At 27.6% G+C, this 57,671-nt stretch carries 51 protein-coding genes (2 of these 51 only partly in view); 7 read left to right on the forward strand and 44 right to left on the reverse strand.

Annotated elements, in window-relative coordinates; translation table 11 throughout:
* Positions 1–2,778, reverse strand: the 5' portion of a protein-coding gene (locus tag AC2A4K_RS11035) for an AAA family ATPase (RefSeq protein ID WP_322502544.1). It extends 624 nt beyond the left edge of the window; 2,778 of the gene's 3,402 nt are visible here — the first part of the coding sequence; it begins with the start codon at positions 2,776–2,778; its stop codon lies off the left edge, out of view.
* Positions 2,779–2,885: 107 nt separating this feature from the next.
* Positions 2,886–4,937 carry a molybdopterin-dependent oxidoreductase gene (locus tag AC2A4K_RS11040; protein ID WP_322502545.1) on the reverse strand — a complete coding sequence of 684 codons (2,052 nt, stop codon included), beginning with the start codon at positions 4,935–4,937 and terminating at the stop codon, positions 2,886–2,888.
* Positions 4,938–5,529: 592 nt separating this feature from the next.
* On the opposite strand from AC2A4K_RS11040, the gene AC2A4K_RS11045 reads away from it, so the two are divergent.
* A complete protein-coding gene (locus AC2A4K_RS11045) occupies positions 5,530–6,624 on the forward strand; it encodes a ribose-phosphate pyrophosphokinase (protein ID WP_322502546.1) in 1,095 nt (364 codons plus the stop codon).
* A 51-nt stretch (positions 6,625–6,675) separates the two neighbouring features.
* Here the strand turns inward: AC2A4K_RS11045 and AC2A4K_RS11050 are convergent, their stop codons facing one another.
* From AC2A4K_RS11050 to pulA (AC2A4K_RS11060), 3 genes are all read right to left on the reverse strand, one after another.
* On the reverse strand, positions 6,676–7,737 hold the full coding sequence (locus tag AC2A4K_RS11050; protein ID WP_322502547.1) for a PRK06851 family protein: 1,062 nt from the start codon (positions 7,735–7,737) through the stop codon (positions 6,676–6,678).
* 164 nt (positions 7,738–7,901) lie between these two features.
* Entirely contained in the window at positions 7,902–8,903 is a 1,002-nt protein-coding gene (locus AC2A4K_RS11055; protein ID WP_416173346.1) for a polysaccharide deacetylase family protein, read from the reverse strand.
* A 186-nt stretch (positions 8,904–9,089) separates the two neighbouring features.
* On the reverse strand, positions 9,090–11,051 hold the full coding sequence (pulA, locus tag AC2A4K_RS11060) for a type I pullulanase (protein ID WP_322502549.1): 1,962 nt from the start codon (positions 11,049–11,051) through the stop codon (positions 9,090–9,092).
* 180 nt (positions 11,052–11,231) lie between these two features.
* Here pulA (AC2A4K_RS11060) and lepB point away from each other — a divergent pair, with 180 nt between their 5' ends.
* Entirely contained in the window at positions 11,232–11,768 is a 537-nt protein-coding gene (gene lepB / locus AC2A4K_RS11065) for a signal peptidase I (RefSeq protein WP_322502550.1), read from the forward strand.
* Positions 11,769–11,976: 208 nt separating this feature from the next.
* On the opposite strand, the gene AC2A4K_RS11070 is transcribed toward lepB, so the two are convergent.
* The 3 genes from AC2A4K_RS11070 to AC2A4K_RS11080 all read right to left on the reverse strand — a co-directional run bounded on the left by AC2A4K_RS11070 (position 11,977) and on the right by AC2A4K_RS11080 (position 15,343).
* A complete protein-coding gene (locus tag AC2A4K_RS11070; protein WP_322502551.1) occupies positions 11,977–12,804 on the reverse strand; it encodes an outer membrane protein assembly factor BamD in 828 nt (275 codons plus the stop codon).
* A 93-nt stretch (positions 12,805–12,897) separates the two neighbouring features.
* Complete coding sequence (locus AC2A4K_RS11075; RefSeq protein ID WP_322502552.1) at positions 12,898–13,167, reverse strand: ATP cone domain-containing protein; 270 nt, start codon at positions 13,165–13,167, stop codon at positions 12,898–12,900.
* A gap of 160 nt (positions 13,168–13,327) precedes the next feature.
* Positions 13,328–15,343, reverse strand: a complete 2,016-nt coding sequence (locus tag AC2A4K_RS11080) for an LTA synthase family protein (RefSeq protein WP_322502553.1) — start codon at positions 15,341–15,343, stop codon at positions 13,328–13,330.
* 621 nt (positions 15,344–15,964) lie between these two features.
* Here AC2A4K_RS11080 and AC2A4K_RS11085 point away from each other — a divergent pair.
* Complete coding sequence (locus AC2A4K_RS11085) at positions 15,965–16,360, forward strand: hypothetical protein (protein WP_322502554.1); 396 nt, start codon at positions 15,965–15,967, stop codon at positions 16,358–16,360.
* Between the two features lie 373 nt (positions 16,361–16,733).
* Here the strand turns inward: AC2A4K_RS11085 and AC2A4K_RS11090 are convergent, their stop codons facing one another.
* The gene (locus AC2A4K_RS11090; RefSeq protein WP_322502555.1) at positions 16,734–17,684 is read right to left on the reverse strand and encodes an aromatic acid exporter family protein; all 951 of its coding nucleotides are present in this window, start codon (positions 17,682–17,684) and stop codon (positions 16,734–16,736) included.
* A gap of 149 nt (positions 17,685–17,833) precedes the next feature.
* Here AC2A4K_RS11090 and AC2A4K_RS11095 point away from each other — a divergent pair, with 149 nt between their 5' ends.
* On the forward strand, positions 17,834–18,475 hold the full coding sequence (locus tag AC2A4K_RS11095; RefSeq protein WP_322502556.1) for an undecaprenyl diphosphate synthase family protein: 642 nt from the start codon (positions 17,834–17,836) through the stop codon (positions 18,473–18,475).
* Positions 18,476–18,507: 32 nt separating this feature from the next.
* Positions 18,508–20,001, forward strand: coding sequence for a phytoene desaturase family protein (locus AC2A4K_RS11100; RefSeq protein ID WP_322502557.1), 1,494 nt, complete (start codon positions 18,508–18,510; stop codon positions 19,999–20,001).
* Between the two features lie 64 nt (positions 20,002–20,065).
* Here the strand turns inward: AC2A4K_RS11100 and AC2A4K_RS11105 are convergent, their stop codons facing one another.
* The 17 genes from AC2A4K_RS11105 to AC2A4K_RS11185 all read right to left on the reverse strand — a co-directional run bounded on the left by AC2A4K_RS11105 (position 20,066) and on the right by AC2A4K_RS11185 (position 34,001).
* Positions 20,066–21,757, reverse strand: a complete 1,692-nt coding sequence (locus tag AC2A4K_RS11105; RefSeq protein WP_322502558.1) for a diguanylate cyclase — start codon at positions 21,755–21,757, stop codon at positions 20,066–20,068.
* Between the two features lie 60 nt (positions 21,758–21,817).
* Positions 21,818–21,952, reverse strand: a complete 135-nt coding sequence (locus tag AC2A4K_RS11110) for a cyclic lactone autoinducer peptide (protein ID WP_283704608.1) — start codon at positions 21,950–21,952, stop codon at positions 21,818–21,820.
* Between the two features lie 23 nt (positions 21,953–21,975).
* Positions 21,976–22,620, reverse strand: coding sequence for an accessory gene regulator ArgB-like protein (locus tag AC2A4K_RS11115; RefSeq protein ID WP_322502559.1), 645 nt, complete (start codon positions 22,618–22,620; stop codon positions 21,976–21,978).
* Between the two features lies 1 nt (position 22,621).
* Entirely contained in the window at positions 22,622–23,083 is a 462-nt protein-coding gene (locus AC2A4K_RS11120) for a hypothetical protein (RefSeq protein ID WP_322502560.1), read from the reverse strand.
* 16 nt (positions 23,084–23,099) lie between these two features.
* On the reverse strand, positions 23,100–23,666 hold the full coding sequence (locus AC2A4K_RS11125; RefSeq protein WP_322502561.1) for a DUF5317 domain-containing protein: 567 nt from the start codon (positions 23,664–23,666) through the stop codon (positions 23,100–23,102).
* A gap of 168 nt (positions 23,667–23,834) precedes the next feature.
* Complete coding sequence (locus AC2A4K_RS11130; protein ID WP_322503249.1) at positions 23,835–24,380, reverse strand: TVP38/TMEM64 family protein; 546 nt, start codon at positions 24,378–24,380, stop codon at positions 23,835–23,837.
* A gap of 25 nt (positions 24,381–24,405) precedes the next feature.
* A complete protein-coding gene (locus AC2A4K_RS11135) occupies positions 24,406–24,846 on the reverse strand; it encodes a GNAT family N-acetyltransferase (RefSeq protein ID WP_322502562.1) in 441 nt (146 codons plus the stop codon).
* 62 nt (positions 24,847–24,908) lie between these two features.
* Complete coding sequence (locus tag AC2A4K_RS11140) at positions 24,909–25,904, reverse strand: calcium/sodium antiporter (protein ID WP_322502563.1); 996 nt, start codon at positions 25,902–25,904, stop codon at positions 24,909–24,911.
* A gap of 132 nt (positions 25,905–26,036) precedes the next feature.
* A complete protein-coding gene (gene dinB / locus AC2A4K_RS11145; RefSeq protein WP_322502564.1) occupies positions 26,037–27,116 on the reverse strand; it encodes a DNA polymerase IV in 1,080 nt (359 codons plus the stop codon).
* Between the two features lie 159 nt (positions 27,117–27,275).
* Positions 27,276–27,908, reverse strand: coding sequence for a peptidylprolyl isomerase (locus AC2A4K_RS11150; protein WP_322502565.1), 633 nt, complete (start codon positions 27,906–27,908; stop codon positions 27,276–27,278).
* 189 nt (positions 27,909–28,097) lie between these two features.
* Entirely contained in the window at positions 28,098–28,502 is a 405-nt protein-coding gene (locus AC2A4K_RS11155) for a DUF3785 family protein (protein WP_322502566.1), read from the reverse strand.
* Positions 28,503–28,809: 307 nt separating this feature from the next.
* Entirely contained in the window at positions 28,810–29,424 is a 615-nt protein-coding gene (locus tag AC2A4K_RS11160; protein WP_322502567.1) for a PH domain-containing protein, read from the reverse strand.
* Between the two features lie 84 nt (positions 29,425–29,508).
* Positions 29,509–30,339: a Cof-type HAD-IIB family hydrolase gene (locus AC2A4K_RS11165; RefSeq protein WP_322502568.1), complete on the reverse strand. Its 831-nt coding sequence runs from the start codon at positions 30,337–30,339 to the stop codon at positions 29,509–29,511.
* A gap of 314 nt (positions 30,340–30,653) precedes the next feature.
* Positions 30,654–31,367 carry a PspA/IM30 family protein gene (locus tag AC2A4K_RS11170; RefSeq protein ID WP_322502569.1) on the reverse strand — a complete coding sequence of 238 codons (714 nt, stop codon included), beginning with the start codon at positions 31,365–31,367 and terminating at the stop codon, positions 30,654–30,656.
* An 85-nt stretch (positions 31,368–31,452) separates the two neighbouring features.
* The gene (locus AC2A4K_RS11175; protein WP_322502570.1) at positions 31,453–32,133 is read right to left on the reverse strand and encodes a hypothetical protein; all 681 of its coding nucleotides are present in this window, start codon (positions 32,131–32,133) and stop codon (positions 31,453–31,455) included.
* Positions 32,134–32,339: 206 nt separating this feature from the next.
* Positions 32,340–33,050, reverse strand: coding sequence for a PspA/IM30 family protein (locus tag AC2A4K_RS11180; protein WP_322502571.1), 711 nt, complete (start codon positions 33,048–33,050; stop codon positions 32,340–32,342).
* Positions 33,051–33,134: 84 nt separating this feature from the next.
* Positions 33,135–34,001, reverse strand: coding sequence for a hypothetical protein (locus tag AC2A4K_RS11185; RefSeq protein ID WP_322502572.1), 867 nt, complete (start codon positions 33,999–34,001; stop codon positions 33,135–33,137).
* Positions 34,002–34,159: 158 nt separating this feature from the next.
* On the opposite strand from AC2A4K_RS11185, the gene AC2A4K_RS11190 reads away from it, so the two are divergent.
* Positions 34,160–34,825 carry a hypothetical protein gene (locus AC2A4K_RS11190; protein WP_322502573.1) on the forward strand — a complete coding sequence of 222 codons (666 nt, stop codon included), beginning with the start codon at positions 34,160–34,162 and terminating at the stop codon, positions 34,823–34,825.
* 62 nt (positions 34,826–34,887) lie between these two features.
* On the opposite strand, the gene AC2A4K_RS11195 is transcribed toward AC2A4K_RS11190, so the two are convergent.
* The 15 genes from AC2A4K_RS11195 to AC2A4K_RS11265 all read right to left on the reverse strand — a co-directional run bounded on the left by AC2A4K_RS11195 (position 34,888) and on the right by AC2A4K_RS11265 (position 53,090).
* Entirely contained in the window at positions 34,888–35,160 is a 273-nt protein-coding gene (locus AC2A4K_RS11195) for an ArsR/SmtB family transcription factor (RefSeq protein ID WP_322502574.1), read from the reverse strand.
* 46 nt (positions 35,161–35,206) lie between these two features.
* Positions 35,207–37,543 carry a bifunctional glutamate--cysteine ligase GshA/glutathione synthetase GshB gene (gene gshAB, locus AC2A4K_RS11200; RefSeq protein ID WP_322502575.1) on the reverse strand — a complete coding sequence of 779 codons (2,337 nt, stop codon included), beginning with the start codon at positions 37,541–37,543 and terminating at the stop codon, positions 35,207–35,209.
* Between the two features lie 463 nt (positions 37,544–38,006).
* A complete protein-coding gene (locus AC2A4K_RS11205; protein ID WP_322502576.1) occupies positions 38,007–39,008 on the reverse strand; it encodes a PTS sugar transporter subunit IIC in 1,002 nt (333 codons plus the stop codon).
* 72 nt (positions 39,009–39,080) lie between these two features.
* Positions 39,081–40,004, reverse strand: a complete 924-nt coding sequence (locus AC2A4K_RS11210; RefSeq protein ID WP_322502577.1) for a patatin-like phospholipase family protein — start codon at positions 40,002–40,004, stop codon at positions 39,081–39,083.
* 155 nt (positions 40,005–40,159) lie between these two features.
* Complete coding sequence (locus AC2A4K_RS11215) at positions 40,160–41,449, reverse strand: NCS2 family permease (protein WP_322502578.1); 1,290 nt, start codon at positions 41,447–41,449, stop codon at positions 40,160–40,162.
* Positions 41,450–41,702: 253 nt separating this feature from the next.
* The gene (locus AC2A4K_RS11220; RefSeq protein ID WP_322502579.1) at positions 41,703–42,071 is read right to left on the reverse strand and encodes a CoA-binding protein; all 369 of its coding nucleotides are present in this window, start codon (positions 42,069–42,071) and stop codon (positions 41,703–41,705) included.
* 187 nt (positions 42,072–42,258) lie between these two features.
* Entirely contained in the window at positions 42,259–43,212 is a 954-nt protein-coding gene (locus tag AC2A4K_RS11225; protein WP_322502580.1) for an ABC transporter permease, read from the reverse strand.
* On the reverse strand, positions 43,212–44,309 hold the full coding sequence (locus tag AC2A4K_RS11230; RefSeq protein WP_322502581.1) for an ABC transporter permease: 1,098 nt from the start codon (positions 44,307–44,309) through the stop codon (positions 43,212–43,214). Before AC2A4K_RS11230 ends, AC2A4K_RS11225 begins: the two co-directional genes overlap by 1 nt.
* Entirely contained in the window at positions 44,299–45,834 is a 1,536-nt protein-coding gene (locus tag AC2A4K_RS11235; RefSeq protein WP_322502582.1) for an ABC transporter ATP-binding protein, read from the reverse strand. The genes AC2A4K_RS11230 and AC2A4K_RS11235 overlap by 11 nt, the downstream gene beginning before the upstream one ends.
* Before the next feature lie 158 nt (positions 45,835–45,992).
* On the reverse strand, positions 45,993–47,102 hold the full coding sequence (locus AC2A4K_RS11240; protein ID WP_322502583.1) for a BMP family lipoprotein: 1,110 nt from the start codon (positions 47,100–47,102) through the stop codon (positions 45,993–45,995).
* A 645-nt stretch (positions 47,103–47,747) separates the two neighbouring features.
* On the reverse strand, positions 47,748–48,569 hold the full coding sequence (locus tag AC2A4K_RS11245) for an alpha/beta hydrolase (protein WP_322502584.1): 822 nt from the start codon (positions 48,567–48,569) through the stop codon (positions 47,748–47,750).
* Positions 48,570–48,747: 178 nt separating this feature from the next.
* The gene (locus AC2A4K_RS11250) at positions 48,748–49,602 is read right to left on the reverse strand and encodes a DegV family protein (RefSeq protein ID WP_322502585.1); all 855 of its coding nucleotides are present in this window, start codon (positions 49,600–49,602) and stop codon (positions 48,748–48,750) included.
* A gap of 274 nt (positions 49,603–49,876) precedes the next feature.
* On the reverse strand, positions 49,877–50,707 hold the full coding sequence (locus tag AC2A4K_RS11255) for an energy-coupling factor transporter transmembrane component T family protein (RefSeq protein WP_322502586.1): 831 nt from the start codon (positions 50,705–50,707) through the stop codon (positions 49,877–49,879).
* On the reverse strand, positions 50,707–52,413 hold the full coding sequence (locus tag AC2A4K_RS11260) for an ABC transporter ATP-binding protein (protein ID WP_322502587.1): 1,707 nt from the start codon (positions 52,411–52,413) through the stop codon (positions 50,707–50,709). Before AC2A4K_RS11260 ends, AC2A4K_RS11255 begins: the two co-directional genes overlap by 1 nt.
* A 119-nt stretch (positions 52,414–52,532) precedes the next feature.
* Positions 52,533–53,090: an ECF-type riboflavin transporter substrate-binding protein gene (locus AC2A4K_RS11265; RefSeq protein WP_322502588.1), complete on the reverse strand. Its 558-nt coding sequence runs from the start codon at positions 53,088–53,090 to the stop codon at positions 52,533–52,535.
* A 230-nt stretch (positions 53,091–53,320) separates the two neighbouring features.
* Here AC2A4K_RS11265 and AC2A4K_RS11270 point away from each other — a divergent pair, with 230 nt between their 5' ends.
* Positions 53,321–53,785 carry a rhodanese-like domain-containing protein gene (locus AC2A4K_RS11270; RefSeq protein WP_322502589.1) on the forward strand — a complete coding sequence of 155 codons (465 nt, stop codon included), beginning with the start codon at positions 53,321–53,323 and terminating at the stop codon, positions 53,783–53,785.
* A 46-nt stretch (positions 53,786–53,831) separates the two neighbouring features.
* On the opposite strand, the gene AC2A4K_RS11275 is transcribed toward AC2A4K_RS11270, so the two are convergent.
* The 3 genes from AC2A4K_RS11275 to glgB form a co-directional block, all read right to left on the reverse strand.
* Entirely contained in the window at positions 53,832–54,155 is a 324-nt protein-coding gene (locus tag AC2A4K_RS11275; RefSeq protein WP_322502590.1) for a hypothetical protein, read from the reverse strand.
* Positions 54,156–54,317: 162 nt separating this feature from the next.
* Complete coding sequence (pulA, locus tag AC2A4K_RS11280) at positions 54,318–57,521, reverse strand: type I pullulanase (protein ID WP_322502591.1); 3,204 nt, start codon at positions 57,519–57,521, stop codon at positions 54,318–54,320.
* A gap of 102 nt (positions 57,522–57,623) precedes the next feature.
* Positions 57,624–57,671 carry the 3' portion of a 1,4-alpha-glucan branching protein GlgB gene (glgB, locus tag AC2A4K_RS11285; protein ID WP_322502592.1) on the reverse strand. Its footprint extends 1,950 nt past the window's final position, so 48 of the gene's 1,998 nt are visible here — the last part of the coding sequence; its start codon lies off the right edge, out of view; its stop codon occupies positions 57,624–57,626.

Raw genomic sequence — 57,671 nt, forward strand, 5'->3', positions numbered from 1 at the left:
ATATAACATCTCTGAATATATATTTAGAACAGTTTTCTTCCCTGTTCCACTTTCTCCAGTGAACACCATATTCATATACTTATTTAAGTCAACTTCGAAGCCAAGCTTCTTTCTTTTCTCCTTGATTTTTATAAGTTTATATTGACTTCTAAGGAAATCTTTTAACCCCTCATTTCCTACTAAAGCATTTAATTTTTTCTCTAAATCAAAGTGGTTATCATATTTAATTGCATTCATAGCCTTAATATCTTTTGTGTTTATTAAATTCATTTCATAAACACTTATATCATTTTCTGCAATTCTAATACTTTGATTTCTTATAAGCTGCTCAACATAATTTCTTACCATTCTTCCATTTCCTGATTGAGCATCTGCATTTTCATATATTTCAACAAAATTCTTTTTAAGCTCTGAATATCCATTCTTAGAAAGCTTAAAGCCTTTAGCTTCTACTAATTTTATAGCCATTTCTAAAAGCTCATTTGGATTATAATCTTCAAACTTAGTCCAAAGTGGGAATCTTGATCTTAATCCTATGTTAACATCGAAGAAGTTTTCCATTTCCTCTTCATAACCTGCTAAAATAACTATTACTTCTTTTGAATAGTCTTCAATTAATTTAAGAAGAGTTTCTATAGCTTCTCTTCCTAGAGAATCATTAGCTAAAGTATAAGCTTCATCTATAAATAAAACCCCTCCTAAAGCTTCCTTAAACTTCTCTTCAGTTTTCTTTGAGGTTTCTCCTAGAATATCTGAAACAAAACTTGATCTGTCAGTTTCAACCAATTGACCAACCTTTAAAAGTCCCATGCTATTTAACATTTCAGCAACTAATCTTGCTATACTAGTCTTTCCTGTTCCTGGATTCCCTGCAAATATCATATTTAAGTTTTGTTCTATTTTAGTGCTTACCCCAACAGACTTTCTCTTTTCTTGAGCCACTATAAGTTTATATTGGCTTCTTAGGAATTCTTTAACTTCTTCAAGTCCAATTATTTCTTTAAGCTTTTCCTCTAAATCAAATTTAGCACTAACCTTAAAGTTAAAGTTATCTTTCTCTAAAAGATCTATAGCTCTTTCTTTATTTACTAAGTATTTTTTAGAAGCATCCATTATCGCGTTTTCTACAATATTCCTAACAAATCTAGCATTTCCTAAATCACTCTTTCCAACAAGTTGGTTCTTAGTGAATAATTCAATAAGCCCAGCCTTTGCATTATTAGCTATTCTATACCCTTTTGATTTAGCAATATTAACGGCTATTTCATACATTTCTGATGGATTATAATCTTCAAATTTTATTACATTTGGAAATCTTGATTTCAACCCTTGATTAAAACTTAAAAAGTTTTCCATATCTTTTTCATAACCAGCTAAAATAACAGTTATATTGCCTCTATTATCTTCTATTCCCTTTAATAAAGCATCAACAATTTCAAGTCCTACTTTATCCTTTTCATCTTTGCATAAAGAATAAGCCTCATCTATAAATAATACTCCCCCTAAAGCAGACTCTATTATTTCATTTGTTCTTTTAGCAGTATCATTAACTCCTTCACCTATGAAATCTGCCTTACTAACCTCTTTAAATATATTCTCTTTTATCATTCCTAAGGCATGTAAATATTCAAAAGTTATTCTTGCAGCATTGGTTTTTCCTGTTCCTGCATTTCCTGCAAATATCATATTTAAAGATATCTGAGTTGGCTTTAATCCAAGTTTTTCTCTTATCTTTTGCACCTTAAAGTTATTCTCTATTTTATCTATAAAATCCTTAAGTTCCTTCATACCAATAATAGATTCTAACTTATATCTAACCTCTTCTAAGGTTGGAGTTGTGTATTTGCTTAAATCATATATTTCATCATTTGATTTGCAGTAGATACCATCGTCTTTTACATATATAAGCAATCTACTATTTGCTTCAATTCCTTCTTTTCTAATAATATTGATTATTGGCTTACATATTTTATAAGATATATATTGATCTAAACTTAAACTTCCTTTTTCTCTAAAAGTATCTTCTATATAAGGACAAACTCCTGCCTTTTCTTCTATTTCCGGATCTTCATCTACCCCTATTATTATGTCAACATCAAAAAGTTCTTTAACTTTTTTTATTTCTTTTAATAGCTTTTTCTTTATGACCTTATTTTTATCCTTTTCACTTAATGCCTTTCTATATAAAGCTTTATTCTTATTAACTAAAAACTCTTTAGATATTGTTTCAAAATCCTCGTTCTTTTCCTTGTTATAAAGGAATATAAAGAACTTATTATTGCAAATAATTTTATTTATGATTTCTTCATCAATTTCCTCTGCTTCAACTAAAAATTTATTCTTTATTACATAATTATCTTTCAGCATTATACAAGAATTAGGACTTATTCCTGAAAGCACATTTAATATATCTTCACTTGCTTCTTCTGTATTTTTAAATATTACACATTGAGAATCACTATTTAATTTTTCATATAAGTCTGTTAAGAAAGCATTATATCCTAAATTAAACTTATATGCTGCCAAATCAATTTCATCAATCTTACTATTTTTAAGGAATTCATATTTACTAAGTTCTTTAAATAATAAACTTAGTACACTATTTTTAAATATATCTCTTTCCTCTACTATAAGTAATATACCTTTACTATCCTCTTTAATTTTTTCTTTAAAGTAATTGCATAACTCCTTATTAAAAACTCTTTGTCCTATAAGTTCCTCATTAAGTTTCTTTTCTATTTTAAAAAATCCATTTTCTAAAATCTCTTTATTCACCATATTCTACTCACTTCATAAACTGATTCTTTAATGAAGCAATTCCTCCTTCTTTTCTATAATGTTTATCCTCTTCAAATACTAAGCTTTCCCTTTTGTTATTTTATTTATTATTTAGGCTCTGTTTTAGGTGGATGTTGATTTAAAGTTATCTTTTCAATTTCCACAAAGGTATCATTATATGTTATTTGTCCTCCCATATCAGAAATACCTGATTCAGTTAAAAAGTTTGGATTACCATGCTTTCTCCACCATCCAACATACATAAGTACCACATAATCTTGTACTCCTTTATCTAAAGAACACTTTAATGTTATTTCTCCCTTTGATGACTTAAGTTTAATTTTTTCTCCCTCACTTATATTAAACTTTTTCATCATTTCTTCGTTTAAATATGCCTTTGCTATTCCATCTATATCTATATAATGTTGACTTGATAAAGAATCCTTAGAATGATTAGTAAGTAACCTAAACTTATTTGTGTCTTCATTTAAAACTTCATCTTCTCTTTCAGCTATATTAGATATATAAGTTGGAGTTAAACTTCCACCTTCCTTTAAAGCTCTTTCAGAAGCAATCTCAAACTTTCCAGAAGGTGTTTTAAACTTTTTATCTTCCCAAGCTATATCATTATAAACTGTAAAGGACTCCTTCTTAATTATATCTAAAGTTATATCTTTATTGTATCTTTTTAATGGTTCAATAATCTTATTTAAATACTCTCTTTTTGAAACTAATGGATAACCCTTTATATTCATCCTTTTTGCTAATTCCATAAAAAAGAAATATTCATCCATAAGTTCTTCTTTAGGCTCTACAGCTTGCTCATTATAAATTAAATATGGATTAGTCATTGAACTAAATACCATGTCCTCACTTTCTAAAGTATTAGTACAAGGTATGAATAAATCACATTTTAAAGCTGTATCTGTCATAAACATATCAAAACAAACTTTAAAATCTACCTTATCTAAGGTTTCACTTAATCTATTTAAATTAGGAAGTTGATTCATAAGATTGCTATTGGCTATTACCATCATTTTTATTGGAGCATTTGAATCCCCTTTATTTAAAGAATATTTTTTCGGTGTTTCTATGAACTCATTTATATTAGAAACATAGAACTCTCTGTTTTTCCCAAAGCTTTCACTTTTAAATGGGTCTAGATCTAGTATTCTAGTTAAAACTTTATTTGCGTAATTTACTCCTCCACCTTTAACTCCAATTTGACCAGTTAAAGCACCTAATGAATCAATAGCTCTTATGGTATTTCCTCCATTTTTATATTTTTGCATTCCATATCCTAAATATATACTTGAATTTTTTTCACAATACATTTCAGCAAGTTTATTTATTTCCTCTATAGATATTCCACATTCCTTACTTAAATACTCTAAATCGAATTCTTCTAAATGCTTTTTGTATTCATTAAACCCTAAAACATAATTGCTTATAAAATCATCATCTTGAAGATTTTTAGAGATGATTATCTTAGCCATTGCCATTGCTAAAGCTCCATCTGTTCCTGGCTTAACTTTCACATGAATATTTCCAAGCTTTGCACTTTGAGTATTTATAGGATCTATAACTATTATTCTGCTTCCATTTTTCTTAGCCTTATTTAACATAGACATTGTATGTATTGTTGTATACGCAGGATTTTTTCCCCATAAAAATATATTTTTACTATTTAACATATCTTCTATAGAATTAGAAATAGAATCTCCAAAATCATATTTTTGCGCTCTCATACCAGCACTCCAACAAGGCCCACCTATAGCTTTACTAACTCCTCCATAAAAGTTGAAAAACACATCCTCTATTCCCTTGAGAATTCCTCCACTTCCATATTGATTGTAATATAGTATGGATTTCGAGGAATACTCTCTCTTAAAAAATTCAAGTTTTTCCTTCATTATGTTTAATGCCTCTTCAAAGGTAATTTCCTTCCATTTACCATTGCTCTTTAGAAGAGGTGTATAAATTCTCTCCTCATGATTTAATCTTCTTAAATGTGCTATTCCCTTTTTGCATATAATTCCCTTAGTAAAAGGGTTGTCCTTATCTCCTTCAATTTTTATTACCTTATCCTTTTCTTTATAAACATTAAATTTGCAACAATCAAAACAATCTAAAGTGCATCCATGACTTAATATTTCCATAAACATACCTCCCCACAGCTTTTTTATCCCTGTCCTTCTAATTGGTAATTAAATATACTCATTAAATTTTCTATCTCTAAAAAAACTTATGCACATAAAATTGTGAACATAAAATAAAGTTCATTTTTAATTTAGTCTAATTTTATATGAAGAAGAATCTATTAACAACCATAAAATGAAATTTAATTTGTAGAAAGTAAAAATTTCCTCTAACTTTTTAACACTCTAATTTTAATTTATATATCTTTTAATATACTTTTAGTTTAATAAAATTTATTTTTAATTCTATAAACTATATAAAATTAATCTTATCCCTGCCCCATTTATTAAAGCTATAAAATCCAAAATTATTATTTCTAATATTTTAACAAAACATATTACTTACAGATTAAATTTCGAATAATATTCATATTTTCTAAAAAATCTAAATTATCTGACAGGGAAAATTAGCGTAATTTCTTAAATTTAGTCAAAATTTATGATAAATTTCTATTTTTAAAAGCAGATTATTCGTATATAATATAAGTGACAATATCTTTAGTATTTACGATTGTAAAATATTTTAAATATGCATTGAGAAGGAGATAGACGAATGAACGAACAAAATCATGGATTAGGAATTATAGCTTTAGAAAGTTGTACAGACCTTGGTAACGCTATAGACAAGCTTATACAAGAAAAAAGAAATTGCAAGGATTCTTTTTTAATCAAAACTGATGAGATAAGATTCTCTAACGGTGAAGGAAAAGTTAAAATACCTGAATCTGTAAGAGGAAGAGATATTTATATCCTTTGTGACATAGGTAACTATAGTTGTACATATAAAATGTTTGGTTTTGAAAACCATAAAGGACCAGATGAACATTTCCAAGATATAAAAAGAACTGTTTCTGCAATAAGAGGAAAAGCTAGAAGAATTACTGTAATAATGCCTCTTTTATATGAATCAAGACAACACAGACGTAAAGGAAGAGAGTCTTTAGATTGCGCCTTAGCACTTCAAGAACTTGAAAGATTAGGTGTTGATGAAGTTTTAACTTTTGACGTTCACGACCCTAACGTTCAAAATGCTATCCCACTAATGTCATTTGAAAACTTCTACCCAACTTATGATATAGTTAAGTCTCTAATTCATAACGAAAAAGATTTAGAGCTTGATAAAGAAAAATTACTTGTAATCAGTCCAGATACTGGAGCAATGGACAGAGCAATTTACTACTCAAGCGTATTAGGAGTTGACGTCGGTTTATTTTACAAAAGAAGAGATCATTCACGTATAGTTAATGGTAAAAACCCAATAGTTAAACATGAATACATGGGAAGAGATGTTGCTGGTAAAGATGTTTTAATAGTTGATGATATGATAGCTTCTGGTGAATCTGTACTTGATATCGCTCAAGAACTTAAAGAAAGAGATGCTAGAAATGTATATGTAGCTACTACTTTCTCATTCTTTACTGAAGGTCTAGAAAAATTCAATAAGTTCTTCAATGATGGAATAATTAAGAGCGTTTATTCAACAAACTTAACTTATATTCCAGAAGAAGTAAAAGATGCTCCTTGGTTTAAATCTGTTGATTTATCTGACTTCATAGCTAGAATAATAAATAGATTAAATTATGATAAATCTGTAGCATCATACATGGATGCTACTCACATAATCAAGAGATTACTAGAAGAGAAATAATTCCTTAATTTTAAAAAGGCTCTGTTTAATTAAACAGAGCCTTTTTCTCATCTATTTAAATAAGAATTCTACAGCTTTCTTTGCCTCTTTATCATTAAAAGCATTGTTATAAATTTCATCTAATTTATTTTTAATTTCCTCACCTTTTGCTAAGAAGGCAGTTCCCTTTCCAACTTGATTTTTATAATTCAAAGCAAGTTTTGCAATTTCTTCCTTGTGAATCTTATCAACATCATCTTCAATATATGAAGTATAAACATCTATGATTTCGTCCTCTTCCTTACTTGGGAAGTATTCATGAGGTGCTGTACTATCAAAGATTGCAAAATTAAGTTCTCTACTTATAACCATATCCTTACTATCTGGATCAAATGCACAAGAATAAAATTCTACATCATAACCTAAATCAGATACTTCTTTTGCTATTTTTTTAAGCATAGTTGATTTTCCTGTTCCTGCTCTACCCTTTATAAAATATCTCTTAACACCTTCTGTTATGTTAGGTACGAAATCCTTTGACCCAGTAGGTGTTGCTGCACCTAAATATCTCTCTACAATTTTACCTGGCTTTTCTTTCTTAAGAGCATTTTCTGTTAACAGTGCAATTATATGCTTCGTAAGCTTATTCGCTTTATTAATATTTATATAAGGGAAATAAATGTCTTCCCAGTAATCATGTATCTTTAAAGCCTTTCTATATTCCATATGGGCATTACTCATACATTGAGAAAACTCATCTTTTAAAGTTTTTATTGTTTCTTCATTTTTACTAATTTTATTTTTATCTAGAAATATATCTAAGTCTATTACTTCAATATTATCTCCTATTAAATTCATAACCCCATGAAGAGGAGTACCATTTACTACAGCAATTTCCTCTTCTTTTAATATTATTCCTTCCATTTCATTATTATCTATAGAACTAACAATAACGTCTAAGTTAAACTTGTCACTATATTCATCTATGAGCTCTTTTATAATAGCGGTCTTAAATATATTGCTTCCTCCATTTAATGAATATATTTTTTTTATCCCTTGAAAAATAGAGTTATAAAGTGGTTTAAATCCCTTTGATGTATTTGCTGCTCCATAATAATAAGTTACATTCTTCATTTTTTTCTCCTTAATATCTAATATATCGCTCTTAACTTATTATATTTTCTTAACTGTAAATAAGTTCCAGAACAAAAAAGTTGATTTTATTAAATAATAAAATCAACTTTTGAAATAAGGAGCATTATAACTTATATTACTCTGCAATTAATATTTATTTTTAATTAAGTAGTTTGTGTACTACTACTTTGTGAATTACTACTTGTATTTGAAGAATTAGAATCATTTACAGGTGAATTTTTTATTACCTTAAATGCATACCCATGATCTTTATAAAATTTTATTATTGAAGGCAATGCTTGTACAGTTTCTTTCTTCGCTGCTGCATCATGCATTAATAAAATTACATGATTTAAAGAATCAAGATTTTTAGCTGAGTTTTGAACATATTGCTCTACTGTATAATGTTTTCCAGTTGCATCTCCAGTTTCAGCATCCCAATCTATACTAACTATATTATCCTTTGCAAAAGCTTCATCTAGAGCTTTTAAATTAGGATCTCTATAATATCTTCTAGACATATATCCACCCGGCATTCTAACAACTCTAGCATTAAAGTTATTTCCTAATACGCTCTTCATTATTTCATTAGTTTCATTTAATTCACTCATAAATTTATTTACATTTACTGAATTTCCTGGATATAATGTTTTATAATCATGTGAAAAACTATGACCTGCTACAGCATTTCCTTGATCAATTTCTTCTTTTAACAGCTCTTGATTTTCTTTATTATCTTTTAAAGCTGACCCTATATCAAAAAATGTAGCATGTACATCTTCTTTTTTTAAAATTTTTAATATTTCTTTTGTATTTTCGCTTGGACCATCATCAAAAGTTAAAAATATTTCTTTATCAGTATTAGTAGATTTTCCTTGAAGCATTTTTTCAACTTCATCTGCACTGACAGCATAAGAATCAGCAGCATAAATTATATTTCCATTTGGCATTATATCTGTTGGTTTTGGTTTCTCCTCTTTTTTAGCCTCTTCTATATTATTCTTAGTTGAAGCTAATGCTTTTTTGCTAGAGTTGTGATTTTCTAAAGCTTTAATACCAAACCCTAAACCAACTATTATAACAACACCAACCACAACCGTTGCTATTCTTCTTTTAACATACTTTTTATGTTTTTCATCACTCGTTCTATTACGCACAAAATTCATCTCCATGTCTATATAAATTAAATATTAAAATCTCCTAATATCTATATTAAAACTTTAAAAGATCTTTTTTGTTACAAATTGTTTAAATTTAATTCATATTAAATTCAGCTACAAAAGGAACTTAAAAGAATATCTTCTTTTAAGTTCCTTTTTCTTATTTCTTTTCGTTATTATACTTAATAAAAATCAAACTTTTTTTAATACATAAGCTGCTTTATCTTTTATTGTGTAATTACCACAGACTTTATTTATTATCTCTCTACTAGCAACTTCTTTATTAACCATTATTCCCCATTCACCTTTTGGAAGAGTTAAATTAAACTCATTATCACTTCCATTGAAAATTACTATAAATTCATCATTTTCATCTTTTAATCTATATGCAACTACACCTTTTTCTTTTATGCCTAATTCTTTTTCTATAAATGAAAGTTTTTCTCTTATTTCTTTACTATTATTTAATCTAAATAATTCATATTCTTTTCTTAAGTTGATTAATCCTCTATAATATTCAAATAGACTCTTATATTCTATTTTTCTTGTCCAATCAATTTTATTTACAAAATCATTAGAATTATAGCTATTTTCAATAAATTCTCCCTTTTCATTAACTTTACTTCTCAAAAGTTCTTCTCCTGCATGAATAAATGGTATTCCTTGAGAAGTTAAAACTATAGCTGCACTTAACTTATTCATATCTATGATTTTTTCCTCTGAAGCATTTTCACATACAATTCTTAACTTATCATGTAAAGTATTATTATCATGAGCTGAAGAATAATTTATTGTTTGATAAGGTTCATTTGCCCAAGACTCATCAGAATAATTTACTTTTTTATAATCTATTTCTTTGTGATAGGTAGCTGCAACAATTCCAAACTTTATGCTCTCTTCAAAATCATTGCCTCCATTTACAAAGCCACCCTCTTTAAGCTTTGAAACATGCCCCTTTATTCCATCTCTCATATCATCGCTAAATGCAGCTATTTGTAAATCCCTAAACTTACCTACATTGCATTTAAAGCATGCCTCTTCTTTAGGCAAAGGTGACTCTCCTCCATTCCATCCTTCCCCATATATTAGAATAGACGTATCTATTTTATCCATTTCTTTTCTTATTTCTTTCAGTGTCTCTATATCATGTAATGCCATTAAATCAAATCTAAAACCATCTATATGATATTCCTTAGCCCAATACTTTAAAGAATCTATCATATATTTTCTAACCATTAATCTTTCTGAAGCTAACTCATTTCCACATCCTGAGCCATTTGAAAACTCTCCATTTTTGTCTTGTCTATGATAATATCCTGGATATGAAAGATTTAAGTTAGAATTTTCTCCTGAATAGGTATGATTATATACCACATCCATAACAACTCTTATACCAGCTCTATGAAGCTTTAATACCATTTCTTTAAACTCTTTTATCCTTGCTTCTCCTTTGTAAGGATTCTTTGAATATGATCCTTCTGGCACATTATAATTTACAGGATCATATCCCCAATTATATTGAGGTTCATTTAATCTTTCTTCATCAACAGATCCAAAATCAAATGCTGGCAAAAGGTGTACATGAGTTATTCCCAATTCTTTTAAATGATCTAAGGTTGTTTTGACCCTAGTTCCTGGAATTGTAGTTTTTTCTTCTACTACACCTAAAAACTTACCTCTATTTTCTATAGTAACTCCTGAACTTTCATCAATGGAAAAATCTCTTATATGCATTTCATATAAAATTGAATCTATAACTTCTTTTAATTCCGGTCTATAATCCGCTTTCCATCCTATAGGATTGGTTTCTTCTAAATCTATAACCATTCCTCTATATCCATTTACTCCCAAAGCTCTGCAGTATGGATCTACAAAATCATGCTCAAAATTTTCTCCTACAATATGATATTTATAATAAACTCCATTTAAGTCTCCTTCTTTTATAATTTCCCAAACTCCATTTTCTTTCTTATTAAGTGAATCTTTTTCTATTAAACTATCTGTATTACCATCTCTATAAAGCAATAACTCTAAACTCTTAGCTTCAGGTGACCATACTCTAAAAATAGTTTTATCTTTACTATATGTCGCTCCAAGTTCGCCACTATAATAAAATTTATTATTGAATTCTTCAGAATTAAAATTTTTTCTCATAAAACACTCTCCCTTTTCTCGGTAACGTTTCCAATAGATTGTATATAAATTACAATTCATTTAATTTAATTATATTAAAGCATTAATTAAATTTCAACTAAAACTTAAATATTAGTTCTTATTTATATGCGAAAAAAATATTCTAATAATATATTCTTAATCTATACGAGGTACTAATCCATGAAATATTTTCATTATATTCTAGAACCACCTGATAGTTTTTTTAAGATTATAATAACAATATTAATATCCGTAATTTTGATTCTAACATTTTTCTTGAATAACATTTTTATAGCCATTGTTGATGGTTCTTCCATGGAAAATACCATACATGATAATGATATACTAGTTATAAATAAAAAAGCATATTCTATTTCTTCGCCTCAAAGATATGACATAGTAAATGTGTATGCTCCATATAAATATGATAATTTTTTAGTAAAAAGAATTATTGGACTTCCTGGAGATGTTATAGAAATAAATGATTCCATTCTCTATATAAATGGAGAAAAAGTTTATGAACCTTATATAAAAGAAGAAATGAATATCCCCTACTACTTAAAGCTAAATATACCTAAAGATAAATTCTTTATTATGGGAGATAATAGAAATATAAGTTTAGATTCCAGATATTTTGGTTTAATACAAACTGAAGATATTCAAGGTAAGGTAATATTAAAATACTGTCGTAAAAATCATAAATTTAAATTGTTCTAAACAGTTATTTTATAGCAAGAATGTTGTATCAAAAGTAAAAATAAAACTTATAAATATATTTTAAAAATAACTAAATATTCCTTTAATACTATTTATAAGTTTTATTATTCAAAGTTTTGATACAGCACCTTTATATTCTAATAATTAATAAATATATTAACTATCATTTAAATCATAACTTGTTGCTAAAATAAAATTTTTAATATTTTTAATTAATATTTGTAGTAATGCCATCCTTTACTTCTTTAACTTTCCAAGATTCCTTATCAACAAGATATTGGCTGATTAATGCTGGTTCTGGTTTTCCCTCTGGAGCATAAAATTTATTTATAATAAATCCATAACTTCCATCACCTAAATCATAAACTTCATTGGATTTAAGCTCTAAATATTGATCTTTTTTTACAACTCCAAGATTTTTTACTACTTCTAAAGCCTTTTCTTTTTCTTCCTTTGCTTTTTTATTTTTTTCAGCTATTTCTTTATTTTTTTCTTCATTCTTTTCTATCTTTTCGTCTAAAACCTTCATTTTAGAATTTCCGCTATCAATTAGCTCCTTAGCATTATCACCTAAATAAGAAACTTCTTCAATAGATGTACTCAATAGTTCCTTAGCCTCAACTATACTTCCTTCATTCTCTAAAGCTGTCACCTTGTCCATATTTAAATTAAAGTTATCTATAGCATTTTTATCTTTACTTATTTCTTCATTTAATTTTGATATATCCTCCTTAATTAGATCTGCATTTTTATTTTCTTCCACCTTGTTTAAACTTTCTAAAGCCACATCTAATTTGAACTCATCATAAGCTTTGCTTGCAATTACATAATTATATGTTAATTCATATAAACTTTCGGCCACATCTTTATCTTTTGAATCCTCTTCACTTGCAGCTTTAAAAATTGCTGTCGCCTCTTCATAATTTCCTTTTTTAATTTCTTCTTTTCCTTGGTCTATTAGACTTTTTCCGCCACATGCAACTAAAAGACTTAGAATAAATGTTAAAACAAATACTACACCTAATTTTTTTCTCATCCCTTTATTTCTCTCCCCTATATACTTTTAAATTACTTTAGTTGTTTAAAAATAAATTAGGCAGAACCATCTACCTAATTTATTTACTAAATATTATTTTTTATATTCTATATATGCTTTTAATATTTCACTAAATTTTTCATCTTTTAAGCTACTAATTAAAACCCCAACAACCTCATAACTTGAAGTTGCCTCATTATTTAATCTTATTGATTTTATTATTTTCTCAACATCTTCTGTTATTATCTTTACATCTGATTTGTTAAGAGTTAAGTTTAAGTCATTAGCCGCATTTGATAAGCTTGTTGATAATTTTTCAATTTTGAATTCTTCAATTCTACCATCTTTTTTTATTATGTTCACTAGTGAAACCCTCCCATTAATATTAATCTAATTTATTAATTCTCAAGTTAAGTATAACATTTACATTTTCTTCTTAAAAGAAAAATTTTATACTTAAGATTTAATAAAAAATGGCTAGACTATTATTTATAAGTCTAACCATTAAACATAATATAAATTACTATTTTACTTCTAAAACATTAGTGGAACTTAATATTTTATCATACTTTCCTATTTGACCAACTGAAATCTTATTAATACTTGAAGGAATATCACTTATTGTTAAAGTGTGATTATCTACAAAATTAGTTTCAACAATCTTACCATTTATAATAATTTTACTTTTATAATTAAAATTATCTCCTGTTACTGTTAATGTGTTATTGCTTATGTCATAATTGTTTAAAACTATCTCATTTATACCTAACTTCATATTAGTTTTCTCATATTGTTTTTTGTCTGCACTTAAAAAATATTTATTACCAAATAACATATCATATTGAAGTAATTCAAATTCTTTATTATAATCTGGCTTTTCTTTATATGCTTCATGGAATGTAGGCATAACTCCTGAAACCATATTTAACTTATCTAATATATATGTTGTAAATTCCTCAGCTTCCATATTTACATTTTCCTTTTGTAAGCCAATATTATCCCATATAAAGAAGTCAGTTAAATATTTATTTCCATCTTTTAATACACTCTCATCCTCATTTATTACTTTTAATGATGGTAGATGATCTCCAAACATTGCTATTACAGTAGGCTCTCCTGAAGCTTCTACATAGTCAACAAGTTCTTTTATATACTCGTCAACCCCTCTTAACTTATCAACATAGCATTGAATTTCATTTCTCTCATCTTCAGTTAAATTTCCATCTACTGTGTAATTATCAAAATCTGAAGATGAATATCCACCATGACTTTCTACAGTTATATTATAAATAAACTGTGGTGTTTCATTGTCAGCCAATATTTGTTCTACAGGCTTAATATTTAAAACATCCTCTGGATATTGCCACTCATCATTATTAGGTTTGTCCATATACTCCATAGGAACATATGTATCAAATCCTAAGTTAGGAAATACTGTATCTCTATTATAGAAATTCCCTTCATAATTATGTATAACACTTGTGCCATATCCATAATCATGTAATATGTAAGCCATGCTCTCTACTGGCTGTTTTTTTAATATGTTGTTATTAGGTATTTCTCCAACTGGTAAATAATCTGTGCTTAATCCTGTTAAAACTTCGAATTCACTTCTAACAGTTCCACCACCATAAGTAGGAACCTTTAAAAATCCATGAGTTGACTCTTCTGCGATTCTTCTAAAATTAGGTATTGGATCCTCATTAAAAGTTAATCCTTCTATTCTATTTAAATCCATAAAAGACTCTAATTGAACTATTATAATATTAGGCATTTCTGCTGGCTTAGTAGATGCCACTTTAGCATTTACACTAGCAACTTGTTCCTCTTCAATTATATTGTCTCTTATATTATCAATAGATGCTTTGCTATAATTAGCTGGTTCTTTCACTTCAAATCCTGCTGCCGTATTTAAAAATGAATACACAAATCCATTTTGATGATATGAAGCTGGTAAATCCCATCTATATATTTCTATTCCATCTTTTATACTTCCATAGAAACTTCCTGTGACAATAACAGCTAAAGGAACAATTATTAAACCATATAAATTAAAGACTTTATTTTTACTCTTATATCTTTCACTAAACCATAATGCTACTATTATTACTACTATTGCTATTAAAGCTATAGCAATATATTTTAAAGTTCCAGAGTTCAAGTAATTTTCTGCTATTGCTATTCCATCTTTTATAGAGAACATATCAGCCCATATAAGTGGCGATCCTCTAAAACCTACTATTACTCCACTCGCTATATAAAATCCCATAATTATTATGCTTATGATTCCATAAACCATTCTAGTCTTTTTAAATAAAAATGCTATTGAGGTAATTACTAAAAATATTAAGTAATTTAATATAAATAGTTCTCGACTATTATTAAAGAAATTTTTTCCATTTTCAATAGATCCTCTATAAAATGACTCTCCCAGAAAAACCAAAAGAAATGATAAAGTAATCCAAATAAATAGATTGATTCCTAAATTCTTTAAAGTTTTTTTATTTCCTAAAAGCTCTTTAAAATATTTCTTATTCATTTACTGCCTCCCTTAATAAGTGTAATAAATGAGACTTAATTCAGAATTAAATTTATTTTTCTAAACATTAACTCATTTTAATCTTAAGCTTATAGTAAATTAGTTCTTGTTTATACAATTTTAAAACATTAAACCATTAAACCATTAGATAAATTAAAACTCTCTCTATGAACTATCTCCCAAAATAAATTTTTTAAACTTAAAATTTATAAAACTTTATATTGATTATTCTAACGTATTTAAGCTTTTTATACTATTTAAAATTTGTTAATATTTATTAAATGAATATTATTCTTACTGATTAATATATTGCATTTATTATATATTTGTTCATATTTTGTATCTTATTGTAATTTTATTGTTCCACATTTAATCTTATTGTAACGTTTTTTTCTTAAACCTTCCTACCCATATTAACTTTTTATTCATATTTTATTAATATTATTCTTTTAATAATATTAAGTATCAAATCTAAATATTTTTATTGTCTAAAAATACCTTACCAAAAAATTTATCAATAAATTTGTTTTTTTAGTATTAATCTATCAACATATTAAATTCTCATATTTAATAATTAAATGATAATATGTTAATTATTAAGTAATTACTAAGGAGATTAAAATGGACTTAAAAAAACTTTTTTCATTTAAAATTAAACCCATAAATAAAAAATTAGAAAAAGTAGCAAGCTCTTTTTCTTTAATAATTTTAATAATTTCACTTGCTTTAATATTTTATTGTATAATAAGTAACTTCCTACACAACATTTCTTATGGCTCATTAAAAGATATTAGAAATACAATTGGTGAAATCAGTGCCTATATCTTTGGATTCTCTATAGCTATGTTTATAGTAAGACGTATATTAAAATATATTCAACCTTCTAAATTAGAAAAAGAAGAAGACTTCTTTTCTAAATCTCCTCTCTTTAAACCTTTAGTAGATAAGTTTAAAAAACTAGATTTAACTTATTTTAAAAAAACACTTCAATATCTTGCAATTTTTCTTAGACAATAGCATATTCCACTATCATTGTTAGCTTTTGCACTCATAATAATACATGGCTATATTGGGTTACATTTTGGAATAATAAAAAATAATTTAAGTTTTAAAATTGGGTATTATCTTGGCATTTTAGCTTTAACAGATTTAGTTGTTCTTATTATATCTGGAATATTCAGAGCTGCTAATAAGGGAAAAAAACTTCATAAATTCTTAGGAATATCCTTTATAATATTAATGCTTTTACATATAGCAATAATTTAATAAAGCTCTGTTTTAGATCAATGTTGGTTTTCAGCTAACCTTCAAACCTAGCTAAAAATCAACACCACTTTAAAACATAGCCTTTAATAAAGTAAGCTGGCATATCTTTAAATGATATGTTAGCTTATTTTATGTAACATCGTTTCTTTGTTTCTATGAAAAATTCCAAATCATTCAAAAACTGAAAAAGCATTGCTCTATTTTCGAATTCCTCTCTTGTTACTGGGAGTTCCTGTCCACTTAAATCTTTTCTCAACCTATTTAATCTATTTATTAATATATTTACATTAACTTCTTTTCCTATAACTGAGGCTACTTCTTCAGTAAAATTAGCCACTAGTTCTGTCTGTTTAACTGTAATAGATATTCTTGAAAAATGTTCTCTCATATATTCTAATATTTGAAATTGAACTTCTCTCATCTCTATGTAATTGACATAATATCTAACGTCAGAAAATAAGTAGTTATTAAAATTATCATTAGCTCTTTTCTTAGCAATGCATAATCTATTTTCAAGTTCATTAAAAAGCCTTTGTTGATTTATAGAGACACTATGAGTTCTTAAAGAATATGCCATATCCATAAAAATTTCTTTTATTTTTTCTGATATATAATCTATATCCTCTTTTATTTTTTCTTCATTTTTAGGCATATAACTATTTAATGCCAAAGCTACTAAAACTCCTACCAACATAAGTCCTAACTCATTTAATATCCAATAAGTATTTACCTGCTTCTCTATTAATAGATGGGTTACTAAAACAGAACTTACCACAATACCATCAGTAACCTTCAACTTTACCGTTGAAGGAATAAATATTAAAAGGTATATTCCAAAAACAACTGAATTAAAGCCCAATGTTAAAAATAAAATTGAAGAAATCATTAAAGCTATAATAACAGATTCAATTCTTTTAAACGCTATTTTTAATGATTCTCTCTTTGTACTTTGAATGCTTAATATAGTAATAATCCCTGCTGAAACCCAATAACTTAATCCTAATTCTTTTGCTATAATCATAGCTATTACCGTACCTATACTAGTTTTCCATGTTCTAACGCCTATAAATCTCATTTTTCAACTCCCTATTATCCAATCTTATAAAGTTTTTTATAGATTAATAATATAATCAATTCTTAAAATAATCAAATTTATGCATTTTATTTATTAAACTGGGAATACTTTCATTTGAATCTATTTTTAAGAAAGGGTTGAAATATATTATGAGAATTCCAAAACATATAGGGGTTATCCCAGATGGTAATAGACGTTGGGCTGTTGAGAATGGTCTTGGAAAAGATGAAGGATACTTACACGGAATTGACCCTGGGCTTGAACTTTTTAAACTTTGTCAAAAACTAGGTGTTAAAGAAATAACCTATTATGGATTTACAACAGATAATACTAAAAGACCATCCTATCAAAAGGAAGCCTTTATAGATGCTTGTATAAAATCAGTAGAATTAATTGCAAATGAAGATTGTGAAATACTTGTAATGGGAAATTCTGATTCTCCAGTGTTCCCTGAGGAATTAAAGAAATACACTAAGAGAACTAAATTAGGTAAAGGTGGAATCCTAGTTAATTTCCTTGTTAATTATGGTTGGGAATGGGATTTAAACCAGCTTAAGTCTTGCGATATTAAAAGAAAAAACATATATGATAATATTCAATCAAAGGATATATCAAGAATAGACTTATTAATAAGATGGGGTGGTAGACGTCGATTAAGTGGTTTCCTACCAGTTCAATCAGTTTATTCTGATATGTATATAATTGATGATTTATGGCCTAACTTCAAAGAAAGCCAATTTTTAAATGCTCTTAATTGGTATAATGACCAGGATGTTACCTTAGGTGGTTAAAATAAAATTTAAACATACTAGGAGTGTTACTTATGAATAAGAAAAAAGCCATAATAGTAGGGGCTGGAATAGGCGGATTAGCTACTGCAATTCGCCTTCTTATTAATGGATTTGAGGTGGATATCTTCGAAAAAAATTTAAGTGTAGGCGGGAAAGTAAACTTAATTAAGTATAAAGACTTTAAAATAGACTCTTCTGCTTCAATATTTATGATTCCTAAACCTTACTTAGATATATTTAAATATGCCAAAAAAGATTATAAAGATTATATAGAATTAATAGAATTAAAAACTCTTTATAGAGTTTTTACTGATAATAAAAATAACTTTGATATCTATTCTGATTTTTTAAGAACAACAAAATCTTTAGAAAAACTCTTTGAAGATGATAGTTCAAACTATTATAAGTACATATCTGACTCTTACAAAAGATATCTTCTTGTTGATAAATATTTTCTCAATGAAAGTTTTTTTAATTTAAGTTTAAAAAATTTTAAAGCTATACCTCAATTATTTAGAATACAGCCTTTCAAGAACTGTTATAAAACTATTGAAAAATATATACGTAATGAATATTTAAGATCTTTTTTAGCCTTTCAATGTATGTATATTGGTGAGTCACCTATAAAAAGCTCTAATGTTTTTAATTTGATTCCATCAACATCTCAAGTATATGGATTATATTATATTAAAGGTGGAATGTATTCATACGTAAAGGCCTTAGAAAGATTAATTTTAGAATTAGGAGGAAAAATACACCTAAACTCTTATGTTAATACCATATTAATGAAAAAAAATCGTGCAATAGGAATAAGTTCTAATCATGAAAATATATTTTCTGACTTAATAGTTTGTAATGCAGACTTTACTTACAGTGTTCAAAACTTGATTCCTAGAAGTGTTATTAAAAATAAATTTTCTAAAAGAAAACAGGAAAAGCTATCATTCTCTTGTTCAACATTTATAATTCATCTCTTTTTAAAAAAGAAGTATAGAAATCTAAATGTGCATAATATTATTCTAACATTAAATAAAAAAGAAGCCTTTTTAGTTCCTTTTATAGGTGGAAGACTTCCTAAAGAATTCATATATTATATTTATTGTCCAAGTTCAATAGATTCCTCATTAGTTCCTAATGATTGTGAGTGCCTTAATATAACTTTGCGTGTTCCAAATCTAAATAAATATAAATCTAAATGGACAGAAGAGGAAATTAAAGCTTTAAGAAATAAGGTTTTATATGATATAAGTAGAATTAAAGGATTAGAGGACTTAAAAGAAAATATAATTTATGAAAGTTACACTACTCCTATAACTTTTAAAAATGATTTTAATTGCTTTTTTGGAGCTTCCTTTGGACTTAACCACAATCTATTGCAAACTACTGCATTTAGACCTCAATCAAAAATTAAAAACATCAAAAACATATATTTTGTAGGAGATTCCGTTCATCCCGGTTCAGGCATATCAATGTCCTTAATTTCAAGTAAATTATGTGCTAAAAAAATATTATTAGATTTTAAATAATATAAAAAGCATGAGGCTGCATCAATAGTAACTTAAAATAAAAGAGATGTAAATTTACATCTCTTTAAAAATCTTGTATTTCATTTATATTTTCTCTAACTACTTCAGTAAAAACTTCAACTATTTTCGAATCAAATTGAGTACCACTACATCTATTAAGTTCTTCTAATCCTTCATCATAAGTCTTTCTCTTATTATAAGGTCTGCTAGAAGTCATAGCGTCAAAGCTATCCACAACTGTTAAAACTCTCGCTAAATATGGTATATCTTCGCCTTTTAATCCTTCTGGATATCCAAACCCATCATATCTTTCATGATGGTATAATATAAGTGGAACTACTTCCTTTAAAGAATTTACTGATTTTATTATTTCTACTCCATCCTTTGGATGCTGCTTTAAAATCTCCCATTCATCTTTAGTAAGTCTCATCTTCTTAGTTAATATTTCATTAGGTATATTTATTTTACCTATATCATGCATATAAGCACCATATATTAACTGCTTCTTTTCTTTTTCTGAAAGACCTAATTTTTTAGCCATAAGCCTACTGTATACAACCACTCTTTCAACATGACTATATGTATATTTATCCTTTGCATTTATAACACCTATTAAAGTTTTTATAGAAGTTACTAATGCATTTTCCTCTTCATTTAAGTCTTTTTTAAGCTCATCTAAAACAGATATATATGTCTCAACTCTATTTTTATGAAAAAACTTAGCCCTATATAATGCATCATCAGCATATTTAACAAGATCTAATTCATTTTCAGCCTTATCTGGGAACACAGCTATCCCAACTGATACAGTTAAATTAGAATTAGGTTGATTTTCTTGCCCTTCAAAATATGTTTTTTCTATTTTATTTCTTATAGTTTCCGCAATTTTAGTAGCTTCAATTTCAGATGTATTAGGTAATATTATTGCAAATTCTTCTCCTCCATATCTCGCTACCAAATCTCCCTCTCTTGCTACACTTTTAAGTATAGAGCCTATTCTTTTTAATGCTTCATCTCCTCTTTGATGACCATATAAATCGTTGTAATGCTTAAAATAATCTATGTCCATAAATATTAGAGAAAGTTGTTTATTTTCAACTTCACTAATATGCATTTTCTCTCTTAATTTATCATAAAAATATCTATGATTATAAACCCCTGTTAATCCATCTTCATTAACTAACTTTTGTAATTCTTTTATGTGATCATTTTCAGTTTTCACATAAAAACCCAAAGTCCATGCTGTTAGTACAAATACTCCTGCCAGTATTAAATCATTTTGGAAGTACATATTTACCCCATTGTTACCAGCAAAAATCAAATCTATAACTAGAATAATAGCTGATGATACTATAGATACTATACATCCTCTATGCATTCCACCTTGTATTGTAGATGTTATTATAATAAATAAAAATAAAAATTTATTATTGCTAGAATTTGCACCTGAAACTAATATAGCCATTACAAATATAACCATAAATAAAATTATTTCAATCCACTGTATCGCATTTAAATAATCTTTATATTTACTTAAAGATGCTAAACTCCAAAGCATGTAAATTGTTGATAACAAAAATATACTTATTAAAATTGATAAAATACTATAATCTGCTAAAAAATTATTATTATGCTTTATAAGATTAAAAGTATATTGTAAAAAAGCTATGGCCGAAAATAATAATGATGATATCTTTACTATTGATAATATTTCATCAACTTTTTTCTTTCTATTGTCATTTACATCTCTAATCATATTCTGCCTCACTATTAATCATAAAATAAGGTCGGCTTAAACCGACCTTATTTATAAATTCTATTCGTCTCTTAAAGATTTTGGTTCTTCTGGTTGGTGTGTAAACCAAAGACAAGCTGAAGTAGCAACTGTTGTTGCTATTACTGTTGTTAATGCAGCGAATACTGTTAATAAGTTTTTGTTTAATTTTTTCATTGAAACTCATCCCCTCTAAAAATTTATAATATTTTATTTGTAAAAGAATCTATAGTTTTTAACAATATATTTCCTAAAGCTGTAAGAGTCATGCACTGCCATGCTATTCCAAATAAAATACTCAGTATAACTGGCTTAGCAAAAACTACATCTGAATTATAATATAAAATTGTACTCAATAAGACAATAAATAAATATATAGTTAAAATCTTTAAAGATCCTTTTTTCATACGCTTTTTCTTTTTTTCAGTTTTTATTGGTTTATTTGGTGTATCTACTGGTGCATATTTGAAAATTATAAAATATGCAAAAACAAATATTACTACTCCAATAAATATAATAAACTCAAAATTCATATTTACAAAAAAACTGCTTTTAATTAAAAATCCAATACAAATTGAAATTACTATTCCTAATAAAGTACACACATTAGATGATTCTGAGTGTGCGCCTCCTGAATATTTTCTTAATATACTTGCTGTAAATAAAAATATTAAAGCTTCTAAAGCAATATTGAATATTAAACCTAATATTAAAACAGAAATTATTGATATTAATGTTTGTATTAAGGCATATGTTCCATATTGTATAACTTCTTTTCTTTCATTATCGTAATTTAATTCATTAGAAACTTTTTCAGCTACTGCCCTTGATATATTCTCAATCATTTTATCTCAACTTTCCTTTTTTTAATGCTATTAAATAATAGGAAACAACTGTAACAGAAAACATTATAGTTGATGGAATTCCATATATTGTTTTATTGAATGTACTTTTAAATAGAATATCTATATTCTTATTTAAAACATTTTCTATAAGCCATAAGTTTAATCCCTCGCATAAAAACAAAATCATTAAAATTAATATTGATGCTTTTATGCTAACTATTAAATCTATTTTATTTATATTAAATGCTAAAAATATTAAAACAAAAATGTTCAATATAGTATGTACACCATAATTTATAGGTAGTAGTCGTATTAAATAAACTACTAAACTCAATATTAAACTAGATGTCAAATATTCTTTCTTTTCTACTTTTCTATCAGCAAAAGCATACATAGCTAAAATCATTGTAAGCGCCTCTGGTATACCTCTTACTAATGTTTCAAAAAAAGTTACTTTTAGCATTTTTTCCTCCGTTGTCTTAACTAAATATTCTAGTCTGTCTATTCATGCATTCTTCATTTGTTTTTTTAACAGTTACATATATTATTATAACTACAAATACTCGTATAAGTATATCACCTATACTAAGTACACTATATCCAATATCTATTATATCACTTAAAAATTTATAGTTTACTGTACTATTTCCTAAGGTATGTATATCATTTATCTTAGATAAAGTATCTGGTTTAACATATCCAGTTAAATATGTTAGGCTAGGAAAAACTGGCATTTCTCCTCCATTTGCTGCCATTACAAAGTGATTTAGAAATGTCCCAGCAAATAAAAATACTGAACCAATTAAAGCACTTATATACTCTCTATACCAAAAAATAGGTATTAAAAATAAATACATATATATATCTTTAAACCAAGGAGACCATTTTACAACTTCATAATTCCCCATAAATATATTTATTTGAAGAATTATATACATAACCTCTGATATTAATATAGGATAGATTGTCCAACTTTTAAAAAATGGCTTTAAATTATATCCTTTTATTTTTGCAAGTATTAATGCTAAAACTACTGCTTCAACCATTATTTTACTCCTTTAACTTACTGTAAAGCTTTTAACCAATTGTTAAACTCTTTTCATTTAAATTAAATCATATAATTTATATTAAATCAACAATAAAAGCCTATTTTTTACAAAAAAAATACCATTTTTCTCTTTTTTAATGTTAAAAATATCCTTTTTCTATTTTTATTATTTTTTTCTCTTTCTTATTGTTAAATATATTAAAATTAAACTTATAATGACTATAACAATTTTTATATTTTTCTGTGAAGCCTCTATAACCCCATAACTAACTAAAACCTCTAGTAAAATTGATGGTATTTTCCCCAAAAATGTAGCTATTATAAATGTTAGACTATTAACCTTACTCATAGCTGCTGCTAAAGTCACAACTCCAGAAGGTACAAAGGGGAGTAATCTTCCTTCAAATATCAACAAACCAACTCTTTTTCCTTCACTCTCTAGTATTCTATCTATTAATTTATATTTTCCTTCAATATTGTCTACAAACTTATTAACTCCCTTTCTATATACCTTAAAACTTATCCATCCACCTATAACTTCACCTAAAAGAGATATTAAAAAGCCATTTACAGGACCAAAAAATACTATATTGGCTCCAGTAACAAATATAGATGGAATTATTCCAAGTAAAGCTATAATTATACTTATAAATAAACTTATAAATATAGCTATTCCACTATAATTACTAAAAATATTTATTAAACTATCTATTTTCTTCTCCTCCTTTGATTACTCCCTATAAGTTTAATTCCATTACCTTTTCTCCCCCATAGTCTAATTCTCCTGTAAATTTAAAACCTATCTTTTCATAAAGTCTTAAGGCTCCCTTGTTATTTTCAAAAATACTAAGATATATTTTTTTAACTTTAAATTCATTTGCAATATGTTCTATTAGCTTTAATAGACCTTTCTTTCCATAGCCTTTTCCCTGAAATTTATAATCTATCATAAACCTATCTAACCAAACCCTTTTGTCATCATCAAAATATCCATACATAGTAAACCCTATTAATTCTTCTTCTAAGTATATTCCTTTAACAATCCAATTCTCAACATATTTTGATTCTGCAATTGATAATGCATTGCTTTCTATAAAATCACTTTGTTCATCCTTAACCCTTAAATCCACAGCTTCTTTCCAATTTTCTTTATTTATATCCCTAAAATAAAAATTCATTTTCTATTCCTCCTTAAAATTTGTATAAAAATAACTGTCTTATATAAAGACAGTTATTAAAATTAATTTCTCATTATTATATATACAGTATAACTAACATAAAGGGCTACAAGCAATAATCCTTCATATCTAGTTAGTATTTTTTCTTTTTTCTTATTTAAGAAAATTAAAGCTCCTATAAATAATGTTATACCTATAAGAAACATTAAATCTACTGATAAACTTGCTGCTATAGATATAGGACTTATTAAAGATGATACTCCTAGTATTAATAATATATTGAATGTATTAGATCCTAGTATATTACCAAGAGCTATATCATTTTCTCCTTTTTTAGCTGCAACTAAAGAAGTCACAAGTTCTGGAAGAGAAGTTCCTATGGCTACAATAGTTAATCCAACTAATTTTTCACTTAACCCTAATCCTAAAGCAATAGCAGTAGCTGAATCAACAACCACTTTTCCACCTAACACTATACCAATGACTCCTATTATTGATAGAAGAACATTCTTTCCAGTACTATTAGATGATTTTATATTTTCCTCTTCAAACTCTTCTATTTCTGCAGTAACTGCTGCCTCATTATTTCTATCATTGCATCTTTTAACAGTGTAAACTAAATATCCTATATATGTTATACACATTAGAACCAATATAGCACCATCTGTTCTTGATAAAATCTCTTTACTTCCAATTAATCCAGTAAAAGCAAATATGTATAAAATAAATGTTGCTATTATATTTACGATAAAATCATTTTTAATTACACATTTTTTTATTGCTAAAGGAGCTACGATTGCAGTACATCCTAAAGCAGCTAAAAGATTGAATATATTTGAACCTAAAACATTTCCCATAGTAATATCATTGCTACCTTTTAATGCAGCTGATATACTCACTGCAAGCTCTGGTGCACTGGTTCCTAAGGATACAATAGTAAGTCCAATAATAACGGCTGGAACCCCTAACTTCTTAGCTATACCAGAAGCTCCATCAACGAAAAGGTCTGCACCTTTAATAAGTAAAACAAATCCGATTATTAAAAGTATATAGTTCATTAATTCCTCTCCATTCTAAATTAATATCCTCAAATATAGATATTATTAATATAAATTATAAAGATTATTATACTATTTATTTTAATAATTTCCATATTATTAAGGTTTGTTTTCATATAGTTAATAAACTGTCTAAACATCAAAACTTAACTGTTCGCTTTCTTCCATTAGAATATTTTCTTCTAAAGAGGATATTGTTATTCCTAATAACCTTACCTTCTTATTTTTAAAATCCACTAAACTCATAAGCTCTTTAATAAGACCCATTATTTCATCTTTTTTCTTTATGAAATGTTCTAAGGTAATACTTCTAGTTATATGTTTAAAGTCACTAAATTTAATTTTCAAGGTTACTGTCTTTCCTTTTTTATTTAATAGACTTAAATTATCTTGAACTCGCTCTGCTATTCCTTCTAAAATTTGTATCATTTCCTCTTCATCCTCAAGGTCTTCTCTTAAAGTAATTTCTTTACCAATAGATTTTCTAATTCTATATGGATTTACAGACCTATTGTCTATTCCTCTTGCAAACTCATATAGTATCTTTCCTCGTTCACTAAATATTTCAATTAACTCTTCCTCTGAAAATTTTAGTAAGTCCTCTCCCTTAAAAACACCTATATTATTCAATTTATTTTTAGTAACTCTTCCAACTCCAAAAAATTTTCCTATAGGTAAATTCCTTATAAACTCATCTGCTTTATCTTTAGTTATAACCGTTATACCATTAGGCTTTTTATAATCTGATGCCATCTTAGCTAAAAACTTATTAAAAGAAACTCCTGCTGAAGCTGTAAGCCCTATTTCTTTAAATATTCTTTCTTTTATTTCAAGAGCTATTAATGTTGCTGAACCCTTACATTTTTTACTTTTTGTAACATCTATAAAAGCCTCATCAAAGGATAAAGGTTCAACAAGCTCTGAATACTCATGTAAAATATTCATAACTTTCCTAGAAACTTTCTTATAAACATCCATTCTAGGTCTTATAAAAATAGCTTTAGGGCATAACTTATATGCAGTTAAAGAGGGCATAGCTGAATGTATCCCATATTTTCTAGCTTCATAGGAACAAGTTGCAACTACACCTCTTCTATTTGGATCTCCTCCTACGATTAATGGTTTCCCTTTAAATGTAGGATTATCTCTTTGTTCAATAGATGCATAAAAAGCATCCATATCTATATGAATTATCTTTCTATCTTCCTTCATAAAGCCTCCATGCAAACATATGTTCACACATAATTTTACACTAAGATTCTATAAATTCCAATATACTAAAAAACCATTTTAATTATTAACTTATTTTTGATTTTTAGATAGATTTAAAGATATCGCTAAAAATCAATATTCACATAAAACACAAGGTAATTATTTAACCTTTTCCGGCTCTTTGTACTCTATTCCCTTTGTATCTACTTTAATTGACTCTATAACAACATCCTCAACAGGTTTATCATTTGGTCCTACTGATACCTTCTCTATTTCATGTACAACATCTAATCCTTTAGTAACCTTTCCAAAAGCAGCATATTGACCATCTAAATGAGGAGCCTCTTCAGTAACAATAAAAAATTGACTTCCTGCACTGTCTGGATTTTGAGATCTTGCCATAGAAAGAACCCCTTCATCATGCTTTGTATCATTTTCTACTCCATTAGATGAAAATTCTCCCTTTATTGAATATCCTGGTCCTCCTGTTCCTGTTCCATTTGGATCTCCTCCTTGAAGAACAAATCCCTTAACTATTCTATGAATTGTTAATCCATCATAAAACCCACTGTTTGCTAAACTTATGAAGTTATTTACAGTGTTAGGTGCTTTATTAGGATATAGTTCAGCCTCTATGGTTCCAAAGTTCTTAACCTCTATAGTTGCAACTGGTAACTTATCTTCCGATATAGGCTCCTGTGACTTTTTTCCTTCTCCTCCACATCCAATCAACAATAAAGATGACATTGTAACTCCTACAACTATCTTGCTGACTTTTTTTAATAAACTCATTTATTCATTCCCCTTTCTCATTTTTATTAGTCATATGCATTAAATTATACCATCTAAAGCTTTTTATTTTATGTCAAATAAGCTATCAATTTGTTTCTATATAATTAAATTTTCCAAAACAAAAAATTGGTATGTATTCTTAAGTTCTCTTTTTTACAACTTAAAAATACATACCAATTATATTAATTACTATACATCAAGTTCTTCAACTTCAACAGCGAAATTCCCACAGTTTTTACAAACATTTATATTAAGCAAATAGCTTTTATCAACTTTCTTGGCTCTTAATAACTTGTTATATGTAAGTCCTTCATAAGATTTTTCTATATTACTTATTACAAACTTTCCATTTTTAGTGTAGATAAACATATTAAATTCTAAAAAAGGAAAGCTCTTTATTTTTTCATCTAATCCAAATTTACATTCTTCACAAGGTCCATCATAATAAGCCTTTCCAAAACTAACTTTCTCACTGTTATTTAGAATTTCAAAAAGTTTATCTATATCAAAATCATCTACATCTTCATTAAAGAAATAAATTAACTTATCCTCTGATAAATTATATTCTTTTTCATCAAAAGTAAAACTAAACATATTATCATCCTTTCCTATATGTATTTTTAATTATATTATTGCCCATAAATTTATTTAATAACTTTAAATATAATATGTCAAACCATTTTTTTTTATTTTTGTAAGATAATTATTTTCTTTATTAAGTAATTTAAAATAAAAAAGAGTTGTATTAAAACTAACTTAAAATAAAACTTATAAATATATTCCGAGAATTGCTAGATTTCACTAAGAATTTATCTATATATTCTCTTCATACTATTTATAAGTTTTGTTATTTAAAGTTCTGATACAACCGCATTAAAAACTGTATTATAATATAAACCTTTTAATTGTTAATATACTTTTGAAAAATCTCTCCAAAATCTTTAACTATAAAAGCTTCCCTAGCCTTTGATATCCAATCGAAAGCATATTCATTAATTTGTTTAAAATCATTACCTATATTGCTATTTTCAACCCTGTTGCTTCCCATTACTTGTGCGGCAATTTGAAGTGTTTGAGTGCTATGTTCTAATCTTATAGCATTTTCTGCTTTAATTTGTGATATTTTTATTAGAGCCTTATATAAATCTTTTAATTGCTCCAATTGTTTTTTATCAACATCTATTGAAAAATATTTTTCTCCTATAGAAAACTTAATTTCAACATCTAAATCTACAGTTCCAGCTGTTTCTAAAGATACATTTCCTATGTTATTTAAATAGTATTCATATCTATATAAGTTTCTCTTTTTACTAACAGCATTAGCTCCATCTACATGTATTAGCGCCTTGTTAGTAAAACAATATTCATCTGATTTAGATTTTATTAAGAAGTATATTTCCTCTCCATCTTCATGCATTATATAATCATCTGAATCAACCTTATCATAATCTTTTGGACTTATAACCTTTCCTATGTCACTTAATCCTAATGCATCTGATGCTATTTTTTTAAACATCCTAAACACCCCTTTTATTTTTTATTAGATTATAACATATCTAATATAATCTAATTATAAAAAATTTTAAAATACCTATGAAATTTAACTTAAAATAAACTTTTCTATTGCTTTAGCAACACCATCATTTTCATTTGTATCTGTTATATAATCTCCATATTTCTTTATAAAATCAGGAGCATTTCCCATAACTACAGCTAACCCGGCCTCTTCTAACATAGATACATCATTTCCACTGTCGCCAATGCATATTACATCTTCAATTTTTATTCCTAACTTATCTGCAAGTGCTTTAACTGCACTCCCCTTAGAAGTCCCTTTTTTCATAATTTCTATGCATCCCCCCCAGGAAGCATAGACTAAATCTACACCCTCTAAGCTTTCAAACTCATCTTTTGCAGCTTCTATTCCAACTCCATCTTCTTGCTTTATTATTATGAACTTTAGTATATTTTCACCATGCTCATCATAAGCATCCTTTAAATCATCATACTTATAAAATTTTATCTTTTCTTCTTCATCTACCCAACTATTCATAAGTCTATGACTATCATCCTCTGGAATTTCAGTGTCTGCTATTAATCCATCAGTAGAATCCACATACGCTAAAAATTTATATTTTTTTATGATATCACATATTTTAAAATAAGTTTCTCTATCTAATGTTGATTTAAAAATAACTTCCTCTGTATTTTTATCTTTTATATATGACCCATTTGAACATATTAATGGCGCATTAACCCCAATTATATTTCCATATATCCTTGCTGAAGGGAAAACCCTTCCTGTTGATATAGCAATATGTACTCCTTTTTTAATAGCCTTTTTTAAAGCCTCTTTATTTTTCTCACTTACTTTATGCTTTGAATTTAAAAGTGTACCATCCATATCTATACAAACTAACTTATAATTCATTTACCTCTCCCCTTTCTAAATTAAATTTTATATAGCCTTTATTCTTTAATCAATCATTTGCAACCTAATATACAGCTATTAAATAAAAATAGCTACAAACTAATATAATTTACTCTTGCTTTATAGCTTTTTCTATTTTTTCTCATCTTTTATTTTTTAACTACTTGTAATTAATCCCCTTAAACTATTGCCCTAAATAAAAACTTTAAAGAGCTTATATATTCTTTTCCTATACTTTACTAAAAATTTATTACTAACTTTAAAACTAATAAAAAATCAGAGAAAGACACTGCTTTCCCTGATTAAATCTAATTTTATTGATTTTTATATTTTTCTAATTCTGAATCTAACTCTGTATCTGCTGATTTATTTGATTCTGGGCTTGAAGTTCTGTATTTATTTAACTCATCATCTAAGCTTAACTCTTCTAACTTAGCAAACTCATCATCTAAACTTTCACCCTTTAATTCTTCTAAACCTGCTGCATAGCTTTCCTTTTTTGAAATTTTTCTTTCTATATCATCAATATTAATTGAGTTACTCTTGCTTTGAACATTTGCTATTACTTCATTGATTTGTTTTGAAGCCTCAGCATTATTTAATCTAGCAACTGCTTCATCTCTGTAACTTCTTGTCTTGTCTAATTCTTTTTCTAATTCTGTTAGCTTATTTTTTAGAACTTCAGCCTTAGCTTTTTGCCCTTCATAATTTTCTTTTAAAGAAGCAAATTTCTTATCGCTATCTAATTTAAGTCTTAAAGCTTTTTTAGCTAATTCTTCATTTCCCTTACTCATAGCTAGTCTTACTTTCTCATCATATTGAGCTGAATCTTCTTTTGCTTGATTCATTTTCTTTTCAGTCTCTTTTAAATTACCAAATATTTGAGCTGAAGATCTTTTTGCTTCATTAAAAGACTTCTCCATATCTCTTATTTTTTGATCTAACAGCTCTACTGGATTTTCCATTTCATCTAAAGCTGAATTAGTCTTAGCCTTTATCATATTAGAAATTCTATTAAATACTCCCATATTATTACCACCTTTACCGACTTTTTATTAAAATTTATTATACTCTCTCTTCTTTACAATTTCATGTCATAATTATTAATTTTAATTACCTTCTTTTTCTTCTTAATAATACTATTAATAATACTATTAATAAAATTGTTCCAATACCTACAAGTGGTCTTCTTATAAACATAAAACTAAACATGTTTCCAAGCATATTCATTATATTATTTAGCATAAGCATATCAAAAAAGTCGAATCCTCCTGATTTATTGCCCCTATAACTTTTATCTGAACTATTACTTTTCGATTCACTATCGCTTTTTGATTTATTGCTTTCTGAAGAACTTTCCGAGGAATCATTGGGTGCCTTATTATTAAATTTATCAGTAGTAGAATAATTACTATTTCCCTGTGTACTATTTTCTTTAGAGTCTTTTGATCCTTGTCCACTTTCTACGCTACCTGAACTACTTCCTGAGGAAGAATTATTAAACTTATCTGTAGTCGAATAATTACTATTTCCTTGACTTTTTTTCTTGTCACTTGATGAACTACTTGGTTTAGAATATTTCTTAGTTGAATTATAAGAGCTGCTCTTACTTGAACTTTTACTTGAACTTCTTGATCTACTTCCTGATGATTTACTGCCTTTTGCAATAGTATTTTCTATACCAAAAGTTTCTGCTTTAACCTTTTTAATTGGAGAAATATTAAAACAGCCAACTAAAAAGAAAAGAGATATAAAAAATACAATTAATTGTTTATACCGATTATTTTTCTTCACCCTCTTACCCTCCTTAAACTCAACATATATCATTATTATAAATTAATTATTAAAATTTGTATATTTTAAGATTACAAATTAATAATTCTTTGGTAATCCATAATATTATATAATATTGTAAAAAAGTATAACAAATGAGTATAAAAGAATCTTTAGATAAAAAAATCAGAGAAAGTCATGCCCTTCTCTGATTAAATCTAACCTTATTAATTTTTATATTTTTCTAATTCTGAACCCAACTCTGAATCTACTGATTCATTTACTTCTGAACTTGAAGTTTTGTATTTATTTAACTCATCATCTAAACTTAACTCTTCTAACTTAGCAAACTCATCATCTAAGCTTTCACCCTTTAATTCTTCTAATCCTGCTGCATAACTTTCTTTTCTTGAAATACTTCTTTCTATATCATCAACATTAATTGAGTTACTCTTACTTTTAACATTTGCAATTACTTCATTGATTTGTTTTGAAGCCTCAGCATTATTTAATCTAGCAACTGCTTCATCTCTGTAACTTCTTGTCTTGTCTAATTCTTTTTCTAATTCAACTAACTTACTTTTCAAAACTTCAGCTTTAGCTTTTTGACCTTCATAACTTTCTTTTAAAGAAGTAAACTTCTTGTCACTATCAAGTTTAAGTTTTAAAGCTTTTTTAGCTAATTCTTCATTATCCTTACTCATAGCTAGTCTTACTTTTTCATCGTATTGAGCTGAATCTTCTTTTGCTTGGTTCATTTTCTTTTCAGTATCTTTTAAATTACCAAATATTTGAGCTGAAGATCTTTTTGCTTCATTAAAAGCTTTCTCCATATCTCTTATTTTTTGATCCAACAATTCTATTGGATTTTCCATTTCATCTAAAGTTGAATTAGTCTTAGCCTTAATCATGTTTGAAATTCTATTAAATATCCCCATATTATTACCACCTTTGCCGACTTTATATTAAAATCTATTATAATCACTCTTCTTTTTAATTTAGTTCATAACTTCCAATTTTAATTATTTATTTCTTTTTTTTATTATAAGCCCTATTAATACTAGTATTACAAAAATTATTCCCATACCTTTAAATACTGTTTTTATAAACATATTAAAAAAACCTGAACTACCACTATTATAGTTCTTATTAGAATAACTTACCTCTCCCTCAGTGTCTTTTGATTCCTGTTCACTATTTGAACTGCTGCTTGATTCATTGTCGCTTTTTGACTCATTACTTTCTGAAGAACTCTTTGAGGCATAATTTGGTGCCTTGCTATTAAATTTATCCGTAGTAGAATAATTGTTGTTCTTCTGTGTGCTCTTTTCTTTTGAGTCTTGTTCACTCTTTGAACTACTACTATTTGATTTATTATCACTTTTTGATTTATTGCTTTCAGAAGAACTCTTTGAAGAGCTGGCTGGTGCCTTACTATTAAATTTATCCGTTGTAGAATAATTGCTGTTTCCCTGGGTACTCTTCTTATTTGAATCTTGTCCATTCTTAGAACTACTATTTTTTGATTTATCATCACTCTTTGATTTATTATCGCTTTTTGATTTATTATCACTTTTTTGATTATTGCTTCCAGAAGGACTTTTTGAAGAATCCGCCGGTGCCTTACTATTAAATTTATCTGTGGTTGAATAATTACTATTTCCTTGACTCTTTTTTTTATCGCTTGATGAACTACTCTTACTTGAACTTTCAGAGCTACTTTCTGATGATTTATTACTTGATGATGTACTAGTCTTTACACTATTATTTTCTATACCAAAAGTTTCTGCATTAACATTTTTAATTGGAGAAATATTAAAACACCCAACTAAAAAGAAAAGAGATATAAAAAACATAATTAATTGTTTATAACATTTATGTTTATTCACCCTCTTACCCCCTAATCTCAACATATGCCATCATTATAAATTAATTATTTAAATTTGTGTATTTTAAGATTATAAATTCATAATTCTTTTTTATAATTCTTTGATACTTTATGATATTATAAATATGTATTACATAATATGGGGAAGGAGTATAACAAATGAATGCAAAAGAATTTTTAGATAAAGAAAAAACTACCTATGGTAATCTATATAGTCAATTGGTATTTGTTCTAGATGATATTGAAGAATTAAGCGAGGATTCTACTTTAAAAGAAAGAGCTTATTATAAAAACATAAAAATATTAAAAAAATATAATGATTTACTAGATAAAGTTTCTAGAGAATTACCTGAAAAGAAATCTTTCCTATCATTCCTTAATAAATCTAAAGATAATGGAATTATAAAAGAATGTGAAGACTTCAAAAAAACATATAAGGATGCTCTTGAGAAAATATTTGTATGTTCAGAATGCTTATGTGTAAAATGCATAAGAGAATGCGGCTTTAACCCATGTGTATCATGTAATAAAACTGGTAAAGTTAATTATTGTGATAAAAAAAATACTAACCTAATAGTATTTAAAAACTTTATAAAACAGCAATACAATAGTGAAACTAAAGAAAATGAACCTCTTGAAATACTTTGTGAAGTAGAAATGTTAGATATAGACAAGCGTTTTAGAATCATAAAAGAAGTACTAAGTGGACAACAATTTGTGCTTGAATATACTTATGACATAAAAGATGGTGATTTATATAATTCAATCGATGATGTTGATTTATTTAATGAAATAATTGAAATATATGAAAGTAATAAAATATAATAAAAATAAAACCTACATATTTTTAAAACATGTAGGTTTTATTTTTTAATGATATGTTCTATCTAATCATTTTTGCACATACTATCTGCTAAATCCATTATTTTTTTTATCTTATCATTTTTCAAGCTATAGTATTGATATAATCCTCTCTTTTCAGAAACTACAATTCCAGAATCCTTTAATATCTTTAGATGCTGTGATAAATTTGCTTGTGAAAAGTCAATTTCTCCATTTAGCCTACAAACGCATACTGGTCCATCATACAATTTCTCTATTATCTTAACTCTAATTGGACTTGATAAAGCCTTAAATATATCTAAACTTTTGTTTTCCATAAAAGACTAAGCACCTCCTAAATTAAGCATTTACAAACTTAAAGAGTTAATTAAAAAGTAAATCTAATATTTTTTCACCAGCTTTTCTGTTTGTTCCTTTATAAGGGAAGCAATGAATATGTATTGCAGGATTAAAATTAAGCTCTATTATTCCATGATTATCATCTCTTGCTTCCTCATTAATATCATCTATAACCATATCAACTCCAGTTATTACTGCTCTTACAGCCTCAGCTGATTTTAGTGCAACCTTCTTATAACTATCATGTATTTTATCTGTAAAGTCTATGCTGTCTCCACCAGTACTTATATTAGAATTTTCTCTTAGATAAATCTTCTCTTCATCTTTAGGCACATAATCAAAGTTTAATCCTTGATTCTTTAAGAACATCTCTTCTATTTCGCCTAATTTTATTTTTTCTAAAGGAGTTTTATATCCTTTACCTCTTAGTGGATCTTTATTTTTTTCATAAACAAGTTCTCTTATACTTCTTTCCCCATCTCCAATTACATTGGCAGGCTCTCTATGAAGTATTCCAACCACTTCTCCTCCTATTACAAGAAATCTATATTCTTTTCCTGTCATAAACTCCTCTATAAGAATTGAACTATCCTCTCTAAAAGCTATATCAATAGCCTTATCATAATCTTCTTTAGAATAGCTTCCTGTAAATATACTTATCCCTAATCCAAAATTAGTTGATTTAGGCTTTATAACTATTCTTTCATTTTTAAAAAGTCTAAAATCTCTTTTAGCTTCCTCTATATCATCATAATTTTTTCCTTTAGGAACCCTTATATTATTTTCTTTAAGTATTTCCTTAGTTACTAACTTATTTTCCATTATTAATGCAGTTATATATGAATCCTCAGAGGTTTTTGTAGCCTGTTTAACATATTCAATCTTTTCTCCATTGCTAAGAGAAATAAAATTCTCTAACCTATCCATTACATTAAATTCAATTCCTCTTTTCATGGCATCTAATATTAAAATTTGTGTTGATAATTCTAAATCCTCATATCCAATTAAATTAAACTCCTTTTTCTTAAAATCTTCTAGGTATTCTTTAGTTTTTCTCATATGAAAAGCTATATATCCTTCTTCTTTTACATCTTCAAGAAGTTCTTCTGAAAATGTATTCTTAGAATTATTTATTTTTTCTAAAGAATTCTCTATTACTTCTTTGAATTCTCTATTATTAGAAAATAATAAATCTACAATTTCATTCATTTCTTTTAATATTTCTCTTCCCTTATCTTTTAATAGAACAGGAACTCCATTTTCATATATAACTGTATTTTCATTTCTACCACTAACAGCTACTATTTCATAATTTTTAAAGAACTCTTTTTGTTCTTTGCAAGTAATGCTATGATTTTCTTTTAATAAAGTATATATCATGAATAGATGAACTAAATAAAGAGTCTCTTTACTTATTCCTTGAAGATTTAATGGATTTAAATCTAAAAGTCTTACTTCTAAATAATCAATACCTTTAGTTAATAAATTTCCAATCATATCACTACTTCCTAAAGACTTTAATCTTATAGGATTATAATATTCCTTTGCACTTTGTATTTCTTTATCATTAACTAAGTTTCTAATATCATTAGCATATTGCTCTATACTATTATATGAAACACAAAAATCTTTTTTATTCTTATATCCATAATAACTATTTCTTAGGGATGTATCTCCTTTTATGTAATATGAATTACAATCTAACTTATCCCCGTTTTCTTTAATTTCATCCATATAACTTTCATGAAAAACTGGACTTGCTCCTGTTAGATATATTAACAACCAGTTATATTTTTGAAAGTTTCTAGTCATTCTAAGATACATATTATCCTTAAAACTTCTAAAATCTTCTTTTGCTTTAAGCTCTTTATAAAGTAATTGCATAAACTCTTCCTTAAAAGAAAAATTATAATGTATGCCACTTATTACTTGTTTTTTCTTTCCATACCTTTTACTAAGATTTTCTCTATATAATTCATCTTCTTTATTTGCAAGTTTAGCTATTGGTATTTCATCTTCATTTGGCAAAATAGGCGGATTACTTTGTGGCCATAGATATTCTCCATTTTTAATAAGTTCTAAAGATACTACTTTATTCAAATTAGATATAAAGCTATAAACATCTTCTATTGTATTACAAACTGGTGTAACCATTTCTAATTGGCTCTCTGAAAAGTCTGTTTTTATATATGGATTTCTATCTTTATCTCCAAAAGCTTTTGGATGAGGTGTCAAAGCTAATTTTCCGTCCTCTGTAACTCTAACATTCTCCTTTTCTAAACCAAAATTAGCTTTTACAAAGTAATCTTCTAATTTTTCATTTTTTATAACATTAACCAAATCTTTATCTAAATTTATCATTTCTCTCCTCCTAGAACTATCCCTGTCTATATACACTAAATTAAATTTACTCTTATATAAATAAACCATCTATTTATGTATTATTTATGAACTGAAAAACTTTTCTCTTTTTTTATAATTATTAAATCTTTAAATAAAAAAGCACATAAAATAATAATCAAACAAAATACTACTCTAAATAAATATTCATTACTAAATTTACCTTAAATATAACTATATAAGAAACTTCTTATATAGTCAAAACTTTTATTGCCTGCTTTTTCTTTAAAATACTTTTAAAACCTCTCTTTTTCTCTTTATTACTTATTATGCAAATAATTTTTATCATTTAATATTCCCTATTTAATATTTTAAAGTAACTCATTTTTATAATAACCTTTTTTTCTCTTCTTATAATTAACTTAATATAAAATAAATAAAAAAATACAGTATAGTTATTTTCAAATAACTATACTGTATTTAACTATATTTTTTCTAATAACATATCTCCATCTTTTATTAAGTTCTTTTTTCTTAAAAATTTAACAATAATTAAAGATATTAGTGCTGGTAAAATAATTTGAGAAATAAGTATTAATGGAATTGCTCCTTTTCCCATAATAGCAACAGTCTGTATTTGGCCAACTAATCCACTAGTTCCCATTCCTGCTCCAATGCTATTAGATGTTATTTTAAATACTGTTGTTGATAATATTCCTATGATAAAACTTGAAACAACAGTAGGTATTAATATGTACGGATTTTTTACAACATTCCCAAATTGTATTTTAGCTGTACCTATTCCTTGCGCTATAAGTCCTTCTACTCCATTTTCTTTAAAAGAAATAACTGCGAAACCTATCATTTGACAAGAACATCCTACAACGGCAGCCCCTGCTGCTAATCCATTTAATCCTAAGCTAGTAGCCAAAGCCGCTGAACTTATAGGTGAAACTAATACAAGTCCCATAATTGTTGATATTATTGCTCCCATATATATGGGTTGCATCTCTGTTGCCCTATTGATTAAATCTCCAATAATCCCTACAAATTGTGATATTGTTGGAGATATTCCAAGACCAACTATTCCTCCAAATATTATACAGACTATTGGAGTTAATAGTATGTCCACTTTAGTTTTCCCTGCAACTAGCTTTCCTAATAAGACTGTTAGAATAGCTGCTATATATGCCCCCGCAGGATCTCCAACTCCTAAAATCATTGCCCCATCAACGGACTTTATTGCTCCAGCCCCTATACTTCCAGTAACCACACATGAAAATATAACTAAGGGAGATGCTTCTAAAAAGTAAGCAACTGCCGCTCCAATAGCTCCCCCCATAAACACTTTTGCAAAACTACCTAAAGTTATAAATAAGTCAAAGTCTATTAATGTACCTAATTGAACTATTATTGTTCCAACTACAAGAGTTGCAAATAATCCAATCCCCATACCATTTAATGATTTCACCAAAGAATTTTTCATTATAGCCCTCATTTCATATATATTTTTTCTTTTATTCTATTTACATATGAAAACTTTGTCAATATTTTAACATTATTTATTAACTATATCCTTTGATGAAAACTTTGTTTTAAAATCTTTAAAACTGTTAAACAATCTATATAGAATTGGATTTCTTTCATTCATTTCACTTTCAAAGCTATTTTTAGCTAAAGTAATTATAGGGCCTAGAAGATTCATTGTATCTTCATATCCTTGTTGAGCTCTTAATCTCTTTGCATCTATATCTAAGTTTAAAGTTCCACTTATCATACTATCATCTAAACTCTTAGGAATAATCTCTATTATTTGAGCATTTGGATAGAGACTTCTGTCAACTTCTCCTTCTTTAGATAGATGTACTACAATAATTAAATCACAACCTTCCCCATAAACAGGCTGTATAGGTGTATTATCCACCATTCCCCCATCTAAGTATTTTTTTCCCTCAACTTCTGAACTATCATATATTAAAGGTAATGAAGCAGATGCCATTATTATTTCTCTTCCTACTTCTTCATCATAATCGTTAATTCTAAAATATTTAACCTTACAATCTGGTAATTCTGTACACGCTGCATAACATATTTTTCCTGATTCCTTAACCTTGTTTATATCTATAAATTTATTTACAACTTCGTAAGCTCCATCCTTAGGGAAATCACCATTTTCTAATTTATCTGACATGTGCTTTTTTACAAAATTAAGACTCTTTACTCCTAAGGCTAAAGCTACTCCCTTTTTTAATAAGTCAATTTTAGTCATAGGAACTAACTTCTCCATGGTAACTTCATCCCATAAAGCTTGAGCATTATCCATGTCTCCTTGGGCAAATAAAGCTGCATTAAACGCTCCTATAGAAGTCCCAGAAATAACTTTTATATATTTATCTAAGTTCATTTCAACTAGGGCTCTCCAAACGCCTAATTCATATGCACCTTTTCCTCCTCCGCCTGATAATACTAATCCAACTTTCATAATATTTCCTCCATTCATTATTAAATGAATCGTTTCATATCCATAAAGATATTCATTATACTATTTTACTATATTATATAAAAAATTGATAATAAAATCATTATATAAAAAAATAGACTATATGAATTCATCATATAGTCTATTTTATATAACCTTTATATTACAAACTTAAGTAGGAATATTAATCCTAAAATCACAGTGGTTAAACTTATTTCTTTTCTCTTTCCTGAAAATAATTTTAATACTATGTATGATATAACACCAAATACTATACCATCTGATATTGAATAAGCAAATGGCATTATGATTATTGTTAAAAATGCTGGTATAGATTCTGTATAATCATGAAAATCTATCTCTTTTATTGGCTCTATCATAAATAATCCAACTAATATTAATGCTGATGCTGTAACTGCTGGAGTTATAACTGTAAATAAAGGCGCAAAGAATAATGCTAAGAAGAACATAAACGCTGTTGAAACAGCTGTTAAACCAGTTCTTCCTCCTTCTGCTACTCCTGAAGCACTCTCTACGAAAGTACTAACTGTACTTGTTCCTAAACAAGCTCCTATTGTTGTTCCTATAGCATCTGCAAATAATGCTTTCTTCATGTTTGGAACCTTTCCATCCTTATCTACCATTTTAGCCTTTGTAGCAACACCTACTAAAGTTCCTATTGTATCAAACATATCCATAAATAATAATGTAAATAATGCTATTACCATATCCATTGAAAATATATTATGGAAATCAAATTTGAAGAAAGTAGGCTCAAGTGATGGTGGCATACTAACAATATTACTTGGTATCGGAGTTATTCCCATAGGTATTCCTATAATAGCTGTAACTACCATACCAATAAATAAAGCTCCTTTAACATTCTTAGCTATTAAAACACTTGTTATTAATAATCCTATTATTGCTAAAAGTCCTGGTCCTGAAACTATGTTTCCTAATGAAACTATTGTTCCGCCTTCTGTATGTACTACTACTCCAGCTCCCTCTAATCCTATTAAAGCAATGAATAATCCTATACCAACTGATATTGCATTCTTTATACCTGTTGGTATTGAATCTACTATGGCTTCACGTACATTAAATATAGTTAAAAGTATAAATATTATTCCTTCTAATAAAACTGCTGTTAAAGCAAATTCAAATGAATATCCCATCTGAATAACTATTGTATAAGCAAAGAAAGCATTTAAGCCCATTCCTGGAGCCTGTGCAAATGGTAACTTAGCATAAAGTCCCATTATTAAAGTTGCTATTATTGCTGATAAGGCAGTTGCCGTAAACACAGCCCCTTGATCCATTCCTGCCGCTGATAATATTGATGGATTTACTATAAGTATATAAGCCATTGTCATAAAAGTAGTTAATCCAGCAATAAATTCCGTTTTTACATCAGTATTATTTTCCCTAAGCTTGAAGAATTTTTCCATAATCTCACTCTTTCTTTCATTTGTTTTTTCTAAAGCACCTTTAATATATTATCAGATTTTTTATATTTATCAATACTTTTACGAATATTTTTGTCGAAAAAGTGATATTAATAAGTTATTTTGTCCTTTTTTCTAATCAAATACGTATATTAAACTCATTTTATTTTTGAATAATACGTATAAAAACATATTATTCAATCATAAAATTATTCAATAAATACTTTTAAGTTTAATATACGAACTTTTTATCATTCTATCTCTTACTTAATTCAACTAATACACATCCTTCAATAGCTTCTATGTTATTTTTCTTACAAAATTTTAAAATCTCTTCACTTTCAGCTCCTGGTTGAATTAAAACCTTATTTATTGATAAATCTTTAACTTCTTTAAGAAACTCTATTCCTTTAATAGGATTTATACATAAATCTATAACTTCAATATCATAGGGAACTTCTGATAAACTTTTATATATGCTATCTCCTCCCCTTGAATTAACTCCAACCACATTATATCCATTTTCTTTAAGTTTATTTAAAATCCTATATGCATACTTTTTTTCATTTCCAACATCACCAATAACACACCAATTTTTAAACTCTAAAAAATTCTTAGCTAACATAAAAATTCCTCCATTCAAATTATTCTTAAATATATTATGGCTCATTATTTTAATAATATAAAGATTGTAATTAAATTAATATAAATTCACATATTGTGTTTTTTATAGATTTTAAAAAAAGAAAAAAGACCTCATATCTATGAATATGCTAAAAATCATATTCATAGATAAGGTCTTAAATTTTATATTATCTCTTATCCTTTTGATATGGCTCTCCAGCAGCCTTAGGTGCTTGAGATGACTTAGAGAATACTATTAATGCTATTAAAGTAACAACATAAGGGAATACCTTAAGTATTACTGGAGGTATAGTTGAAAGTGATGGTACTATTTGCGATACGTTAGCTATAGTTGTTGCGAATCCAAAGAATAAAGTTGCTCCTAATATTCCCCATGGTTTCCATTGACCAAAGATTAAAGCGGCTAATGCTAAGAATCCTAAGCCAGCAACACTTCCTGTAAACTCTCCTCCATAAGTCACAAGAATTACAGCTCCACCAAGAGATGAGAATGCTCCTGATATCATAACTCCTATATATCTCATTTTATAAACATTTATTCCTGCAGCATCTGCGGCTTGAGGATGTTCACCACAAGCTCTAAGTCTTAATCCAAAACTTGTTTTATATAGAAGGAATGTACTTATTACAAGTATTAAAATTACTAACCATGTAGTTGCATAAGTTTTTGTAAAGAATAAATCCCCTATTATAGGTATTGAAGATAAAACCGGAATATCCTGTTGTATAAAACCTTGAATTATTCTGATATTACCACTACCTGTCATATTTCTAGCTAAGAATACTGTTAATGCTCCAGCTATCATATTTATAGCTGTACCACTTATTACCTGGTTAGCATTTAAATTTATGCTTGCGAAGGCATGAAGTAAAGAGAATAGTACTCCAACTAACATTGCAACCCCTAAACCAATCCATAAAGGAAGTGAGCTTCCTGGCATAGCTTCTTGAAGTTTTGAAACTGTAAAGGCTCCAGTAAAAGATCCTACAATCATAAGACCATCAAGTCCTATATTTACTACACCACTTCTCTCAGAAAATAAAGCACCTAATGCGGTTATTAAAAGAGGTATAGTAAAGGCTATAGCATACGGAAATATTTGTTGAATTGTTTCCCACATTACTTGCTCACCATCCTTTCCTTAGTTGTTTCCTGATTGGTATTTTTATTCAATTTATCTTTCTTTCTTTTTTGGAATTTATTAAATACTCTCTCCATTATTACACTTGTAGCTGCAAAGTAGATTATTGTAGCCATTATAGTGTCTGCTATTTCTGGAGGTATGCTTGTCATAGCATTCATAAATCCTTTTCCTGTGTATAAAATACCAAAGAATAAAGCTGAGAATAAAACTCCTATTGGGTTACTTGCACCAAGTAAGGCAACAGCTATTCCATCAAATCCCTGTGTTGGCATAACCCCTATTTGTATGCTTGTAGCATTTCCTGTGTATTGAACAACACCTGCAAGTCCTGCTAAAGCCCCAGCTATCATCATTGATAATACTATGTTTCTATTTACTGAAATACCAGCATATTCTGCAGCATCTCTATTAAATCCAACAGCCTTTAATTCATATCCTAAAACTGTTTTATTTAGTATGAACCAAATAGCAAATACAGAAACAAGAGCGATTAATATACCCATGTTTATAAATGATCCTTGGAAGAAATCTGTAAGAGCTTGTACTCTTAAAGTAGCTGCAGCTGGAAGCTGTGCAGATTCAGTCTCTAAGAATTCTCCCTTAAAGTACATAGGAACCATATAATAAACTATCCAATATGCTATCCAGTTCATCATGATTGTTGAAACAACCTCATGAACATTGAACTTAGCTTTTAAAGCACCTGGAATGAATGCCCAAAGAGCACCTCCAAGTATTCCTGCAAGAATCATTAAAGGAAGTAATATTGGAGCTGGTAATTTTACAGTTAAACCTACTGCTGTAGCAAAAAATCCTCCCATAAGCATTTGTCCTGGAGCACCAATATTAAATAGTCCAGTTTTAAAAGCAAATGCTAATGATAGTCCAGTTAGTATAAGAGGTGTAGCTGTAGCTAAAGTGTTTCCTATTCTTTCTATATTCATAAGACCGCCTTGGAATAAGAAAGAATAACCTTCTATTGGATTATGACCCATAATAGCCATTAAAACAGCCCCAGCAATAAGTCCTAAAACAATAGCCATTAAAGATATAATAAACTGTTTAAACTTCATGCTTTTGTCCTCCTTTTATACCAGCCATCATAAGACCTACTTCATTTTCATTAGTTTCATCTGCATTTACAACACCTATAAGTTCACCATTATTTATTATTGCAATTCTATCTGAAACATTTAATATTTCATCTAATTCAAGAGATATTAAAAGTACTGCTTTTCCACTATCTCTTTGTTCTACAAGTCTCTTATGAATGTATTCTATAGACCCTACATCAAGTCCTCTAGTAGGCTGTGCCGCTATTAAAAGTTCAGGATTCAACTCTATTTCACGTCCTATAATTGCCTTCTGTTGATTTCCTCCTGATAAAGATCTAGCAATAGAATCTGCTCCTTCTCCAGATCTTACATCAAACTCATTTATTATTTTTTCTGCATATTTTTTTATTTCTTTTCTGTTTAATAGTCCTTTGCTTGAGAATGGTTTCTTATTATAAACCTCTAGAACCATATTATCTTCAATTGTATAATCTAGAACTAATCCTCTCTTATGTCTATCTTCTGGAATGTGTGCAATACCTGAGTTAATCCTATTTCTTATAGATTCTCCAGTTATATCCCCATTTTTAAAGTTTATAGTTCCACTTTCACTCTTTCTTAACCCTGTAATAGCTTCGATAAGTTCACTTTGACCGTTACCTTCAACTCCAGCTATCCCTACTATTTCTCCTGCTCTAACGTCAATAGAAAAATCTTTTAATCCTAATACTTTTTTATTATTTTTAACTGAAAGATTTTTTATATCTAATACTACTTCACCAGGATTAGCTGGCTTTTTATCTACCTTAAATGAAACTTCTCTTCCCACCATCATCTTAGCCATTTCAGCTTCACTAGTAGTTTTAACATCTACAGTACCAATATATCTTCCTCTTCTTATAACTGTACATCTATCTGCAGCCGCTTTTATTTCCTTAAGCTTATGAGTTATGATTATTATTGATTTACCTTCATTTATAAGATTCTTCATTATCTTTATAAGTTCATCTATTTCCTGTGGAGTTAAGACTGCTGTAGGCTCATCTAATATAAGAACATCTGCATCTCTATAAAGCATTTTTAATATTTCAACTCTTTGTTGCATACCAACAGATATATCCTCTATCTTTGCATAAGGGTCAACATTTAGTCCGTATTGCTTTGATAGTTCTTCTATTCTCTTAGCTGCCTTATTTAAGTCCATTCCTAATCCAAATAGAATTTTAGGCTCACATCCTAAAACTATATTTTGAGTTACTGTAAAGTTTTCAACTAGTTTAAAATGCTGGTGAACCATACCTATTCCTAAATCATTAGCAACGTTAGGATTTGTAATCTTAACTTCTTTTCCTCTAACTTTTATACTTCCTTTATCAGGTTGATTCATTCCGAAAAGAACTCCCATTAAAGTAGATTTACCTGCTCCATTTTCTCCAAGCAAAGCATGTATCTCTCCTTTTCTTAGTTGCAAAGTTATGTTATCATTTGCTACTATACCAGGAAACTCTTTACGGATATTAAGCATCTCTACTACATATTCCATAAGTTATCCTCCTTAATACTAAAAACTCTATACTTTTAATAATTAATATTACCCTATCTCTCAATTCCCCAATTAATATTTTTTATTATTACTTTTCATATAAATAAAAGGAGAGGGAAGCCCCATCTCCTTAATAAAAACTTCCTTGAATTTTTAAATTACTTTATTAAGTCTCCTTGCTCATTAGAAACCTTTATTTCACCATTCTTTAACTGTTCAAATATTTTATTTACTTCAGTCATTGTTTCTTCACTTAAGTTTGGATTCTTATCTGGTAAACCTACACCATTATTTGATGCATCATATGTTATAGTTTGTCCACCTGGGAACTCACCATTTAATTCTTTCTTTATCATGTCGTATGAAGCGTGGTCAATTCTCTTAACAGCTGAAGTAAGTATTACTGATTTATCTCCTTCATATATACCATCTTCATATTGGTCAACGTCAACACCGATTATCCAAGCTTCATTTCCTGAAGCAACTCTATTCTTAGCTTCTTGTATAGCTCCTACACCAACTCCACCAGCAGAACAGAATATAGCTTTAACTCCGCCATCATACATTTGAGCAGCTATTTGACCACCAGCAGCGGCATCATCAAATGTTCCTTGATATATAACATTTTTTGCTTGAAGTGACATCTTAGTTCCTAATTTTTCATTAGCATAAGCTACCCCTTGTTGGAATCCCCAGTTAAACTTTTGTACTGGTGGGATTTCCATACCACCTATGAATCCTAACTCTCCTTCTTTAAGTTCAAGCGCTGTAGCAACACCTGCCATAAATCCAGCTTGCTCCTCTGCGAAGAATATAGATACTGTATTTTCTCCAACTTCTGGTTTTGCATCTTTTTCGCCTGAATGAGGTGCACCATCTAATAATACGAATTTAGCATCTTGATATTTTGATTGTCCTTTATATATAGCTGTTTCAAATTTAAATCCTGGAGTTACTACGAACTTAAATCCTGCATCATAAAGATTTCCTATTTCTTTTAAGTAATCAGCCTCTGTTGTACCACTTGGTTTTAAGTACTTATTTTCTATTCCTAAATCAGCCTTAGCCTTTTCAATTCCTTCCCAAGTTCCTTGGTTGAATGATTTATCATCTATAGTACCAGCATCTGTAACCATTCCAACCTTCATTTTGTCCCCCTTAGAACCAGCATCACCTGATGCTTGTCCATCATTAGAGCTACCACATCCCGCAAGTAAAGTAGCTGTTGTAAGTACTGCTAACACAGCCGAAAGAAATTTCTTTTTCATTTAATAATCCTCCTTAATACCTATAAAAAATTCTTATTTAAAAGCTTACATATTAACTTGGAAGTTAAGTTAATAATCAAAATGTAATAAGCTAATATTCATAAGCTATTTTAAATTCAATGTTCGAATTTACAAGACTATATTAAACTGTGAAAGCGATGTCCTTCTATGATGTTTTTTTTATTTTAATATTTTGTTTTCACTTTATAATAATTAGACATATTTTCTTATTTTATCCAACTTACATTTTATGTATTTTATCCTTTTTTATCGATTTATGTATTTTTTTACCTTTATATCTTTTTGTTTATTAATATTTTATATACAACTTCTTTTTAATTTATTAATAATTATAAAATTACATAAGAAAGCGCTTTCACATCTTTTCTATTTTTTTATAGTTTCACAGTTAGTTAACTTTAATCTATATACTAATGTATACTTTCAATTACTAATGTTTATTCTTAGTAATTATCACCTTATTTAATTTATTAATTTAACAAAAAACTCTTCTTTAAATAAAAGACTCTGCTTTAAATACTGTTGATTTTTAGCTAAGTCTAAAGAGCTAGCTAAAAATCAACATCCACTTAAAAGAGAACAAAAAAAGATCATAGTAAAAATTACTATGATCTAAATAATAAATTAACATCTATTAATAAAACTCATTATATCTCCAGTTTTTTTAGTTCCTAAGCCTATAAACAAATTTTGCAAATCTGCATGATGATATCCCTCTAATTCTAAAAACTGTCCATTTCCTTTTAATTTGTTTACTTTTTCTACAAATCTTTTAGAATTTTCAATGCTAACTATACAATCTTTAGAACCATGCACACATAATACTGGTATTTTAGGAGAATACTCTGTTACCAAATTTATTGGGTTAACCTCAAAAATCTGTTCTTTATTGTGCAAATATCTTTTTATGTAGTGTTCATATTCTTTGGAATTGCATTGACTAAAATCTAATGTACCTCCTAAGGTTACGAATGAAGATATAATATTATTATCTATATTATATTTTTCTTTCATTTCCTCATTGTAAACTAGATTGGCAGCCAATTCAGCTCCTGAAGAGTATGCCATAACAACTACTCTATTTGGTTTGCTATTTTCTATATAATGTTTAAAGGCTGAAAATATGTTCTCTACTTGAACTGGGTACTTATGCTCTGGAGCTAATTCATAAGAAGGAATTACTACACTAAATCCATATTTATAAAAAAACTTTCCTATAGCAGCGCATCCTTTAGGACTTCCTTCCCAAGGACCATAACTATTTACAAAAAATATAGTTGGCTTTCTTTTATCATATCCTTTATATACTCTGTAATAGTCTTTATTGTTATCTCCATACCTAAATTCCTTATATTCTATATTTCTATCTTTTAAAAAATTATAGTTAAAAAATTTAAAAAATAATTTTCTTCTTAGTTTTTTCTCTTCTTTCTCATTCTCATACATTTATATTCTCCTTAAATTTGAAAATTCCATCTAAACTCTCTCTTACAAATATACCTATAATTATTAACAATTTCAACACTTTATTTAATATTTATTAATATTTAACCAATTATTTTATATTGACTCTAAAAACATATAAGAAAAAAGGTATTTATTTCAAATAAATACCTTAAAAAAACTATTCAGCTATTTTTTCATATACTATGGCTACAAGACCTGGTCCAGTATTCATTCCAAATATTGGTCCTAAATGTCCGAAATTTAAGCTTTCCATATTTTCATAATTTTCTTCTTTTAAAACATTCATATAATTTAAGGCTTCCTCTTCAGCTCCACCTTCTAAAACCCATACATTACACTTATATTTTGATAATACTTCTTCTAAATAAGAAGTCATTTTCTTAAGAGCCTTTTTCTTTCCCCTAACCTTAGAGTGAGTGTATAAAACTCCCTCCTTATTTACAGATGCTATAGGCTTTATTTGAAGTATGCTTCCTAAAGAGCTTTCCATTTTTCCTATTCTTCCACCCTTTTGAAGATATTCTAGGGTATCAATAGTAAAATATCCGTGCATCCTTTCTCTTATCTTAGGTATTTCCTCTACTATTTTATCGAAACTTTTTCCATCCCTTATCATATTTGATATCTTTAAGACAAGTTGCCCCTCTATAACTGTAAGAGCCTTACTATCATAAACAAAAGTCTCTAGTCCTTCAAAATCCTCACATAGAAGTCTTAAAGAATTAAATGTTCCTGATAATCCACTAGATATTGTAACTATTATGGCATGAGTATATCCTTTACTTACTAAATTATTTAATAAATCAGTTACTTCACTTAAATCTGGTAAAGAACTTGTAGGAATCTCCTCATGTAATCTATTATATATTTCTCTGGAACTTATCTCTAAAACATCCTTAAACTCTTTATTTCCATATCTAATTATAAATGGTGTCAAAAATATATTATTTTCTTTTAGCTCAGTTAAAGATAAATCTCCACCGGTATCAGTTATTAAAGCAATTTTCTCCATATATCAAATTTCCCTTCTTATCTATATACTATAAAATTTAACTATATTTTATAAAACAATAGATAGCTTTTAATAGGTACTATGGATAAATTTATTAAGACTTTAATATTATTTATACTTTATTAATAATATACTTTCTTTCAAAGCTAATAATATTTCTATATAACTCATGCCTCTCACCCTTTTTATTTTATTCTTTCATAAATTAATACGAAGCTTAAAGTTTATTTCTTACAAAATTCAATAAAAAAAGAGAAGATTATCTCTTCTCTTTCTATCTTATAAAAGGATTATAAAATCTACTTCCATTATTAAATGTACACCATAATGATAATGCAAATATTAATATAACAACAATAATAGCTATATAATCTCCCTTAGAAAATTTTCTTGTATTGTACCAAGTTCTTTTTTTCTTCTTTCCAAAGGCTCTAAGTTCCATAGCCGTACTTATATTTTCTATTCTATCTAAACTTGAAAAAATAAGTGGCATCAAAATTGAAGACATATTTTTTATTCTTTTACCAAGTTTCTCTTTCTTAGACATATCTATTCCTCTAGCTTGCTGAGCAAATGATATATCATGATATTCTCTTTGAATATCTGGTATATATCTTAAAGCTATTGATACTGAATATGCGATTTTATAACTAACACCTATTTTATTTAAAGATGCAGCAAACTCACTTGGATTAGTTGCAAGTATAAATAAAAGTGCCATAGGTATAACTGATAAATATTTTAATGTTACATTAAACTCATAAAATAATTGTTCCCATGTTAAAGTATATGGGCCAGCTATATGGAATATATCATGTCTTGTTCCATATATATGGACACCTTCATAAGGTGAAAATACAAAAATAGCTAAATCATTTAAAAGTAAAAAGAATAGTATAAAGTAAACTATAAAAGCAACCTCTTTAAACTGTATTTTTGATACTTTAAATATAATTAAACTAAATATAAGCATACCTATTAATATTCTAGTATCATATGTAAGCATAGCGGCTAAAGTCCAAAGTGCAAAACAAATAAGCTTAGTTGCACCTGTAAGTTTATCAATAGGTGAGTCCTTTTTTATGTACGTAAGCATTGCATCCACTAATTTCTTACCTCCCTATCAAAGTCAATAAATTTACAAACAAAATCCTTAGGATTTTCTAATTTAAATTTTAAGGCTAAATCATATAGTGATGTTTCTTTTAAGCTAGCCTTTTCTATGACTTCTTTATCTGTAAGTATTTCTGCTGACGTTGTATCAGCTATTTTTTCTCCATTAGAAATTACAATAGCTTTATCTGTGTACTCAAGCATTAAGTGCATGTCATGAGTTATTAAAATTATTGTAACCCCTTTTTTATTAAGTTTTAGGAGGAACTCCATTATCTCATTATAATGTCTATAGTCTTGTCCTGCTGTTGGTTCATCAAGTATTATAACCTTAGGATCTAAAACTAGTATTGAAGCTATAGTAACTCTTTTTTTCTGTCCAAAACTTAAGGCAGAAATTGGCCAATTTCTATATGGATATAATCCACATATCTTTAAAGTTTCAATTACTCTTTCCTTAACTTCCTCTTCACTTATTCCTCTAACTCTTAACCCTAGTGCAACCTCATCAAAAATCATTGTTTTAGAAATCATTTGATTTGGATTTTGAAGAACAACACCAATTTCTTCTCCTCTTTCTTTAATAGTTTTTCCATCTAAGCTTTTTCCTTCAAAGACTATATCTCCCTTTGATTGTTTAAAGAAACCACATATAAGCTTAGATATAGTTGATTTCCCTGCACCATTTTTACCAACTACACTTATTATTTCTCCTCTATTAACCTTAAAATTAATATCTTTTAATATATCTCTTTTCTTATCATAAGAAAAATGTACATTTCTAAATTCTAATAATGTATCATTTTCCTTGCTCTTATCATTAGCTTTTAAACCTTTGTACCACTCTTTTAATTTTTCTCCGCCATCATCAAGCTTCAATTTATTTATATGTTCAAGATTCATTTCTGAAGTTAATTCATACCCACTATATTTAAGAGCTGTTATGTATAGAGGTTCTCTTATTCCACACTCTTTTAATTTGTTAGAAGCCAAAATTTCATTAGGAGTTGTATCAGCAATAATTTCGCCTTCATTCATAAGTATTATTCTATCTACATCACAACTTAAAACTTCTTCTAATCTATGCTCTATTATTATAACTGTCTTATTTTCTTCTTTTTGTATTTTATCTATAAGTTCTATGGAAGCTTTACCTGCTGCTGGATCTAGACTAGCTAAAGGTTCATCAAAAAGAAGTATGTCCACATCATCAACAATAGTTCCTGCTAAAGTAACTCTCTGTTTTTGTCCGCCTGAAAGACTATATGGAGCTACCTCTAATCTATTTTCTATATCAACTATCTTTGATACATCATTAACTTTTTTCTTCATTTCTTCCTGAGATATGCAGTTATTCTCTAATTTAAATGCTATATCCTCAGCTACTGTTAATCCTATAAACTGACTATCTGGATCTTGAAGAACTGTTCCAACCATCTTAGATATTTCAAAAACACTTAAATCTCTAGTCTCTTTTCCCATTATTTTAAGACTTCCTGAAATCTCAACATCACTTGAAAATGGTATTAATCCATTTATACAGTTAGCTAATGTACTTTTTCCTGATCCTGAAGGACCAGCAATAAGAACTTTTTCTCCTTCATATATAGTTAAATTTATATTATTTAAAGTTGGTTTTGATTGAACTGTATAATGAGCAGTAAAATCTTTAAACTCTATTATTGCTTTTCTTTCCATATCAATCTCCTTTATAAATAGTCCTTTAAAATAAGCTCATATTTTAAAATAGTACCTAATTAAATGGAACTCATAAAAAAGGTTGTCTGAAAATATATTTCCGACAACCCTATGCATTTCTAATATTCTTTTATTAAGCTACCTTTTTGTATTCTTGTTTTAGCATAATTAGATATTAAAATAGTTCCTAAAACTCCAACAGTAACCATATTAGAAATTCCACCTATTGCCCCTTGTAGATAAACCTTATTTGCCGGTTCTGAATAAATTAATATATCTAAAGTTGGTGCCACTAAAAACCAAGCTACTGCATTTGCAGTTATTTGTATTAAATTAAATATAACTATTTGTTTTAACTTAAATACTCCTTGATTAATTTTTATAAATCTAGCTCCTAAACCAATTATTAAACCTACTATACCCGAAGCAAAAACCCAACTTATCCAAGGTGATCCAAAAAATACTATATCCTTTAAAGCATGTCCTATGAATCCTATTAAAAAACCTGCTAAAGGACCATATAATAATGCCATTAATGCTAAAAACGCATATGCAGTTTCTATATTTGTATTAGGAATTCCCGTAGGTAAAGAACCAAATCTACCTAATATCATAAAAACCGCTGAGCCAATCCCAATAGCTACGATTGTTTTAATTGATAGTTTGTTTTTTCTCATTGTTCATCTCCATTTTAGAAAAATCTATCTTTAGATATTAAAAATTTTTGATTAAACTTTATTTAATCATTCTATTATAAACATAATTTCACATAGTTAACTATAAAGATTCTTAAAGTAATTGTCAACAACCTTAATTTCTACTTCTAAATATTAACAGTTTATTAATTGCCTTATTATGTAATAATATGTTAAATTCTATATATATTTTAAAAATTAGGGAGGACTTTATGAAAAAATTATCATTACTATTACTTAGTCTAACTTTGACAACCAGTTTATTTATAGGTTGTGGTTCTAATAATACTGAGAAAAAAGATGCTAATAATTCCACTACATCACAAGAAAACTCAGAATCTCCAAGTGAGACACCAGCCGAGCCTATTGCAAAAGATATTTCTATAGAAGAATCTAAAAAACTTATAAATGATGGAGAAGTTACTTTAATATTAGATGTTAGAAACGAAGATGAATTCACAGAGGGTCATTTAAAAAATTCTATTCAAATACCAGTTGATGAGCTAAAAGAGAGTTTAGGCGATATAGAAAAATTTAAAGACGAATTAGTTTTAGTTTACTGTAAAAGCGGAAATAGAAGTGCTGATGCTATGGATATATTAAAAGAAAATGGTTTTACTAATCTTGTTCACATGAAGGATGGAATATCTAAATGGGATGGAGATGTTGTAAAATAATCTTTCAAATAATAAAGTGAAATACTTTTTGTAGTATTTCACTTTATTATTTTTCATCACTTCTTCTTTTTATAACTTCATTAATATTTCTTTTTAGCTCATAGCTTCTAGCATCTTTTCTTAATTCCTTTAATTCATCGTAATCTAGCTCTTGAAATATCCTATTCATTCTCCAGAAAAAATCTAACTTCTTTTGTTCTAATAAATAATTTATATTATTTATCTTTCTTAACTTTTCTACATTTTTTCTTTCCTCAATTTTTAATTCATTTTCAGTATATTTTTTTATAAATCTCAAAATACTTTCATGATAATCTCTATAAGCTACACTTTTCTCACATATATTTAGTATATTTAAAGTTCGTTTCATAACTTTCTCCTTTTAATCATTGCTTTACATAATTACAAACTCTTCTATATTTAATTATATTACTCATAACTTTAATTGTTACTTTTATTTTTAATAAAAAAGACTACACATGTTTATTCTGTGCAGTCTTTCTTTTATTATTTATTGAACTTTAATTTTATTTTAAATAACTTCTTCATCATATAGCACCATAATAGAATGTGATTTTATTTTAGGAATTTCATAATCCTTAACCCGTTCTATGATTTCTTCATTTACAACCCCATTCTTAGCTATGATATTCCAGAAACCATTATCTGATTTTGGTATCGATGAATTAACATTATAATCATCAATGGTTGTTCCATTATATATAACAACTATATTTTTCCAACTATCTCCATTAGCATTATTTTTAAAGTGAGCTATTATAACACCACTTGTATCATTTCCTTCATAAAAATAAACATCTAGATTTTTTCTTACCTCTTCAGGTTCCTTCATTCTAAAAGCACTATGCCCTTTCCTTAAACTTATTAAGTTTTTGTAATAATCAAAAACCTCAATATATTTTTCTTTATCTTCCCAATTTAAAGCATTTATTTTATCTGAACTCTTATAACTATTATGATCTCCATCCTTTGTTCTTAAAAACTCTGCTCCTGCTTGAATAAAAGGTATTCCCTGAGAAGTAAAAATTATACCAGCTCCAAGCAAATCTTCTTTAACATAAAAATTATCTAATAAATTTTCCGTATATAAATCTCTATAATGTCCTTTTTCTACACTATAGTTTTGACTTTTAACTATTTGATCCCATAATGTGTAGTTATCATGAGCTTCTAAATAATTTACGCTTTCCATAGGCTTATAAGTAATAGAATTTATAGAACCTTTTATTCCTTCTATTACTTGCCATGCTTTATTCTTGTTGTGTTGTTCTCCATTTATGAAACCATTTGACGGATCATTATTACCTCTTAAGGCATTTCTAAACTCATCATTAAATATAGAAAATCCTAATCCCTTTTGACTTCCTCTATATGTACCATTAATTAAAGGTGAATTCCCACCTTTCCAAGGTTCTCCATAAATAAGTATTTTATCATCAACCTCTTTACTTCTTTTTACTATTTCTTTCATAGTATCTAAATCTATGAGTTCCATTAAGTCAAATCTTAAACCATCTATATGATAATTCTTAATCCAGTGAAGTATTGAATCCACAATAAACTTTCTAACCATTGGTTTTTCAGAAGCCATCTCATTTCCGCATCCTGATCCATTGGTATATTTTCCCCAATTATCACTTCTAAAATAATAACCTGGCACAATATTATCCATATTTTTAGTTTCGTACATATGATTATATACCATATCTAATACAACTCTTATTCCATTATCATGAAGCTTTTTAACCATCTCTCTAAATTCTCTTATTCTCACTGAAGGAGTATATGGATCTGTTGAATAACTTCCTTCTATTGCATTAAAATTCTTAGGATCGTATCCCCAATTTCTATTATTTTCATCATCAATTATTTCTTCATTAACAGAAGCAAAATCAAAAACTGGAAGCATATGAACATGAGTTATGCCTAACTCTTTTAAATGATCTAAACCAGTTTTAACTCTCACTCCACTTTCTCTATTAGTATATGAGGTTCCTTCTTGCACAACTCCCAAAAATTTCCCTCTAAACTTTTCAGAAACTCCAGAATTTTTATTTATGGTAAAATCTCTAACATGCATTTCATATAATATGGAATCTTCTTTATTAATTAATTTAGGCTTATTATACTTATTCCATCCCTCTGGTACACATTCCTTATTAGTTAAATCAATTAAAACTCCTTTTTCTCCATTTACACCTACAGCTACTGCGTATGGATCCACAGCATAAGTCTTTTTACTTATATGCTCACCACTAATACTTAGATCATTAAAGTATAACTTATATAAATAATACTTTCCTTCATTTTCTTTCCTAGGGATTTCTATTAAGTGAGTACCATTTTCCTTTTCTCTATTCATTTCATATCTTCTTAAGGGCTCATGATTTAAATCTTTATAACTTTCATATATTAGCACCTCAACTCTTTTAGCTGTTGGAGCCCATAACCTTAAATTTAAATTCTCCTCACTAAACCTTATTCCCAAATCATTTCCTCCATAATAAAAATCATCTAAATAATCTCTTATGGTTACTTTACAACTTGAAAACATACTTGAAGCTCTTATTTCTAAAAGATCTGAAGGTTGTATATCACTAGGTAGATTAGTTATTAAAAGTTCCTTTTCATTTTCTCTCACTATGGTTGATATTCCCTTAGCTTTTATTCCATTTATATATAAACCATATTTTATTCCTATTAAAGGTTTGTGAGAAAGATATGCTTTTATTGTATTTCTATGATCCATTAAAGCTAACTTTATTTTAGGTGTTGTTTCTTCTATAGCATCTTTTAGAGAAGTTAATATACTATTATTTTCATATATGCAAAATAAATTACTTTCTTCTTTGTTTAAGTCAAAAGTATATGTTTGTTCATCCCAGTCATTAACCCAACCATATCCCCATGTTCTTTTTCTTATTATAAACTTTTCTTTATCTACAAAAGTACCTACACCTAAATCCGTTTTTATATTTAAATTAAGTTCTAAACCTGAACTATTTTCTCCAAATGTCCAAAGGTTCCAACTAAAGTTTCCTCCATAATATAAACCATCATCTTTTATAAACTGGACAAAAGTTCCTCTTTCTCCACACTCTACAACCTCTATTTCCTTATATGCAGTCATATCACTTGAAGTATCATAAGCTTTTATTAAAACTTTAGTACCACTTTTAATATCTCCATTAACCTTTAAATATCCATTCTCTAATTTTATCCCTTCTGGATTATTTTCTAATGACAATATTGCATCTTCAATGGTTATATTTCCATAAAACGAATTTTTAACTGCTATTAATTCAATTGGATATTCCTTTGATACAAAATCTCTAGAGCTTTTTATTTCCAATGATTCTTTAAAAGGACACCAATAAAAAGAAAAATCCTTTTGTTTATCATTCCAATTATTTATATTTATTTCTTTACCATCTAAAGTTATTATTATATATCCATATTTGTATTCGCCTTTTTTTAAGCCATGAGGAAAAGTTATATCCCTCATCATTTTTACTCTTCCATCATTAGTATCTAAACCCCAATTTAATTTAAAATCATCATTTTTCTCCCAGCAATTAAAATCTCCCACTAAATAAGCCTCAATAGCTCCTTTGCAACTTAAGGCTACTCTTAATGTATTAGTTAAAGGACTAATCTCTATGTAATATTCATTATCATTATAATAAATAAGTTTTTTCTTTACAGAATCAAACATTTTTTAATGCTCCTCTATATAATTTTTATGTATTAAAAGCTACTATTTATCCTAAAACAAAATAATATTATGTCCATAGATTATAGTAGCTTTTTATAGAATTTATTTTAATTTTAAAACTAAAGTTCCTAATGGTGGTACTTTAACCTT

The organism is Clostridium sp. LIBA-8841, from assembly GCF_057782475.1.

Bases quoted from the DNA above. Each gene is read 5' to 3' on its own strand.
- AC2A4K_RS11070 (WP_322502551.1), bottom strand. From the start codon at position 12,804: ATGAGAAAAAAATTAGGTGTAGTATTTGTTTTAACATTTATTCTAAGT.
- AC2A4K_RS11190 (WP_322502573.1), top strand. From the start codon at position 34,160: ATGAATGCAAAAGAATTTTTAGATAAAGAAAAAACTACCTATGGTAAT.
- AC2A4K_RS11115 (WP_322502559.1), bottom strand. From the start codon at position 22,620: ATGATTGAGAATATATCAAGGGCAGTAGCTGAAAAAGTTTCTAATGAA.
- AC2A4K_RS11110 (WP_283704608.1), bottom strand. From the start codon at position 21,952: ATGAAAAAATTAAACAAAAACTTATTAACAGTATTCGCTGCATTAACA.
- AC2A4K_RS11245 (WP_322502584.1), bottom strand. From the start codon at position 48,569: ATGTATGAGAATGAGAAAGAAGAGAAAAAACTAAGAAGAAAATTATTT.
- AC2A4K_RS11125 (WP_322502561.1), bottom strand. From the start codon at position 23,666: ATGGTTGAAGCAGTAGTTTTAGCATTAATACTTGCAAAAATAAAAGGA.
- AC2A4K_RS11135 (WP_322502562.1), bottom strand. From the start codon at position 24,846: ATGAATTTTTATTTTAGGGATATAAATAAAGAAAATTGGAAAGAAGCT.
- AC2A4K_RS11270 (WP_322502589.1), top strand. From the start codon at position 53,321: ATGAAAAAATTATCATTACTATTACTTAGTCTAACTTTGACAACCAGT.
- AC2A4K_RS11085 (WP_322502554.1), top strand. From the start codon at position 15,965: ATGGACTTAAAAAAACTTTTTTCATTTAAAATTAAACCCATAAATAAA.
- AC2A4K_RS11240 (WP_322502583.1), bottom strand. From the start codon at position 47,102: ATGAAAAAGAAATTTCTTTCGGCTGTGTTAGCAGTACTTACAACAGCT.
- AC2A4K_RS11220 (WP_322502579.1), bottom strand. From the start codon at position 42,071: ATGTTAGCTAAGAATTTTTTAGAGTTTAAAAATTGGTGTGTTATTGGT.
- AC2A4K_RS11090 (WP_322502555.1), bottom strand. From the start codon at position 17,684: ATGAGATTTATAGGCGTTAGAACATGGAAAACTAGTATAGGTACGGTA.
- lepB (WP_322502550.1), top strand. From the start codon at position 11,232: ATGAAATATTTTCATTATATTCTAGAACCACCTGATAGTTTTTTTAAG.
- AC2A4K_RS11040 (WP_322502545.1), bottom strand. From the start codon at position 4,937: ATGGAAATATTAAGTCATGGATGCACTTTAGATTGTTTTGATTGTTGC.
- AC2A4K_RS11055 (WP_416173346.1), bottom strand. From the start codon at position 8,903: ATGAATTTTGTGCGTAATAGAACGAGTGATGAAAAACATAAAAAGTAT.
- AC2A4K_RS11165 (WP_322502568.1), bottom strand. From the start codon at position 30,339: ATGAATTATAAGTTAGTTTGTATAGATATGGATGGTACACTTTTAAAT.
- AC2A4K_RS11205 (WP_322502576.1), bottom strand. From the start codon at position 39,008: ATGAAAAATTCTTTGGTGAAATCATTAAATGGTATGGGGATTGGATTA.
- AC2A4K_RS11180 (WP_322502571.1), bottom strand. From the start codon at position 33,050: ATGGGGATATTTAATAGAATTTCAAACATGATTAAGGCTAAGACTAAT.
- AC2A4K_RS11250 (WP_322502585.1), bottom strand. From the start codon at position 49,602: ATGGAGAAAATTGCTTTAATAACTGATACCGGTGGAGATTTATCTTTA.
- AC2A4K_RS11120 (WP_322502560.1), bottom strand. From the start codon at position 23,083: ATGCTAAAAGTAACTTTTTTTGAAACATTAGTAAGAGGTATACCAGAG.
- dinB (WP_322502564.1), bottom strand. From the start codon at position 27,116: ATGAAGGAAGATAGAAAGATAATTCATATAGATATGGATGCTTTTTAT.
- AC2A4K_RS11170 (WP_322502569.1), bottom strand. From the start codon at position 31,367: ATGGGAGTATTTAATAGAATTTCTAATATGATAAAGGCTAAGACTAAT.
- AC2A4K_RS11210 (WP_322502577.1), bottom strand. From the start codon at position 40,004: ATGAAAGTTGGATTAGTATTATCAGGCGGAGGAGGAAAAGGTGCATAT.
- AC2A4K_RS11225 (WP_322502580.1), bottom strand. From the start codon at position 43,212: ATGTGGGAAACAATTCAACAAATATTTCCGTATGCTATAGCCTTTACT.
- AC2A4K_RS11100 (WP_322502557.1), top strand. From the start codon at position 18,508: ATGAATAAGAAAAAAGCCATAATAGTAGGGGCTGGAATAGGCGGATTA.
- AC2A4K_RS11160 (WP_322502567.1), bottom strand. From the start codon at position 29,424: ATGTTTAAAAAAATAGCATCAGATGCATTAGGATTAAGTGACATAGGA.
- AC2A4K_RS11275 (WP_322502590.1), bottom strand. From the start codon at position 54,155: ATGAAACGAACTTTAAATATACTAAATATATGTGAGAAAAGTGTAGCT.
- AC2A4K_RS11080 (WP_322502553.1), bottom strand. From the start codon at position 15,343: ATGAATAAGAAATATTTTAAAGAGCTTTTAGGAAATAAAAAAACTTTA.
- pulA (WP_322502591.1), bottom strand. From the start codon at position 57,521: ATGTTTGATTCTGTAAAGAAAAAACTTATTTATTATAATGATAATGAA.
- AC2A4K_RS11235 (WP_322502582.1), bottom strand. From the start codon at position 45,834: ATGGAATATGTAGTAGAGATGCTTAATATCCGTAAAGAGTTTCCTGGT.
- AC2A4K_RS11260 (WP_322502587.1), bottom strand. From the start codon at position 52,413: ATGGAAAGAAAAGCAATAATAGAGTTTAAAGATTTTACTGCTCATTAT.
- gshAB (WP_322502575.1), bottom strand. From the start codon at position 37,543: ATGATAAATTTAGATAAAGATTTGGTTAATGTTATAAAAAATGAAAAA.
- AC2A4K_RS11150 (WP_322502565.1), bottom strand. From the start codon at position 27,908: ATGAGTTTATTAAAAAAAGTCAGCAAGATAGTTGTAGGAGTTACAATG.
- AC2A4K_RS11230 (WP_322502581.1), bottom strand. From the start codon at position 44,309: ATGAAGTTTAAACAGTTTATTATATCTTTAATGGCTATTGTTTTAGGA.
- AC2A4K_RS11105 (WP_322502558.1), bottom strand. From the start codon at position 21,757: ATGATTAGAGATGTAAATGACAATAGAAAGAAAAAAGTTGATGAAATA.
- AC2A4K_RS11155 (WP_322502566.1), bottom strand. From the start codon at position 28,502: ATGTTTAGTTTTACTTTTGATGAAAAAGAATATAATTTATCAGAGGAT.
- AC2A4K_RS11095 (WP_322502556.1), top strand. From the start codon at position 17,834: ATGAGAATTCCAAAACATATAGGGGTTATCCCAGATGGTAATAGACGT.
- AC2A4K_RS11195 (WP_322502574.1), bottom strand. From the start codon at position 35,160: ATGGAAAACAAAAGTTTAGATATATTTAAGGCTTTATCAAGTCCAATT.
- AC2A4K_RS11215 (WP_322502578.1), bottom strand. From the start codon at position 41,449: ATGGAAAAATTCTTCAAGCTTAGGGAAAATAATACTGATGTAAAAACG.
- pulA (WP_322502549.1), bottom strand. From the start codon at position 11,051: ATGAGAAAAAATTTTAATTCTGAAGAATTCAATAATAAATTTTATTAT.
- AC2A4K_RS11265 (WP_322502588.1), bottom strand. From the start codon at position 53,090: ATGAGAAAAAACAAACTATCAATTAAAACAATCGTAGCTATTGGGATT.
- AC2A4K_RS11045 (WP_322502546.1), top strand. From the start codon at position 5,530: ATGAACGAACAAAATCATGGATTAGGAATTATAGCTTTAGAAAGTTGT.
- AC2A4K_RS11140 (WP_322502563.1), bottom strand. From the start codon at position 25,904: ATGAACTATATACTTTTAATAATCGGATTTGTTTTACTTATTAAAGGT.
- AC2A4K_RS11050 (WP_322502547.1), bottom strand. From the start codon at position 7,737: ATGAAGAATGTAACTTATTATTATGGAGCAGCAAATACATCAAAGGGA.